The sequence below is a fragment of the Psychrobacter sp. 1Y10 genome (assembly GCF_052259005.1).
Taxonomy (GTDB): domain Bacteria; phylum Pseudomonadota; class Gammaproteobacteria; order Pseudomonadales; family Moraxellaceae; genus Psychrobacter; species Psychrobacter saeujeotis.
This window is the reverse complement of the sequence record NZ_JBQQES010000010.1, coordinates 1-57,671: the sequence shown is the minus strand read 5'-3', so window position 1 is coordinate 57,671 and position 57,671 is coordinate 1. Positions and strand designations below refer to the sequence as shown.

The 57,671-nt window shown below is 42.3% G+C and carries 47 protein-coding genes and 1 tRNA gene (1 of these 48 running past the window's edge); 34 read left to right on the top strand and 14 right to left on the bottom strand.

Features of this window, described 5'->3' with window-relative positions:
* Window positions 1-761: the 3' portion of an acyclic terpene utilization AtuA family protein gene (locus tag ACTXGH_RS12375; RefSeq protein WP_439296947.1), read on the top strand. The gene continues 583 nt to the left of window position 1, outside the view; 761 of the gene's 1,344 nt are visible here — the last part of the coding sequence; its start codon lies off the left edge, out of view; it ends in the stop codon at window positions 759-761.
* Window positions 762-1,061, top strand: coding sequence for an AtuA-related protein (locus ACTXGH_RS12370; protein WP_439296948.1), 300 nt, complete (start codon window positions 762-764; stop codon window positions 1,059-1,061).
* An 86-nt stretch (window positions 1,062-1,147) separates the two neighbouring features.
* Here the strand turns inward: ACTXGH_RS12370 and ACTXGH_RS12365 are convergent, their stop codons facing one another.
* Window positions 1,148-1,363 (bottom strand): hypothetical protein, encoded by a 216-nt coding sequence (locus ACTXGH_RS12365; RefSeq protein ID WP_439296949.1) that lies wholly within the window; start codon window positions 1,361-1,363, stop codon window positions 1,148-1,150.
* Between the two features lie 176 nt (window positions 1,364-1,539).
* Between ACTXGH_RS12365 and ACTXGH_RS12360 the strand changes: the two genes are divergently transcribed.
* Window positions 1,540-1,818 (top strand): peptidylprolyl isomerase, encoded by a 279-nt coding sequence (locus ACTXGH_RS12360; protein WP_439296950.1) that lies wholly within the window; start codon window positions 1,540-1,542, stop codon window positions 1,816-1,818.
* Between the two features lie 335 nt (window positions 1,819-2,153).
* On the opposite strand, the gene ACTXGH_RS12355 is transcribed toward ACTXGH_RS12360, so the two are convergent.
* Window positions 2,154-2,228 (bottom strand) — tRNA-Gly (locus ACTXGH_RS12355).
* Between the two features lie 269 nt (window positions 2,229-2,497).
* Between ACTXGH_RS12355 and ACTXGH_RS12350 the strand changes: the two genes are divergently transcribed.
* Window positions 2,498-4,168, top strand: a complete 1,671-nt coding sequence (locus ACTXGH_RS12350) for an alpha-keto acid decarboxylase family protein (RefSeq protein WP_439296951.1) — start codon at window positions 2,498-2,500, stop codon at window positions 4,166-4,168.
* Between the two features lie 110 nt (window positions 4,169-4,278).
* Here the strand turns inward: ACTXGH_RS12350 and ACTXGH_RS12345 are convergent, their stop codons facing one another.
* The gene (locus tag ACTXGH_RS12345; RefSeq protein WP_439296952.1) at window positions 4,279-5,055 is read right to left on the bottom strand and encodes a DUF5020 family protein; all 777 of its coding nucleotides are present in this window, start codon (window positions 5,053-5,055) and stop codon (window positions 4,279-4,281) included.
* A 390-nt stretch (window positions 5,056-5,445) separates the two neighbouring features.
* The gene (locus tag ACTXGH_RS12340; RefSeq protein WP_439296953.1) at window positions 5,446-6,234 is read right to left on the bottom strand and encodes an IclR family transcriptional regulator domain-containing protein; all 789 of its coding nucleotides are present in this window, start codon (window positions 6,232-6,234) and stop codon (window positions 5,446-5,448) included.
* 34 nt (window positions 6,235-6,268) lie between these two features.
* Between ACTXGH_RS12340 and ACTXGH_RS12335 the strand changes: the two genes are divergently transcribed.
* The 4 genes from ACTXGH_RS12335 (at window position 6,269) to ACTXGH_RS12320 (ending at window position 10,992) form a co-directional block, all read left to right on the top strand.
* Window positions 6,269-7,639, top strand: a complete 1,371-nt coding sequence (locus ACTXGH_RS12335) for a lyase family protein (protein WP_439296954.1) — start codon at window positions 6,269-6,271, stop codon at window positions 7,637-7,639.
* Between the two features lie 123 nt (window positions 7,640-7,762).
* On the top strand, window positions 7,763-8,821 hold the full coding sequence (locus ACTXGH_RS12330; RefSeq protein WP_439296955.1) for a TRAP transporter substrate-binding protein: 1,059 nt from the start codon (window positions 7,763-7,765) through the stop codon (window positions 8,819-8,821).
* 76 nt (window positions 8,822-8,897) lie between these two features.
* Window positions 8,898-9,977, top strand: coding sequence for a TRAP transporter substrate-binding protein (locus tag ACTXGH_RS12325; protein WP_439260886.1), 1,080 nt, complete (start codon window positions 8,898-8,900; stop codon window positions 9,975-9,977).
* A gap of 94 nt (window positions 9,978-10,071) precedes the next feature.
* A complete protein-coding gene (locus ACTXGH_RS12320; RefSeq protein ID WP_439260885.1) occupies window positions 10,072-10,992 on the top strand; it encodes a TauD/TfdA dioxygenase family protein in 921 nt (306 codons plus the stop codon).
* Between the two features lie 353 nt (window positions 10,993-11,345).
* On the opposite strand, the gene bhcD is transcribed toward ACTXGH_RS12320, so the two are convergent.
* The 4 genes from bhcD to bhcA form a co-directional block, all read right to left on the bottom strand.
* On the bottom strand, window positions 11,346-12,344 hold the full coding sequence (gene bhcD, locus ACTXGH_RS12315; protein ID WP_439260884.1) for an iminosuccinate reductase BhcD: 999 nt from the start codon (window positions 12,342-12,344) through the stop codon (window positions 11,346-11,348).
* A 153-nt stretch (window positions 12,345-12,497) separates the two neighbouring features.
* Window positions 12,498-13,649 (bottom strand): 3-hydroxy-D-aspartate aldolase BhcC, encoded by a 1,152-nt coding sequence (gene bhcC, locus ACTXGH_RS12310; RefSeq protein ID WP_439296957.1) that lies wholly within the window; start codon window positions 13,647-13,649, stop codon window positions 12,498-12,500.
* A gap of 138 nt (window positions 13,650-13,787) precedes the next feature.
* Window positions 13,788-14,768: a beta-hydroxyaspartate dehydratase BhcB gene (bhcB, locus tag ACTXGH_RS12305; protein WP_439296958.1), complete on the bottom strand. Its 981-nt coding sequence runs from the start codon at window positions 14,766-14,768 to the stop codon at window positions 13,788-13,790.
* Between the two features lie 49 nt (window positions 14,769-14,817).
* Window positions 14,818-15,981, bottom strand: a complete 1,164-nt coding sequence (gene bhcA / locus ACTXGH_RS12300; protein WP_439296959.1) for an L-aspartate--glyoxylate aminotransferase BhcA — start codon at window positions 15,979-15,981, stop codon at window positions 14,818-14,820.
* Between the two features lie 928 nt (window positions 15,982-16,909).
* Between bhcA and ACTXGH_RS12295 the strand changes: the two genes are divergently transcribed.
* Window positions 16,910-18,592 (top strand): NAD-dependent malic enzyme, encoded by a 1,683-nt coding sequence (locus tag ACTXGH_RS12295; RefSeq protein WP_439296960.1) that lies wholly within the window; start codon window positions 16,910-16,912, stop codon window positions 18,590-18,592.
* A 231-nt stretch (window positions 18,593-18,823) separates the two neighbouring features.
* Here ACTXGH_RS12295 and ACTXGH_RS12290 read toward each other — a convergent pair whose 3' ends face one another.
* The 3 genes from ACTXGH_RS12290 to ACTXGH_RS12280 form a co-directional block, all read right to left on the bottom strand.
* Complete coding sequence (locus ACTXGH_RS12290) at window positions 18,824-19,669, bottom strand: IclR family transcriptional regulator (protein WP_439260879.1); 846 nt, start codon at window positions 19,667-19,669, stop codon at window positions 18,824-18,826.
* Window positions 19,670-19,889: 220 nt separating this feature from the next.
* Window positions 19,890-21,155, bottom strand: a complete 1,266-nt coding sequence (locus ACTXGH_RS12285; protein ID WP_439296961.1) for an MFS transporter — start codon at window positions 21,153-21,155, stop codon at window positions 19,890-19,892.
* A gap of 130 nt (window positions 21,156-21,285) precedes the next feature.
* Window positions 21,286-22,440, bottom strand: coding sequence for an acyl-CoA dehydrogenase family protein (locus ACTXGH_RS12280; protein ID WP_439260877.1), 1,155 nt, complete (start codon window positions 22,438-22,440; stop codon window positions 21,286-21,288).
* A 313-nt stretch (window positions 22,441-22,753) separates the two neighbouring features.
* Between ACTXGH_RS12280 and ACTXGH_RS12275 the strand changes: the two genes are divergently transcribed.
* The 7 genes from ACTXGH_RS12275 (at window position 22,754) to ACTXGH_RS12245 (ending at window position 31,190) form a co-directional block, all read left to right on the top strand.
* Window positions 22,754-23,530 carry an enoyl-CoA hydratase gene (locus tag ACTXGH_RS12275; protein WP_439260876.1) on the top strand — a complete coding sequence of 259 codons (777 nt, stop codon included), beginning with the start codon at window positions 22,754-22,756 and terminating at the stop codon, window positions 23,528-23,530.
* A gap of 97 nt (window positions 23,531-23,627) precedes the next feature.
* Complete coding sequence (locus tag ACTXGH_RS12270; RefSeq protein ID WP_439296991.1) at window positions 23,628-25,238, top strand: 3-hydroxyacyl-CoA dehydrogenase; 1,611 nt, start codon at window positions 23,628-23,630, stop codon at window positions 25,236-25,238.
* 83 nt (window positions 25,239-25,321) lie between these two features.
* The gene (locus ACTXGH_RS12265) at window positions 25,322-26,524 is read left to right on the top strand and encodes a 3-oxoadipyl-CoA thiolase (RefSeq protein WP_439260875.1); all 1,203 of its coding nucleotides are present in this window, start codon (window positions 25,322-25,324) and stop codon (window positions 26,522-26,524) included.
* 48 nt (window positions 26,525-26,572) lie between these two features.
* The gene (locus tag ACTXGH_RS12260) at window positions 26,573-28,312 is read left to right on the top strand and encodes a fatty acid--CoA ligase (protein ID WP_439296962.1); all 1,740 of its coding nucleotides are present in this window, start codon (window positions 26,573-26,575) and stop codon (window positions 28,310-28,312) included.
* A gap of 97 nt (window positions 28,313-28,409) precedes the next feature.
* Window positions 28,410-28,880 carry an acyl-CoA thioesterase gene (locus ACTXGH_RS12255; RefSeq protein ID WP_439296963.1) on the top strand — a complete coding sequence of 157 codons (471 nt, stop codon included), beginning with the start codon at window positions 28,410-28,412 and terminating at the stop codon, window positions 28,878-28,880.
* Window positions 28,881-29,031: 151 nt separating this feature from the next.
* The gene (locus ACTXGH_RS12250; protein WP_439296964.1) at window positions 29,032-30,063 is read left to right on the top strand and encodes a porin; all 1,032 of its coding nucleotides are present in this window, start codon (window positions 29,032-29,034) and stop codon (window positions 30,061-30,063) included.
* Window positions 30,064-30,374: 311 nt separating this feature from the next.
* Complete coding sequence (locus ACTXGH_RS12245) at window positions 30,375-31,190, top strand: thioesterase family protein (RefSeq protein ID WP_439296965.1); 816 nt, start codon at window positions 30,375-30,377, stop codon at window positions 31,188-31,190.
* A gap of 218 nt (window positions 31,191-31,408) precedes the next feature.
* Here ACTXGH_RS12245 and ACTXGH_RS12240 read toward each other — a convergent pair whose 3' ends face one another.
* Entirely contained in the window at window positions 31,409-31,975 is a 567-nt protein-coding gene (locus ACTXGH_RS12240; RefSeq protein WP_439296966.1) for a TetR/AcrR family transcriptional regulator, read from the bottom strand.
* A gap of 649 nt (window positions 31,976-32,624) precedes the next feature.
* Here ACTXGH_RS12240 and ACTXGH_RS12235 point away from each other — a divergent pair.
* From ACTXGH_RS12235 to ACTXGH_RS12170, 14 genes are all read left to right on the top strand, one after another.
* Window positions 32,625-33,455 (top strand): alpha/beta fold hydrolase, encoded by an 831-nt coding sequence (locus tag ACTXGH_RS12235; protein WP_439296967.1) that lies wholly within the window; start codon window positions 32,625-32,627, stop codon window positions 33,453-33,455.
* Window positions 33,456-33,467: 12 nt separating this feature from the next.
* Window positions 33,468-33,776: a bifunctional 3-phenylpropionate/cinnamic acid dioxygenase ferredoxin subunit gene (locus ACTXGH_RS12230; protein ID WP_439296968.1), complete on the top strand. Its 309-nt coding sequence runs from the start codon at window positions 33,468-33,470 to the stop codon at window positions 33,774-33,776.
* Window positions 33,773-35,014 carry an NAD(P)/FAD-dependent oxidoreductase gene (locus ACTXGH_RS12225; protein WP_439296969.1) on the top strand — a complete coding sequence of 414 codons (1,242 nt, stop codon included), beginning with the start codon at window positions 33,773-33,775 and terminating at the stop codon, window positions 35,012-35,014. The genes ACTXGH_RS12230 and ACTXGH_RS12225 overlap by 4 nt, the downstream gene beginning before the upstream one ends.
* Window positions 35,015-35,079: 65 nt before the next feature.
* A complete protein-coding gene (locus tag ACTXGH_RS12220) occupies window positions 35,080-35,967 on the top strand; it encodes a VOC family protein (RefSeq protein ID WP_439296970.1) in 888 nt (295 codons plus the stop codon).
* A 50-nt stretch (window positions 35,968-36,017) separates the two neighbouring features.
* Window positions 36,018-36,803, top strand: a complete 786-nt coding sequence (locus ACTXGH_RS12215; protein ID WP_439296971.1) for a 2-keto-4-pentenoate hydratase — start codon at window positions 36,018-36,020, stop codon at window positions 36,801-36,803.
* Between the two features lie 56 nt (window positions 36,804-36,859).
* On the top strand, window positions 36,860-37,801 hold the full coding sequence (locus ACTXGH_RS12210) for an acetaldehyde dehydrogenase (acetylating) (protein ID WP_439296972.1): 942 nt from the start codon (window positions 36,860-36,862) through the stop codon (window positions 37,799-37,801).
* A 3-nt stretch (window positions 37,802-37,804) separates the two neighbouring features.
* A complete protein-coding gene (gene dmpG, locus ACTXGH_RS12205; RefSeq protein WP_439296973.1) occupies window positions 37,805-38,824 on the top strand; it encodes a 4-hydroxy-2-oxovalerate aldolase in 1,020 nt (339 codons plus the stop codon).
* A 5-nt stretch (window positions 38,825-38,829) separates the two neighbouring features.
* Window positions 38,830-39,798 carry an NAD(P)H-dependent flavin oxidoreductase gene (locus ACTXGH_RS12200; RefSeq protein ID WP_439296974.1) on the top strand — a complete coding sequence of 323 codons (969 nt, stop codon included), beginning with the start codon at window positions 38,830-38,832 and terminating at the stop codon, window positions 39,796-39,798.
* 168 nt (window positions 39,799-39,966) lie between these two features.
* Window positions 39,967-41,817, top strand: coding sequence for an AMP-binding protein (locus ACTXGH_RS12195; protein WP_439296975.1), 1,851 nt, complete (start codon window positions 39,967-39,969; stop codon window positions 41,815-41,817).
* Between the two features lie 33 nt (window positions 41,818-41,850).
* A complete protein-coding gene (locus tag ACTXGH_RS12190; protein ID WP_439296976.1) occupies window positions 41,851-43,158 on the top strand; it encodes an aromatic ring-hydroxylating oxygenase subunit alpha in 1,308 nt (435 codons plus the stop codon).
* Window positions 43,159-43,171: 13 nt separating this feature from the next.
* Complete coding sequence (locus ACTXGH_RS12185) at window positions 43,172-43,720, top strand: 3-phenylpropionate/cinnamic acid dioxygenase subunit beta (protein ID WP_439296977.1); 549 nt, start codon at window positions 43,172-43,174, stop codon at window positions 43,718-43,720.
* Between the two features lie 36 nt (window positions 43,721-43,756).
* The gene (locus ACTXGH_RS12180; protein WP_439296978.1) at window positions 43,757-44,539 is read left to right on the top strand and encodes an SDR family NAD(P)-dependent oxidoreductase; all 783 of its coding nucleotides are present in this window, start codon (window positions 43,757-43,759) and stop codon (window positions 44,537-44,539) included.
* 78 nt (window positions 44,540-44,617) lie between these two features.
* A complete protein-coding gene (mhpT, locus tag ACTXGH_RS12175; RefSeq protein WP_439296979.1) occupies window positions 44,618-45,871 on the top strand; it encodes a 3-(3-hydroxy-phenyl)propionate transporter MhpT in 1,254 nt (417 codons plus the stop codon).
* 148 nt (window positions 45,872-46,019) lie between these two features.
* The gene (locus ACTXGH_RS12170) at window positions 46,020-47,072 is read left to right on the top strand and encodes a hypothetical protein (RefSeq protein ID WP_439296980.1); all 1,053 of its coding nucleotides are present in this window, start codon (window positions 46,020-46,022) and stop codon (window positions 47,070-47,072) included.
* 212 nt (window positions 47,073-47,284) lie between these two features.
* Here the strand turns inward: ACTXGH_RS12170 and ACTXGH_RS12165 are convergent, their stop codons facing one another.
* Window positions 47,285-48,769 (bottom strand): PucR family transcriptional regulator, encoded by a 1,485-nt coding sequence (locus tag ACTXGH_RS12165; protein ID WP_439296981.1) that lies wholly within the window; start codon window positions 48,767-48,769, stop codon window positions 47,285-47,287.
* Window positions 48,770-49,047: 278 nt separating this feature from the next.
* Between ACTXGH_RS12165 and ACTXGH_RS12160 the strand changes: the two genes are divergently transcribed.
* The 4 genes from ACTXGH_RS12160 (at window position 49,048) to ACTXGH_RS12145 (ending at window position 56,517) form a co-directional block, all read left to right on the top strand.
* A complete protein-coding gene (locus ACTXGH_RS12160) occupies window positions 49,048-50,811 on the top strand; it encodes a sodium:solute symporter family protein (protein ID WP_439296982.1) in 1,764 nt (587 codons plus the stop codon).
* Window positions 50,808-52,769 carry an oxidoreductase gene (locus tag ACTXGH_RS12155; RefSeq protein WP_439296983.1) on the top strand — a complete coding sequence of 654 codons (1,962 nt, stop codon included), beginning with the start codon at window positions 50,808-50,810 and terminating at the stop codon, window positions 52,767-52,769. Before ACTXGH_RS12160 ends, ACTXGH_RS12155 begins: the two co-directional genes overlap by 4 nt.
* 288 nt (window positions 52,770-53,057) lie before the next feature.
* Window positions 53,058-54,773 carry a 5-guanidino-2-oxopentanoate decarboxylase gene (locus ACTXGH_RS12150; RefSeq protein WP_439296984.1) on the top strand — a complete coding sequence of 572 codons (1,716 nt, stop codon included), beginning with the start codon at window positions 53,058-53,060 and terminating at the stop codon, window positions 54,771-54,773.
* Between the two features lie 232 nt (window positions 54,774-55,005).
* Entirely contained in the window at window positions 55,006-56,517 is a 1,512-nt protein-coding gene (locus ACTXGH_RS12145; RefSeq protein WP_439296985.1) for an aldehyde dehydrogenase family protein, read from the top strand.
* 468 nt (window positions 56,518-56,985) lie between these two features.
* Here ACTXGH_RS12145 and ACTXGH_RS12140 read toward each other — a convergent pair whose 3' ends face one another.
* Entirely contained in the window at window positions 56,986-57,432 is a 447-nt protein-coding gene (locus ACTXGH_RS12140) for a hypothetical protein (RefSeq protein WP_439296986.1), read from the bottom strand.
* Window positions 57,433-57,671 lie beyond the last annotated feature (239 nt).

The window sequence follows — 57,671 nt, the reverse complement described above, 5'->3', positions numbered from 1 at the left end:
TAGGTAAAGGAACGATAGGAGGTCATTTGATGGAGTGTGGCGCTCAAATCACTGGAGGCTATTTTGCAGACCCTGGATTTAAAGAGGTGCCTGAGCTTTGGAACGTAGGCTTTCCAATCATGGAAGTGGATGAAAAAGGTGATTATTATATTACGAAACTGGATGACTCTGGTGGTGTGGTTTCTCTAGCAACGGTAAAAGAACAGCTACTTTATGAAATTCATGATCCGGCTAACTACCTAACACCAGATGTCATTGCGGATTTTTCTAATGTTCAAGTCGAGGAAGTAGAAGACAACGTTGTTAAAGTTTTTGGCGGCTCCGGTAAAAAAAAGACGGGCTTGCTAAAAACCAGCATAGGATATAAAGAAGGCTACATTGCTGAGGCAGAAATCAGCTATGGCGGTTCAGGTTCCGTTAAAAGAGCAAGGTTAGCAAAAGAAATCATCCAGAAAAGACTGGACGCCCAAAATATTGAACCCGTTGAGATTCGTTATGATTTTATCGGACTTAATTCTTTATATGGAAATGAGATTCCCGATACGCAGGAAATGCTGGAAGTGAGACTTCGTGTTGCTGCAAGAGCTGGAGATCATGTGATCGCGAAAGCTATTGTTCGAGAGGTGGAGTCTCTTTATACCAATGGTCCAGCAGGTGGTGGCGGAATTCGCTCGAATATTAAAGAAATAGTTTCAATAGGCTCAATTTTGATTCCAGAAGCAGACACGGATATTAAAATCTCATATCGTGAGGTAAAGTAAATGAAATTACGTGAAATAGCACATTCCCGTACGGGTGATAAAGGGAATATATCAAATATTTCTCTTATAGCATTTAAAAATGAAGACTATGAATTAATTAAAGAAAGAGTTACTGAGGAAATAGTGAAAGAGTGGTTCAAAGATATCGTACAAGGTGAAGTCACCCGTTATGAGCTGCCGAATCTTAGTGCATTCAATTTTGTTATGACTGGCGCATTAGGAGGAGGGGTTACAAAGTCCTTAGCACAGGATATGCACGGGAAAAGTTTAAGTTCTAAACTATTGGATTTAGACATATAAACAAAATAAAGTCTGGGTCACATAAAAACCAAACAAAAAAATAGCGCCTAACATGGGCACTATTTTTATATCAGTAAACTGAGTTATTAAGAACGATGACTATGACTATGAGTTTGCTTAGCTTGATATTTGCTTTTCGCTTTTAGATGCGCTGCTGCCTTTTTTGACTGATGCTTTGATACCACTGCTTTTTTCTTAACTTGCTGATGTTTGTTATCGACCTTCACCCTGGGTGTTTGATGCTTCACTTGAGCCATATGATGTTTGGTAACTTCAGGCGCAGCACTTGCTTGACTGACCATGGTAAAGCAAATGTTGTAGTGGCAGCGACACTCAAAAGGCAACGACTCTCATCCAAAGAGTAGCGCCTGTGTAGATAATGACTTTTGAAGAAGTAGAGCATACAAGTTAGGTTAGCAATCAAAGTGTGTAATGGTATAATGCCCCGATAATCGATATTTCATGAAGGGTTTACATTATGGCTCGTACAGCTAGCGCATTACACATTTTAGTAAAAGACAAAGAACTGGCTGAAGACATTATTGCCAAGCTTAAAAAAGGCGCCCAGTTTGATGTGCTAGCTAAAAAACATTCAACCTGTCCATCAGCTAAAAAAGGCGGTAATTTAGGTGAGTTTAAAAAAGGCGACATGGTACCGGCATTTGATAAAGTCTGCTTCAACGGTGAACTCTTCACCCCACATTTAGTGAAAACCAAGTTCGGCTGGCATGTGGTTAAAGTGCTTTATAGGACGTAAACGTTAGTGTCGGAGCTTTGATTGTAAGCCAACTAAAGTATGACTTAAACTGTAGTGGCATAATTAAATTGGACTATATTTAAGATAAGATATTTAAAAAGTAGCCGCCATAACCAGAGTGCGGTAATAGCTCATAAAGCTCGCTCTGAAGCTGATAACACATATCACAGCCACACAGCCAAGACTCGCATCTAAGCGCTTCTGTACCTATAAACGGATCGCCATACACAGAAAGATATTTCGATAAATCTTTTATAACCCTCGAAAATCAGACAAAAAAAATCCTCACTTCCTATTTAAGGAGTGAGGATTTTAGTGCTTTTTCAAGCCATATTTGGAGCGGGATAAGAGATTCGAACTCTCGACCCCAACCTTGGCAAGGTTATGCTCTACCACTGAGCTAATCCCGCTGATTCATCGTTTGATTAACTATCATCAGATGATGAAGGCGTATTATACGCGGTTTTTCTGGGCTGTCAACAACCACCATGAAAAAAAGTAAAATTTAATAAAATAGGCATGTCATCGTACCATTGATGTATGATATAACAGTTTTTTATAATAGGTATTCCAAAAGATTTTTGTCACACAGATAATTTTGAGATACGATTTTATAATTATTTTCAACCGTTTATATTATTACTAGTATTTATGAATATAATTCTTAAGGATAAGAGCTATGAGCCAACAGTATACCATCGCTGACTATTTGTTCGATCGCATCGCTGAAGCAGGTGCGACTGAGATATTTGGCGTACCAGGTGATTTTAACCTAACATTTTTAGACAATGTTATTGATTCTGACAAATTGCGTTGGGTAGGTAATACCAATGAGTTAAATGCAGGTTACGCTGCTGATGGTTACGCACGTGAGCGTGGGTTTGCAGCTATGGTGACGACCTTTGGTGTGGGCGAGCTATCAGCGATCAACGCTACCGCAGGCTCTTTTGCAGAGTATGCGCCAGTATTGCATGTTGTCGGTGCGCCCAGTACGGCTTTGCAAGATTCTAAGCAACGTATTCACCATACGCTTGGTGACGGGGTGTTTAACCACTTTATCAAGATGGTAGAACCAGTAACAGTAGCACGCGCACACCTTACCGCCGAAAACGCAGCTTCAGAGATTGATAGAGTCATTCGTGTGACCCTCAAAAAACACCGTCCAGGCTACTTGCTACTATCACCAGATGTGGCACGTCAGCCTATTTACCCACCATCTACTAAGCTTGTCGATAGTGCAGAGAAAATAACCAGTGAAGCTGCCTTGGCTGATTTCAAAAAAGCATTGAAGGCGTTTTTGCCGAACAAGACGACTACTTTGATGGCGGACTTGATGGTGCATCGTTTAGGACTACAAGACCAGCTCAAAGCTTTGATTGCGGATACCGAGATTCCTTATACGACGCTATCTTGGGGTAAGACTCTATTGGATGAGCAAAGCGATCGCTGGGCTGGCACATATGCAGGCGTAGCATCACGTCCAGTAGTGAAAGATGCAGTAGAAAACTGCGAATGCCTCATTAAAATTGGGGTACAGTATACCGATACGACGACTGCAGGATTTAGCCAAAATATTGACAAAAAAACAGTCGTAGATTTGCATTATGAACGCGCGACCATTAGTGGACAGAACTTTGCTCCTATTGCGTTAGAAGATGCGCTACAAGCATTACATGAAGTCATGACATCAGGAATCAATATCGTACCAAAACCCTTTTGTAGAGAAATTAGGCCGCATGAGCAACATGGCACTGATGAAGAAGCCATTCGTCAAGACGACCTATGGCATGTTATTGCAGACCATTTGGATCATAACAATCTAGTGTTTGCCGACCAAGGAACTGCTTACTTTGGTATCAGTGATGTACGTCTACCAGAAGGCGTGACTTGTTATGGTCAGCCAATGTGGGGCTCGATTGGTTATACCTTACCGGCAAGCTTAGGGGCAGCTATCGCATCGCCTGATAAACGTAGTGTATTACTCATTGGCGATGGCTCAGCATTATTGACCATACAAGAAATAGCAACGATGATTCAAGAGCGTATCAACCCTGTCATCATGCTTATCAATAACGACGGCTATACCGTTGAGCGTGCCATTCATGGTGAAAACCAGCATTATAATGATATTCCTAAGTGTAACTGGCACCTGATGCCGCAAGCTTTTGGTGCAGATGAACAAAACAGTCTTGTATTGAAAGCAGAGACAATGAGCCAATTGAAAGCTGCTCTAAAGACAGCCGCAGCAACGACAGATAAAATGGTGTTTTTAGAGGTGATGACGGACAAGCACGATATTCCGCCTTTGTTGGCAGATATTAGTGCAGCGCTGAAGCCAAAGGCAGATTAAGTAGTTGCATATATAGTTATTTATAGCACAAGCATCAAAAAGCCCCGCTCAAAAGTTTAAGCAGGGCTTTTTAATTTTATATTAAGCGTTGTAATGGTTACTTGTAAGGTTTAGAAATGGAACTTAACTAGTGCACTGGGGACGCTTTGATCTACGCCATCAAAACCGAATTTGTTTTTCCAGTAGCTGTATTCCATACCCACTTCAATACGGTTGTCGATACCCAATGCATCTTGTAGGTTGTACTTAATTTGTGGATTAATATGTAGCTGATCAGCTTTGTCATCGTTATTAAAAGAGTAATCGATATAGCCATCAACGACGAAGTTGTTCTTCTCCCAACCATAGGTTAAGGTAATTTGCTGATCATCGGCATCACTGAACGTATCATCGTTGAAAGCATGATAGATTGATGCTGAAGCATACTTCATACCATCGATTGGTATGTTTAAATCAGCGCCAATACCCACCAAAAAGTTATCTTGCTCAAACCCACTTTCACTGGTTCCAAACTCATATTGACCAGCCAAGTTCACCTGTTTGATGAAGCTATTACTGTAGTCGGATATTTTAAACTTAGGCGCAACTTCGCCATAAATATCTTTTGAACGACTGCCGCTGACATCTTCATTGCCTTGCAAGCGATCAACGAAAAAGAACAGACCGCCCCAATCAAAGGCTGAGGCATGCTCAAGGGTGACGGTGGTTATTTCCTGTTTTACACCTGCAGGCCCGGTTTTATAATTGTCACCATAAAGCACAGAGATGCTGGTGTCAGAAAAAAAGCGTTTGGCGTTGGCACTCGTAGACATTGCGCCTATAGCGATAATAGCGGAGGCGGCAATAGTAAGTGGCTTGATAGCAGAGGTAGTTGAATTAAAACGCACAGTATTACTCCTTTAATTACAGTCGTTAATTTCCCTCAAAAGCACAGTTATAGGATTATACAAACGTCAGTTTTAACATCCTGTCAAAACGCACTATTACTGCGAAGGAAAGACAATTTGATAGAGTTGACCATTTGGTCAAGATTTATATTACTACAAAGAGATTACAATTAGTAGCACTAATGAATTAAAAAGTAGAATATAAAAAAGCTCACAGTCACCTGTGAGTTTTTGATGCTTTACGGAGTATAAACGTCATGACCGCTCATACTTTAATTGAGCAGACGTAGACATACGATTTACTATGTAAGTCATTGATTGTCAATAATATTTAATGTCTTTTATCAGTTTTGGCCAACTATAGCAACCTACTATATTTAAACTTATGAGTTAAATATAGTAGGTTTGGATTTTTGCCGCGCAATCACGTAGTATTAGTAAAAACTGTTCGATCAAAACGTCATGAGAGATGCGTAAGGCATTGGTGCTAATATTAATAGCGCCAATAAGCTCGTTATTTGCTTTATAGACTGGCAGTGCCAGCGATAATAAACCTGTATCTAGCTCTTGATTGACCACGACGTATTGCTGATCTTTAGCGTCTTTCAACACTTGATTAAGCTGATTACGATCGGTAATGCTGTAGGGCGTATGAGCACATAGCTCAACGTTATTAATATAATTTCTAAGCGGCTCATCAGGAAGGTTGGCAAGTATCGCGCGACCCATAGAGGTATAAGCTGCAGGTAGTCTTGTGCCAATCGCTAGGGTAATAGACATTAGGCGATGTTCAGCCGCAGAGCGGGCGATATATACCACTTCATTGCCATCCAATACGGCAAACGAACACGACTCCCCAGTTTGTTCAGTGACGCGTTCTAAATAGAACTGGATAATATCGTGATGGTGGACACTACTCAAGTAACTGACACCAAGACTTAGCGTTTTAGGAGTTAGACGAAATTGACGCTTGCTTTTATGGACATAACCCAGAGCGTGCAAGGTTAATAGATAACGCCTAGCCTTTGCTCGATCTATCTTGGCACGCTCAGCTACTTCGCTTAACGTCATGCTAGAATGGTTTTCATCAAAAGTGAGTAATACACTCATTCCTGCCGCAAGCGATGCAACAAAATCTGGACTATCAACAGGTATTTTCTCATCTTGTTCTTTATTCATGCTATTCAATGATTACCAAAATTAGAGATTCTAAATGAAAATTACTCAATTAATCAATCAGCCATTTATGCATACTAATACTGTAGAGCGCTTTTCAGATCGGCTGTTTGTGCAGGCTATGATAGATTTTGAGCTGGCCATTATAGAGGCCCGAGAAGGTCATAGCCTCATTCCAGCAGGCATTTTACAGCAAACCAAAGAAGCGCTAACGATAGATTTGTTCGATATTGATGAGATTGGAGCGCAAACCTACCTTGGTGGCAATGCAGCTATTCCTTTTGTCGCTCAGGCCAAAACCTTGTTACCTCAAGACATAAAACTGTACTTTCATCAGACCGTCACCAGCCAAGATGTTATTGACACAGCGATGATGATGATGCTTAAGCCTGCTTTAAAACGTATCAATAATGATTTAACCGATATACTACAAGCTTGCGCTATATTAATTGAGAGTCACCGCGCGACACCGATGGCAGGTAGAACCCTATTACAACAAGCATTACCGATTACTTTTGGAGTAAAAGCCTCGCAGTGGGCAGCATCGCTTATCGCTGTTTTGCCAAATTTAATGCAATTAGAGCAAGCAGGTTTTTATTTACAATGGGGCGGCCCTGTTGGGGTTAGTAATGAAGAGAATGAACGTTATAAGCTGCCTCAGCAAGTAGCGACATTGCTCGGCCTATCGTTACCGCTGCTGCCATGGCATACAAATAGACAACCTATTCATGCGCTCGCTTCTGGATTGGATGCTTGTGCTTGTGCTATGGAAAATATCGTTGAAGATATAGCATTGATGTGCCAGTCTGAGCTAGGCGAGTTGGCGGAGCCTGCTATTGAAGGGATGGGCGGCTCATCATCGATGCCGCATAAGCGCAATCCTGTATTGTGTGCACTAATTAAGACCGCTACGTTAAGGATGCATGGACACCTAAGCGTGATTAGTAATACAACCGCTCAGCCTTTTGAGCGCGCATTGGGCCAGTGGCATGCAAGCTGGATGCCTTTAATGGAAGGGACCGCTTTGCTCGCGGGTGCTGCAAATTATCTGAAGACTTTATTACAAGGGTTACAAGTGTATCCTAAGCGCATGGCGGCCAATCTTGATTTAAATAGTGATGCGTATCTTATTGAGCCTTTGAGGTATCATTTTTTAGAGCATCAAGAGCAAATCTATCCTTTAATAAATCAAGCGAGCGAGCAAGCACATAAAGAACATAAAGGCTTTGTAAAAACGTTTTTTGAGACAATAACACACTCATCTATACAGATTAGCGATCATGACTCAAATGAGCTTGCGACACTTCTATCTCCTTTGACTTACTGCGGTGCTGCAGACAAACAGTGTCAGCTAATAATACAAGCAATCGAATCGATAGTTGCAAAACCAACCAGCATAAATAAATAACCTGATTGACAGAAGCTTAGAAAAGGGTTACGTTAATTCACTATACGAACAAGGATTCTTATATAGAACAATTGATAAAGATTTTAATCCATTTATCTTTACTCATCAAAAAAGGAATTTGTGATGAAAAAAATGCTTTCTATTAGTATGGCATTGACGGCTTTAATAGGCTTTGCAGGCTGTTCACAATCAAATGATACTGCTAATGATACTAGTGCGACAAGCTCAGAAGAGACGACTACATTACGTTTTGCTCACTTTTGGCCAGCGACTTCAGCGACGCACAAAGACGTTTTTGCACCTTGGGCAAAAAAGGTTGAAGAAGAGTCAAACGGTCGCCTAAAAGTTGAAATCTTTCCTTCTGCCACTCTTAGTAAAGCCGATGCCGCTTACGATGCTGCTGCTAAAGGTACCATCGATATTGGCTCTCAACTTCAAGGTTATACCAATGGGCGCTTCCCATTAACTCAAATCACAGAGCTTCCTGGTCTCTCAAATTCAGCCACTCAAATGAACTGTATGCTCCAGACATTGTATGATGATGGGGTGATTTCGAGCGAATATGAAGACACGCATTTGTTATTTATGATGGGTACTGGCCCTGGAGGTATTCATACAATTGATAAAGAAATTCGCAAACCAGAGGATCTAAAAGGCTTACGTATTCGTCGTCCTTCTGCCATCGCTGGCGACATTATTGAAGCAGCAGGAGGCACGCCTGTCGGTCTACCAGCTCCTGATCTTTATACTTCGCTGCAACGCGGCGTACTGGACGGTTTAAGTTTGCCGTGGGATGCAACTGGCTCATTCAAACTTATCGAACTTGTAAACACTCATACCAATATGCCTTTTTATAGTTCCGCTATTATGGTGACGATGAATAAAGACAAGTACGAAAGCCTACCTGATGATCTCAAAAAAGTTATCGATGACAACTCCGGTATGGAGATGGCTGTCATCGCTGGTGAAGTGTTTGATGGTGAAGATGCTAAATTTATGGCTGAGGCCGCAGCCAAAGGCGATACCATGATAGACATCCCTGATCCATTAAATGACCCTGCATGGAGCGCACCATTGGAAGCTGGTACACAAAAATATCTAAAAGACACTAAGGCCCTTGGCTTGGATGCCCAAACAGTCTATCAAAAAGCCAAAGACGCTAGTGCAGCGTGTAAAGCCTAGTTTATATAATCATAATAGACTAACCTTATACAAGAAGTTTGCATGATTTTAATTTATCTACAAGGATGTGATGAAGATGTTTTTTAAAATTAAAAGGGGCGCCATACCTTTATCTTTGCTAATGGCATTAGGCATGTCAGGCTGCTCTAATCAATCTGAGGAAGGTGTCAATACCGATTCAGGCGCAGCAGATGTTACGACGCAGGAAATTACGACGCTAAGGTTCTCACACTTTTGGCCATCTACAGCAGCTTTGCATACTGATGTGTTTGAGCCGTGGGCCAAAAAGATTGAAACAGATTCAGAGGGGAGGCTAGAGGTTGAGATTTATCCTTCAGCCACTCTAAGTAAACCTGATATCACTTATGATTCGACTGCTAAGGGTACTGTGGATATAGGGGCGCAAGTTCAGGGCTATATCAGTGGCCGTTTTCCGTTAACTGAGATTACCCAGCTACCCGGCCTTTCAAGCTCAGGTGCTCAATTAAGCTGCATGCTACAAACCTTGTATAACAATGATGTGATAGCAGATGAGTATGAGGATACCCATCTGCTATTTATGATGGCGTCAGGACCTGGCGTTTTTCATACGATTGATAAACCTATTCGTGAACCAGAAGATCTCAAAGGCATGCGTATTCGCCGCCCGTTAGAGATAGCGGCCAATATTATCGAAGCGGCAGGGGGCACACCTGTTGGTATGCCGGCATCTGATCAATATACTTCCTTGCAACGCGGTGTGATAGATGGAGTGAGCACGCCTTGGGATGCGGCAGGCGCCTTTAAGTTAGCAGAATTGACCAACACGCATACGACTATACCTTTGTATAGCTCTGCTTTATTGGTAACCATGAATAAAGACAAGTATCAAAGCCTACCTGATGATCTCAAAAAAGTTATCGATGACAATTCAGGTATGGATATGGCAAAGGTTGCGGGCAGCTTATTTGATAGTGAAGATATCAGGGTTAAAGCTGAGTCCAAAGCTCGCGGCGATACGATGATAGAGATTCCTGATCCATTAAACGATCCTGCTTGGAGCGGTATACTCAAGACAGAAATTGAGAAATACCTCAATAACGTGGAAGCGCTTGGATTAGACGCACAAGGCGTTTATGAAAAGGCACAAGAAGCGAGTGTTGCTTGTAAGGTTTAATTTTTATTAGCGAAAAATTAGTAATCGTATTGAAATATTGTTTTTTCAGTTAATGTAGTAAAACTCATTTTCAACAATTTTTAAGGGATTAAAAATGGTTAATAGTGTTCACCCCACAGGACTTTTCGATAATAGTGCGAAAGATTATCAGCATATTACTGCTCATCCTTTAGCTTCTGCTATGGGCGCAGAAATTAGAGGTGTAGATTTAAGCGATGTCAGCGACGATGTCATGGCTGAGATCGAAGATGCCCTTTATCGACATAAAATGATTTTTTTTAGAGATCAGGAAATATCTTTTACTGATCACGAAAACTTAATCCTTCAGCTTGGTGAGTTTGGGACAGATGCTTATACGACTGGTGTTCCTGGTCATCCAAATGTTCAACCGCTTATTAAAGAAGCAAGCGTAACTACCAAAAGCGTATTTGGTAGTGGCTGGCATGTCGATTCAGCTTTTTTAGAGTGCCCGCCTTCTATTGCCATTAATTATGGGGTAGATATACCGCCATACGGTGGCGATACGATGTTCGCCAATGCTGTGTTGGCTTATAACTCTTTGAGTCCAGCGATGCAGGAAATGATAGCGCCGCTAAAAGTATGGATGAGTGGTAAAAACGTCCTTGCCAATATGCAATCAGAAAAGCAATCTCAAGAGTCAGGTAAAGTAGGGGCTATTGGCAATATTGAACTGGATTTAAATACCCAGCAAATGCTAGAAGGTTTTTATCATCCAATGGTCAGAACCCATCCGGTTTCAGGTGAAAAGTCACTGTATGTCGATAAGATTTATGCCTGCGGTATAGAAGGCATGACAGAAGATGAGTCGCGACCTTTACTTGATTTTTTATCCAGCTTTGCCACTCAAGAATCTTTTACTTGTCGTTTAAGATGGGAAAATAATACCGTTATTATGTGGGATAATAGGATTTGCTTGCATCAAGCTTTTAATGACTACGATGGTTATCGGCGCGAGATGTATCGGGCGATAGTCATGGGCGAGAGGCCAGTATAATAAGTTTTTATACGGTCAAATAAAAACTTCAAATTTAGTAAAGATCAACTTCGACAGCGATAAGGTGGAAAACCCATCTTATCCTATCAATCAAGCGGTATGCCTCACATAGCTTTTTATGAAGGCAGATCAGACGCGTATTGTGTTAGGCACGGCGCATTAAAACGTATTTTAAGAAGTAAAACATATATAGCTAATACAAATTATAAAATGAGACAAGCCTATATGAATGATGACTTTTATTTTAATACGATTAATAAAGGGGTCAGTTTCGATGGTAAACCGACGACATCGTTAAAACCGCCAAATAAATTTATTTGGCGGTTTTAAAATACATTCGTTAATATAAATAATTATAGCGAAATTTGCTGAGCTTCGCCTTTTTCAAGCGCCAAGCGTGCTGCTGCAGAAGCAACCGCTAAATCTTGCAGGCCAACACCAGTCCCATCAAACAAGGTAATCTCGTCATCTGAGCTACGACCCGGATGATCGCCGTTAATCGCAGCACCAAGAGTGGTAATATCGCTCTCTTTGATAGCGCCAGATTTGATGGCATGTTGCGCTTCACCAAGGCTGATTGATTGGGCGATTTCATCAGTAAAGACAGTAGCAGAGGCTATCAGCTCAGCATCAACTTCTTGCTTACCGACTGTATCAGTACCCATGCAAGCGATGTGAGTGCCAGGCTTGATCCACTCTTTCATCAGTAGCGGCTCAAATGCTGAAGTAATAGTAATAATTACGTCCGCTTGCTTACACAGCTCTTCACGCTCAACCGACTCAAATGCTACGCCTGCTTCTTCAGCGACAGCTTGTAGGTTTTTAAGGCGATCTTTGTTGTTGTTCCAAGCGACTACTTTATCAAAATCACGTTGCTCAAGTGCGGCGCGTAACTGAAAAGTAGACTGATGACCGGCACCAATCATACCGATAACTTTGCTGTCTCTGCGAGCCAAATGAGCAATCGATACGGCAGAGGCGGCGGCAGTACGTACAGCGGTCAGATAGTTACCACCGACGAGCGCGCGCAATTTACCATTATCAGGATTAAACAAAAAAATCGTCGATTGATGGTTGGTCAAGCCTTTGGCTTCGTTACCTGGCCAGTAACCACCTGATTTTAGGCCCAATGATTTACCAGCGCGATCAAACCCTGATTTAAAACCATATAAAGCATCAGCATAGCCAATCGCTTCACGAATCACAGGGAAGTTATAAGCATCGCCGCGTGACATGGATGCAAATACATTTTCCACGGCTGTGAAAGCTGAGGCGCGATCAATGACTGATTTACAAGCGTCTTCTGAGACGATCAATAAACCGTCGTTATTGCTGCTATTTTCTGCACTCATTATAAATTCCTTTTTATGCTTTTTAATTGATATTTCTTGAATCTTAGTTTTGAAGTGTTCGTTTTCAACTAGCATTTATTAAATAAAAAGAGGCTATTGTAGGCTACGGCTACAACAGCCCCTTTAAAAAACGATAGTGATTTAATTCAGGAATTAGTATGCGCGGCCACGTGCAGAGACAGGCCATACGCTTTCAACTTTGCTGTTACGTACGCCGACATACCAGTCATGAATGTTACAAGTCGGATCACAATGTCCTGGCACCAGCTTTAGCTTTTCATTGATTTTAAGTACACCTTCAGGATCGCTTACCACGCCATGCTCATCCGAGCATTTTACGTATTCAACGTCATCACGGCCGTAGATGAAGGGTAGGCCACTATCGACTGACTGTGCTTTTAGACCGGCATCAACGATAGCTTTGTCAGGCTTAGCGTGGCTCATAACAGACGTTAATAAGAATAACGCATTTTCCCACTCGCCTGCATCGATACGATTGCCGTCTTCGTCCAAGATACGACCGTAGTCAGCATCCATAAAGGCGTAAGAGCCGCACTGTAATTCGTTATAAAGACTTGAATTACTTTCAAAATAGTAACTACCAGTACCGCCACCAGAGATAAATTCTGGTTTTAAACCAATCTCTTCTAAGGCATCAACGGCGTGTTGAACTTGATCGATAGCAGCTTGGGTCTTAGCTTTACGATCGCTATAGCTGTCCATATGCTGCATGGCGCCTTGATACGCCTGAATACCTGTAAACTTCAAGTTTTCAGCGGCATCGATGGCTTTAGCAATCTCTACGACCGCTTCTGTAGTAGTGACACCGCAACGGCCTGCGCCGCAATCGATTTCGATATAGCAGTTAAGCTCAGTGCCGTTTCTGACGGCGGCTTCTGATAATTCAGCGACATTATCGACGTCATCAAGACAAACGGTGATTTTCGCACCTAATTTTGGTAATTTGGCTAAGCGATCAATTTTTGCTGGATCACGTACTTGGTTTGATACTAAGACGTCTTTGATGCCGCCACGTACAAACACTTCCGCCTCAGAGACCTTTTGGCTACAAATACCAACTGCGCCGCCAAGCTCTTGCTGTAGTTTTTGCACGTCAACTGACTTATGCATTTTGCCATGGCTACGGTGGCGCATATTATGATCTTTAGCATAATCACCCATTTTTTTGACATTACGCTCAAGCGCATCAAGATCTAATATCAAGCAAGGGGTCTGGATATCTGCTTCGTCCATACCAACTTCAGCCGGGACGTTAAAACCAACTTCCAATTCTTCAGTAATCATATTCAAGCTCCATTTGTTTTCATTGATTGTATTTACTTAATTATACTTAAGGACATTTAAATGCGTTCAAACTTGCGCATGACTAGCGCTTAGTTAACGCTTGATTCGTCATCAATTATTGATAATGAATTGCCAAAATTAATTCCAAGGCAACTTGTTAAGATCAACGTTACCACCTGTAATGATGATGCCAACCTTTTTTCCTGCAAAAACGTCTTTGTTTTTCAAGATGACTGCAAGTGGTACCGCGCAGCTTGGCTCGATGATAATTTTCATATGTGTCCAAGTAAGCTTCATCGCCTCAACGATTTCTTCTTCAGTTGCTGTTAAAATATCAGTGACGTAATTGCTGACAAAATACCATGTTAACTCTTTAAGCGGTACTTTTAGGCCGTCGGCGATAGTATCCGGTGCATCATCAGCGATAATATGACCCGCTTTCAATGAGCGTGCAGCATCATCAGCATTTACAGGTTCAGCAGCGTAGATTTTGACATCAGGGGCTAGGTTCGATAACGTCAAGCAGGTCCCTGAGATCATACCGCCGCCGCCAATTGGAGCGACAACCATGTCAGGCTTTACGCCACGCTCTTCCATTTGCTCTAAAAACTCACGTGAGCAGGTCGCTTGTCCAGCGATAACGCGTGGGTCGTTGTATGGGTGGACAAAATCGCCACCGGTTTCTGCTTGAACCTTAGCAAATACTTCTTCGCGAGAAGTGGTCGATGGCTCACATTCAGTAATGATACCGCCATAGCCGCGTACTGCCGCTTTTTTAGCTTCTGGTGCGCTGTGTGGCATGACCACGTGACAAGGGACACCGCGCTGGCCGGCGGCATAAGATAAAGATAGCGCGTGGTTGCCTGAGCTGTGTGTGCAAACACCATTTTGGGCTGCTTCATCAGACAGACCAAACACTGCATTGGATGCGCCGCGTACTTTAAAAGCGCCGGCTTTTTGAAAGTTCTCACATTTAAAGAACATCTCGCAGCCTGCCAGCTCGTTCAAAAACCGCGAGGTTAAAACCGGTGTGCGATGGATATAAGGCTTAATACGCTCATGCGCCTCTAACATGTCATCAAGCGTTGGAATCGTTAAGCCATCGTCATTTGTGATCATAAAAAATATTCCTTCATTTTTTAATTGTTTGTTATTTGATAACTTTTATCTAGTTATTGCGGTAATACTCTTGTGCCGCAGTGACGCCTTGACCTAGCGTGATAGGATAATTTAAGTCAACCATTGCCATCTCAATAGCTGCTAGTCCCGCTAGAACCATGACTTCAGTAAGTGAACCCAAGTGTCCTATTCTAAAGGCGCGACCAGCCATCTCACCTAAGCCAACACCGAAAGATATGCCATATTTATTAAAGGCGTGATCGGTCAGCTCATTACTATTGAAGCCTTCAGGAACATATATCGCACTTACAGTCTCAGAGTATAAGTCAGGCGATACTGCACATAACTTAAAGCCCCAAGCATTAACCGCTTGGCGTACGCCTTCAGCCAAGCGATGATGGCGCGCGTAGACATTCTCAAGGCCTTCTTCAAACAGCATATCAAGACTGGCTCTCATGCCATAAATGAGATTTAGGGGCGGGGTATAAGGAAAGCCGCCATTAGCATTGGCTTTTAGCATGTCACGAAAGTCAAAATAGGTACGTGGCAGTTTAGCTTGCTCCATTGCTGCGAGTGCTTTTTGACTAACGGCTAGTATCGCCATACCCGTTGCTAGCATGAAGCCTTTTTGCGAACCAGCTACCGCAATATCGACGCCCCATTCATCCATTTTAAAGGGAACACAAGCGATTGAGCTGACGCCATCGACGAATAAAAGAGCGGGGTGATCCGCGTTATCCATAGCATGACGAACCGCGCCAATATCGCTTAATACACCCGTTGCTGTTTCGTTATGCGTGACCATCAGTGCTTTGATTTTGTGATCTGTATCTGCTGCCAAGATAGCTTGGAACTCATCAGCAGGAGCGCCCGTTCCCCAAGGACATTCAACCACTTGTACATCCAATCCATGACGCTGGCACATATCGATCCAGCGATGAGAGAACATACCATAGCGAGCGATTAGTACTTTATCACCAGGAGATAGAGTATTGCTGATAGCCGCTTCCCAGCCGCCTGTACCGCTTGAAGTGAATAAAAGGACTTCACCGTCTTCAGTGCCAAATACTTTTTTGGCATCAGCAAGAACTGGTAAAAAGGTGTCTGAGAAATCAGGGGCACGGTGGTCTTGCGTTGGAACGTTCATCGCATGACGCAATCTTTCTGGTATGTTGGTAGGACCAGGAATAAAAATTGGGTTTTGTAGTGACATGATTCACATCCTTGTAAGTGCATATAAAGGGGTGCAATAATTGTATAAGCAGGATTTCATGCGAATTCAATGCAAGAGTCTTCCTGACTCATACAGTTTGATTTATGCGTATTTCGAATTTAAAAAATTAACCATGTCAAAGAAAGGAGTTGCAGGTGATCGGTCACTTTACTACTTACTGCGTTCTTTTTATGGTGTTCTTGCGGTAACGATTTTTACGAAGAAGATACTAAGAGGTTTTGGTCAAAGAGTGTAGGTACTCATTAACTGATTAAAATATAGCACTAATGACAAGTCGTAACAAGTAGTTTTAAATACCCTTTGTAATAAAGTTGTCTCAACTATGACTGTGGTTGTGTTAACTAAATAGCTGATATTACTGTTATCTGTCTTACTGTGTTTGAACAAAAATAATTTATAATAGCTCTATCATATGGCTATACTTAACCAATTCTGAACTTAACCAAAGCTAATCTATACTATCATTATTTCAATTGTCGAGCAGTTGTCCTAAATTTAATGTTATCATCTGCTAATTTTTTGACAGCCTTTGCTTTAAATTCTATATTATAACTCTACATTTTCTTGGTCATGATAAACTTCTTGTTAGATGGTTAGTTTACTAAGCATATCTGTATATTTTCTTTAGCATGACTTATATGAATTAACTATTAATTTGGTATCAATTACTTGTTTAGATAAACAGACATCACAAAACAATCAATTTACCCTTGATGTTAAGCGCTTATAAAAGACATTTGACTGGTTAAGGGTAGCAACTCTTGATGGTGTTGAGTTTAGTGGTATTAAGTTGAATAATTTTAAGAAAGTTAGACCAAGAACTAGATTTAAATGATGTTTATTATTTTATGGAACGATAAAAACAGTTAACTTTTTACTATCATACCCTTATTAAGAAGATCTTATTATGACAAACCAACGTCCTTTATACATTCCCTTTGCAGGTCCTGCACTATTAGAAACCCCTTTGCTAAATAAAGGTAGCGCCTTTTCACCAGAGGAACGTGATAGCTTTAATTTGACAGGTTTATTGCCTCATGCCATTGAGACGATTGAAGAGCAATCACTACGCGCATATCATCAGCTCAGCTCCTTTACTAATGATATGGACAAGCATATTTACTTACGCAACATACAAGATACCAATGAGACCTTGTTTCATCATTTGATTGAGCAGCATATTGAGGAAGTTATGCCGCTTATATATACCCCAACGGTTGGCCAAGCTTGCGAAAAATTCTCTCAGATTTATCGCCGTAAACGTGGTTTATTTGTCTCTTATCCTGAGCGTCATAAAATCGATGATATGTTGCAAAATGCAACCAAACAAAAAGTAAAAGTGATCGTCGTTACCGATGGTGAGCGTATATTGGGCTTAGGTGATCAGGGTATTGGTGGAATGGGAATCCCAATCGGTAAACTATCACTATATACCGCTTGCGGTGGTATTAGCCCAGCTTACTGCCTACCGATTTTATTAGACGTTGGTACCAACAATCAAAAGCTGCTTGATGACCCTATGTATATGGGCTGGAGAAATCCTAGAATTTCTGGCGATGAATATAATGAATTTGTAGACTTATTCATTCAAGCGGTGAAACGTCGTTGGCCTGAAGTGTTACTACAATTTGAAGATTTTGCACAGGAAAATGCGACACCATTATTGAATAAATATCGCGATCAATTATGTTGTTTTAACGATGATATTCAAGGCACTGCTGCGGTTTCAGTCGGTACATTGATTGCAGCATGCTTAAATAAAGGCGAGAAACTTAGCCAACAAAACATAGCATTTTTGGGGGCAGGGTCAGCAGGTTGCGGTATTGCAGAGCACATTGTTCGTCAAATGCAGCGCGAAGGGTTAACTGAAGAGCAAGCCCGTAGCCAAGTGTTTATGGTGGATCGTTATGGCCTTTTAACTGATAGCATGACAGAGCTACAAGAATTCCAAGCACCGTTAGTACAAAAAGAAGCCAATATTCAGCACTGGGATAAGAGTGAGCAACTGGGCTTAGCACAAGTGATTGAGCAAGCAAAAATAACCGTATTGTTTGGTGTCAGCGGGCAAAAAGGTTTGTTTACCAAAGAGGTGATCGAAAAGCTATGTGCTAATACTGAGCACCCAATTGTATTACCACTTTCAAATCCAACGTCTCGTGTCGAAGCCACACCGCAAGAAGTGACTAGCTGGAGTCACGGTCGCGCCATTATTGCCACAGGTAGCCCTTTTCCTCATACAACGTTTGAGGGGCAATCTTTCGAGGTTTCTCAGTGTAACAACAGCTATATATTCCCAGGTATTGGTCTCGGTGTCTTAGCAGCACGAGCGACAGGTATCAGTGACAATATGTTAATGGCTGCAAGTCAGGCCTTAGCGGATATTTCAATGGAATATGACAAGGCACCAGGGGCAATACTGCCGCCAATAAAACTTATCAGAGAGATCAGCGAAAAAATAGCCTATGCAGTAGCCTTACAAGCGGTTGAAGACAAACTTGCTTTACCAGTAACATTAGAAACTTTGGAGCGTCGTTTAAAAGCCAATTTTTGGCTACCTAAATACCGCAACTATCGTCGTACTTCTTTTTAGAAATAAAAAAGTAGCTGCTAAAAAGCACTTAAAAAAAGCGCACAAAAAAGCCGAATGTTATTAAAAATAGCATTCGGCTTTGTTTTTTATTATATTTTACTAAAGTTTAAGCAATAAAAAACTCCTTTAAATTTTAAGAATTAAAAGGGTTTAAAAATAATTAACCTTAGTCGATTAACGAGAGTAGTATAGTTGATCTTCAGCAGTATTTGAGCTAACTGTTGACAAGCTTTAGCTTATATAAATATTACCTTCAATATTATTCTTCATATGCAGTAGACGAGGAGCAATATCTTCTTCTAACTTAGTACGGCTAAGCACAAAACTTGGCGCGCCACAATTAAAAGTTAGTAATCCCTCAGTAGGGTGCATCATGGCAGTAGCAACAGCATTGACGTCTTTTTGCCATTCACTAATCGAAAAACAATACCCATAATCTTCATAATCTTTAAAAGCTTTGTCCAGTCCTCGCCTAATTTTTAACCAGTCGTCTTTATACTTACTACGAATGGCATCAAGGATAAATTCTTGCTCAGCAGGTGGCATACTGGCTAAGCAAGCTCGTCCCATAGAACTTAAATGAATGGGCAGGTATGAGCCAACATTGCGTCGCATGGTAGTCGTGCCAGACCCTTGCACGACATTTAGATACACCATCGTCAGTCGATCGCGGGTTGCCATGGCAACCGCACTATTGGCATAATCCGCCAACTCTTCCATGTACGGTGTGACTAAATTGTTGATAGAGATGTTCGCCATCATTGTATAACCAAACCCCAACACACCCGCAGAGAGCTGATATTTACTACTGTTGGTCGATTGCTTTAAATATCCTAATTTGACCAAGGTATAAGTAAGACGCGTAATCGTCCCTTTAGGCAGACCTGTCATTTGACTTAGATCTTGATTGCCGAGATAAGGGCGCTGCGGGGTAAAACAACGTAGCAACTCTAGTCCTCGGGCCAAAGCCGTAACAAACTGCCTGTCGTTTTTATCTTTCATCTCTGCAATCGGCTCTAACAGCTCAATGTGTGTTGCTTCATTAGAGTTTTCATCAGCAAGGGTATTAGTAGTCATACAAAGTTTATTAGTCTCAATTAAATTAATGTGAACATTATAAAGAATACACTACTTAAGGTGTTTTATAAAAAAACAATAAAATGGTGGTACGCTAGTACTTACTGGTTTGCACCTTTAATAAGACTATCTTAAAGATTCAGTATTAAAGGTGCAGTAAACTTCTTAACATAGCTATTATAAGCTATTTCGCTATGCGGTATATATGGACTTAATATTATTACGCTTTTTGTGGATCATACTGTTGCTCTTTGATGAACAAGGTCGGAATAAGACCGCATAAGAAGTACGCGCCTGCCATGAGTAATAAACCTGCACCGATAGAATTTTGCATAGCCATATAACCGATGGCAACAGGTGCAATAACTGATCCAAGCCGTCCGATATTGAATGCACCGCCAATAGCAGTCCCGCGAATAGCAGTAGGAAAGCTTTCCGTTAAATAGGTAGCATTAATAGCATAAGGAATACCATATAAGAAACCAAAGGCTATCATCAACCAGCCAATATTGTCTGGGGTATGCATATAGACTAATACTGGAATGAATAGGGCGGTGCCCATGGTGCCAAAAGCGAATACTATTTTGCGACCGATTCTATCAGCTACTATACCTGCTACGAGTTTTGCAAACATCATGGTCAAGTAAGTACCCGCCATATATAGAGCCATCTCTTTAAATTTGATACCCAGTTCAGTCTCTAGATAAGAAGGTAGCCAGTTGCTTACACCAAAATAACCAAAGAGTAGTAAGCCTGAACTCATCGACCATAGAATGAACATAATGCGATGTCTTGGATTTTCAAAAATTGCTTTGTAAGGATTTTCTGGTTTTTGGAGCGAGTTTTTCGCGCCACTGAGTTTAAGTGCACGCGCTTCTTTCCAAGAGTTTGGCTCAGGTATAAGAAAGTACATCGCTACTGCAAGAATAATAGGCAAAAACGTTAAGAGATATAGTGTGCGCCAACCATAGCTGGGAATAATCCAAGCAGAAACGCTAGTAATCACTAAAGACCCTAACGTAAAACCTGTCATCAACATTGCAAGCACGGTTGTTCGATGTTTGGTAGGCACCATCTCCGACATCAAAGTATTAGTCGCAATATATAAACTACCAAGACCCAAACAAGCGGTGAACCGCAATGCTATAAACTGCTCATAGCTCTGCACAAATCCGCTAAAACCTGATAATACGGAGAAGAGAGCAGTCGCAACTACAATGACGCGCACACGCCCAAAACGATCACAAGCCCAGCCGCCAAAAAATCCACCGATTGCCATGCCAAATAGTGACCAACTGCCCAAAGCACCAGCTTGTACATTGGTCAATGCAAACTCTAGCTTTAGGCTCGAGAGCGTAAAGGCGAGGATACCAATATCAGCGCCATCACATAATAAAACTAAAAAACAAAAAACGAATGCCAATTTCCAAGGTTGTTTTTGTACAGAATCTAAGACTGGCTTTGAAGTTATAGCAGCACTTTTCACAATATATATCCTTATTGTTGTGATAATAGAAGACTACAGTCAAGGGTAGGATTTGGTGGTATCAGCATCCTAGCAAACACCTCAATACTCTAATAACGTACATACTTATTAATCATCGAATAAGTATTACTTACTCGCTAACTTCTTTGATCATATTGCGGGCGATAATAATTTGCTGGATTTGAGTAGTGCCTTCATACAAACGATATAAGCGCACATCACGATAAAAACGTTCAATACCATAATCCGCAATATAGCCCGCACCGCCATGAATTTGCACGGCTCTGTCAGCAACACGGCCGCACATTTCGGTGGCAAACATCTTGGCGCATGACGATTCGGTCACGACATCCTTACCTTCATCGCGTAGACGTGAAGCGTCTAGTACCATAGATTTAGCCGCATAAATCTCTGCTTTTGAATCAGCGAGCATGGCTTGAATAAGCTGAAAATTAGCAATTGGTTGACCAAACTGCTTACGCTCAACAGCATAGTGTAAGGCATCATCTAACATTCGACTTGCGGCGCCTGTACTTGCTGCTGCAATATGTAGGCGTCCTTTATCAAGTACTTTCATAGCCGTTTTAAAACCTACACCTTCAACGCCACCAATCAATGCATCAGCAGGCACTACGCAATTATCAAAGATAACATCACAGGTATGCGCGCCTTTTTGGCCCATTTTTTTATCAATTTTACCCAACGTAATACCAGGGGTGTCGCTCTCAACGATGAAGGCTGAAATGCCACCTGACCTTTTATTTTGTGGATCAGTACGTGCCATTACAGTAAAGATGCCAGCTTCAGGGGCATTGGTAATATAACGTTTAGTACCGTTGATAACATAGGTATCACCATCTTTAATGGCAGTGGTCTTTAATGAAGCAGCATCTGAACCAGAATCCGGCTCGGTCAAACAAAATGAGCCGATAATTTCACCGCTAGCAAGTCTTGGTAGGTATTTTTGTTTTTGCTCTTCGGTACCATCAATGACTAGACCAGATGAGCCAATACCATTATTTGTTCCTATTAGTGAGCGAAATGCAGGAGACGTGCGTCCTAATTCAAATGCCAGTGTGACCTCTTCTTCCATGGTAACGCCAAGCCCGCCGTAAGCTTCGGGAATAGTAAGTCCGAACAGCCCTAACTCTCTCATTTGATTAATGATATCGTCTGGAAGACAATCGTTTTCTGCGACCCAATGTTCCATTGGTATTAATTGGTTGCTAACAAATTGACGGATAGTTTCGGTAATTTGGTTAAGAGTTTCCTTATCTCTGATCATGTGGTTCTTCCTTGTTTGATTAATACTTAGAGTGATAACGACTTCGTAATTACCTTGAACAAACAGCATAATTGATAGTTTATTAAAATACAATACTTTTGGTTTAAATAACCGCTATGCGGTATTAATTAAAAAATTGAAGTCTAAGTAGTCCGTATATTTCTAAAATTGACTGAGATTTACTCTTCACAAAAGAAAATAAACAGTATATATTGGTCTTGAATATCGCTATGCGGTATTATATTTTATAATTAGTAATGTATTTTAAAGATTGCGATATTTTACTTAACGATAATATCTAAAGGACAGCATCATGGAAGAGCAGATCATTATTTGTGAAACGTTAGAAAATGGCGTAAGTCTGATAACACTTAATCGTCCCAAAGTTCGCAACGCTTTAAATGCTGAACTACGTGAGCAAATGGCAAAGATTTTCATTCAATTAAACGATGATCCACAAACCAAGGCTATCGTACTGACTGGTGGCGATAAAGTGTTTGCGGCTGGTGCTGATATCAATGACTTTTTAACCGCAAAAACGGTTGATGTCTATCTACGTCGTAGCGAGCAGTATTGGGATGCTATTACTAATTGTCGCAAGCCGATTATTGCAGCGGTCAATGGCTATGCGCTTGGCGGCGGCTGTGAGCTTGCTATGCACGCTGACATCATTGTCGCTGGTAAGTCTGCCAAGTTTGGCCAACCAGAAATCAAAATCGGCTTAATGCCAGGAGCTGGCGGCACGCAGCGATTGTTTCGCGTGCTTGGCAAACATAAAGCCATGAAGCTGATATTAACGGGCGATATGATAAGCGCTGATGCAGCAGATCAAATGGGGCTGGTCTCTGAAGTGGTCGAAGATGAGGCGACTATTAAGCGTGCTATTGAGATTGCCGAGCAACTAGCGGGTTATTCACCGATTGCTTTAGAACAAATTAAAGAAGTTGCCAATCTTGGGGTGGATATGCCACTACAAGGCGCATTGGCCTTAGAGCGTAAAGCCTTTCAGATTTTATTCGATACTGAAGATCAAAAAGAAGGGGCGAAAGCTTTTTTGGAAAAGCGTGACGCCAATTATAAAGGTCAGTAGCTGGCTGAAAAATAGCAAATATACTTTGAAAACGAGATTGTTCAACAAGACCATATAGAGCGACAAGAGCTCATAAAGTAACGAGACCATATAAAGGATTATTATGACTGTTAAATCATTGGCCATTATCGGCACTGGCGTTATGGGCATGGGCATTGCGCAAATCGCTGCCCAAGCTGGCATTCAAGTGCTTTTATTTGATGCCAAAGCGGGCGCCGCTGCACAAGGGCGTCAATCCCTACAAACCACACTCGAAAAATTAGCGGCCAAAGGCAAATTTACCGATGAGCAGCTGCAGTCTACTTTATCGAATCTAACAGTGATTGAAGAGATAGCTAAAATCGCCGAGGTAGATGTCGTTATTGAAGCCATTATTGAGAATTTAGAAATAAAACAACAGCTTTTTAAACAGTTAGAAAGCATCGTCCCTGCCGAGACGATTTTGGCAACCAATACTTCATCGCTAGCGGTGACCGCGATTGCTTCTAATTGTCAGCACCCAGAGCGCGTAGCAGGATTTCATTTCTTTAATCCAGTGCCGCTCATGAAAATCGTTGAAGTGATTCCGGGACTCTCTACCAAATCTTCAGTGGTAGAGACGCTTACGGATTTAGCCAAACGCATGGGACATTTAGGGGTGGTGGCAAAGGATACCCCAGGTTTTATTGTCAATCATGGTGGCAGAGCTTATGGCACAGAAGCTTTAAAAATATTAGGCGAGGGAATCGCTAGCTTTGAGGATATCGATCGTATTTTACGTGAAGGCGCTGGCTTTCGGATGGGACCCTTTGAGCTGCTTGATCTCACTGGCATCGATGTGTCGCATCCAGTTATGGAAACGATTTATAACCAATATTACTTTGAGCCTCGCTATCGCCCGCATCCCTTGACCCGTCAAATGCTAATAGGGAAAAAGCTGGGTCGTAAAGTTGGTGAGGGCTTTTATCACTATAAAGACGGTCAAAAATTGACAGCGAATACGTCGCAACAATCATCGTTTGAAGCATCAGTGTCCAAAGTAAGGTCTGATGTATCAAACGTAACAGTTTGGATTGGCGCAGACTTAGCAGAAGATAAAAAGCAGTTGGTTGATTATCTAAACGCTAACAGCATCAATATCGACGACAGTGATAAGCCAAATTCTGACAGCTTAATATTGCTGGCCATCTACGGCGAAGATACGACCAATGCGGCTATTCGCTATCAAGTGAACCCTCAACAAGCGGTCGCCATTGATATGCTGACTGACTTATTCAAGCATCGTACGTTGATGCCAAGTATCGTTACGCAAGATAACTTTGTAGCGCAAGCTTATGCCCTATTTGCTAGCAGTAATAAGTTTGCCAAAAGCTTAAATGATCACTCGGATGAGGGCTCAAATGTTGCTGTCGATGCCACGCTAATTTCCGAAAGTACTGGCTTTGTGGCGCAGCGAGTCGTGGCTATGGTCATTAATTTAGGTTGTGATATTGCGATGCAAGGTATTGCCACGCCAGAAGATATCGACAATGCCGTCAAGCTTGGATTGGGCTATCCGTATGGTCCTATCTCTTGGGGCGATGAGCTTGGTGCCGAGCGTATTTTACTCATCTTAGAGCGTATCTATGGGTTAACGGGTGATCCGCGTTATCGTCCTAGTCCATGGTTACAACGCCGCGCCAAGCTAGGCATCTCATTATTTACTCAACAGAGCAATTGTCAATGCTAGATTGCTGATGCTAAGAGCTAGACCAATTTAATAAACGCTATATTTTAATAATGCAAATTCTTAAAACACAACAAGGAACAGTTATGTTAGACGCCTATATTTATGACGGATTAAGAAGCCCTTTTGGTCGCCATGGTGGAGCATTAGCAACCGTGCGTCCTGATGACTTAATCGCCACAGTGATGAAGACTCTGGTCGAAAAGCATCAATTACCTAACGATATCTTTGATGAAGTGCTGATTGGTAATACCAATCAGGCCGGCGAGGACTCACGCAACATCGCTCGTAATGCTGCATTGCTAGCGGGACTAGATGTCAAAACACCCGGACAAACCATCAACCGTCTGTGTGCTTCGGGATTATCGACCGTCGTTGATGCTGCCCGTAGTATCACTTGTAACGAGGGTGACATATTTTTAGCAGGTGGGGTTGAGTCAATGACCCGTGCACCATTTGTCTTTGCTAAGACCGAGCAGCCTTTTAGTCGTGAATTTAAAGTATTTGATACCACCATTGGCAGTCGATTTCCCAATCCTCTTTTGACTAAAGAATTTGGTAGCGATAGCATGCCGCAGACGGGCGATAATGTCGCTCGCAAATACGGTATCACTCGTGAAGAGGCGGATAAATTCGCAGCAGCCTCGCAAGCTAAATATCAAACCGCCAAACAAGCGGGGTTCTTTGATGAGGAAATAACGCCAATTATGGTATCGCAAGGTAAGAAGTTACCCGAAAAAGCGATAACAGAAGATGAGCATCCTCGCGCCAGCTCTACTGTGGAAGCACTGCAAAAACTGAAACCGTTAAATGAGAATGGCGTAGTTACGGCAGGGAATGCATCGGGCATTAACGATGGGGCGGCTGCGCTGATTATTGGCTCAAAGCAAGCAGAAGAAAAGTTAGGCTTTAAGCCTATTGCCAAAATTCTCTCATCCGGTGCCATGGGTGTTGAGCCCAGTATTATGGGCGTAGGCCCTGTTGAGGCCATTAAACTGGCATTGAAACGCGCTGATTTGACCCTTGATGATATGTCCATCATCGAGATTAATGAAGCATTTGCCTCGCAGGTACTCGGTTGCCTAAAAGGTTTAGAGATTGACTTTGATGACAAGCGTATCAATCCCAATGGTGGCGCGATTACCGTCGGACATCCACTTGGCGCATCGGGCGCTAGACTTGCCTTAACTACAGCGCGCGAGCTACAGCGCACAGGCGGACAATACGCGATAGTCAGTTTATGTATTGGTATTGGGCAAGGGCTTGCCATGGTGATTGAACGAGTCTAACTCCATTAGTACTCTTGCCATACTATTTTATTATCAAGGATGACAATAATGACAACGATACTCAACCAACATGAGAACTACCAACAAGCCGAAGAAGCGTATGGTTTTCCTTTGATTATCAAACAGCTGCTAAACCGTGCAAAGATCGCCTCTACTCAGCAAACCATCAGTTATGCCGATAAGGTGACTTATACGTATGCTGAATTTTTTAAGCGGGTTAATCGCTTGGCAAACGTACTTAAAAATATGGGTTTGCAAGCAGGTGATGTGGTTGCGGTCATGGATTGGGACAGTCATCGTTACCTTGAAGCGTATTTTGCCGTGCCCATGTCTGGCATGATTTTGCAAACGGTCAATGTACGCTTGGCTGAAGATAAAGTGCTGTACACCATTAACCATGCCAAACCAAAAGCCTTGTTATTAAATGCTGAATTTGAGCCCATGGCTAAAAATTACCGTCATGAAGCCCCTTCTATTGAGAAAATTATCTGGCTTGATGACACTGACTTTGATGGTACTGGTTTTAATGAAGCTAATTTTGATGATGCTGATTATAGCGAAGACACTATAAAAGCTCAGCAAGCCAGCATGCCAGATTATGTCGAAGGTGAATATGAAGCCATGCTAGCTGCGGCCAGTGATGAGTTTGATTTTCCAGATTTCGACGAAAATACTATCGCCACCACGTTTTATACCAGTGGCACGACAGGAGACCCAAAAGGCGTCTTTTTTACCCACAGGCAAATCGTATTACAGACGCTATCGAGTACTCTAGCATCCGCACTCAGTGCCGAAGGTCAAGGCGCTCGCTACAATGATGTCTACATGCCAATGACGCCATTATTTCATGTGCATGCATGGTGTTGGCCGTATGGGGCAACCATGATAGGGCTCAAACAAGTGTATCCAGGGCGATATCTTCCTGAAGTATTGGTTGACTTGATTGAACACCACAAAGTTACCCTCTCACACGGTGTCCCAACCATTTTACAAATGTTAATTAAAGAGATGGCAACACGAGGACGCAAGTTCAACGGTCTTAAGTTGTCAGTAGGGGGTTCCAAATTAAACGAAGGCCTAGCTGAAGCTGCTCTTGAAAGCGGTATCGAGTTTATCTCAGGGTTTGGGATGTCAGAGTCCTGTCCTGTCCTTGCCAGAATGGCATTCGGTGATCAGACAAATACTATGACAACGACAGAACAGATCAATTATCGTTGTCTTTCTGGCTCTCCGATTATGCTGGTATCAATGGAGATTTGGGACGAAAATGGCAAAGCCCTACCCATGGATGGTGAGTCGACAGGCGAGCTGGTTGTGCGGGCGCCTTGGCTGACCCAAAGCTATTTTAAGAATGCAGATGCTGGCAATGAGTTGTGGCGCGGTGGTTGGATGCATACACAAGACATTGCTTGTATTTCACCTGATGGCACGCTAAAGATTACCGATAGACTCAAAGACGTCGTTAAGTCTGGCGGCGAATGGATATCCTCGCTGGAAGTCGAAAATATTTTATCATTTCATCCGAGCGTTGCTGAAGTGGCCATAATCGGAGTAGCGGATGAAAAATGGGGCGAGCGCCCTTTAGCGTTAGTAGTCTTAAAACCTGAGCATGCCGATACCAAAGCGGAGGCTATTTTAGCGATAGGTCATCAAGCGGTTGAGAAGGGCTATTTACCAAAGTATGGCGTGCCAAGTGAAATAAAATTCTTAATAGAAATGCCGAAAACCAGTGTGGGCAAGCTCGATAAGAAAAAGATGCGCATGATGTACACAGAAAAATTGATTTAACCCATAGCGATAATTGCAAAAAATATATGAGCTTACTGATAATTTTAACGTTGGTTAATAACACCTACGCTCATTAGCATAACTAGAAGAGAGAACTATGAAGGCTGTAGCGATATTACCGGAAATACAAGAGACGCTGAATAAAGATAAATACCATCCCATGCATGGTTTTGCGGTTATTCATTCCCAGCAAGTAGAGTGGGGCGATATGGACTCCTTTGGTCATGTTAATAATGTGGTCTATTACACTTATGCCCAAAATGCACGCATTCACTATAACACTCAATTAAATCTATTTAATGAAAACACCTTTTCAGTCATGGCAGCGTCATCCTGTCAATATTTCAAACCAGTGACTTATCCCGATACCCTATGGATTGGGGTTCGAATCAAGAAAATTGGCAATGCCAGCGTGATTCATGAATATACCTATTATAGTACGGCTATGAATACTATCGTTGCTAGCGGTGAGTCAGTGCTGGTATATCTTGATAAAACTACTGGACAAAAGAAAAACATTGATGAGACCAAAAAAGCCGCGATTACTGCTTTTGAAAGTTTTAACTAAACTGTGAAGTTCAACTAAATTAGGAGGTAATTTTTTTATAAGGAGATAGTGCTGGTATTTATAGGGTTAAAAAATACGGTAACAATAGAGATTTAAAGGGATTTAAATTAACTTAAATGAATTTTAAAACAACACAAGGAATGTGTAGATCATGCTTTATATCAAAAAGTTGTCTTTTGGTTTGGCTGTCTTGGGAGCATGTGTACAAGCACAAGCAATAGAGCTTGTCACCAATGGCGATACTACTTTAAGTATCGGTGGTTATGTTAAAGCAGAAGGTATATTTTATTCTCCAGATGAAGGGGAGTCTGAGTTTAAAGGAAGTGGACGGCAATCTCGGATTAATCTTAAAACCACCAAGGACATAGAGGATAAAAAATTAACAGGTTTTATTGAAGGGGACTTTTATGGCAATGCTGCAAATGGCGGTTCAGACTTGCGACTTCGCCATGCTTATGCTCAAATCGATGATTTGACAGTCGGTAAGACGTGGAATGGTCAGTTCTTAGCGGTCTACCCACTTTTAACTGAGCAGCTTGACTTTCGAGGCACGGGTTTGGGCACCATCTCTGGTGGTGGCGCTTATATTCGTCCAGATTTGACGGTACATTACGTTCATAAAGGGTTTCGTTTTACGGCTCAAGAACCTGTTGATGACGAAGCTGATTTGCCTGATATGGTTGTTAGCTACAAGGATGATATATCTGATCTTAGCTATAACTTGGCGGTTACGGCTCGTGAGGCCAAAAATGGAGAAGATTCAGATATAGGCGTCGGTGTTTCTTTGGCTGGCAAACTGAAAATAGGCAATGATTCGCTACATGCGAGCGTATACAATGGTAAAGGGATGGGCGCCTATTCCACCGTATGTGTTGGAAGAGTCCTTGGTTCGACTGACGATGTAGATTGTGATGCCGAAGACGGTAAGCTTGTATCACAAACTGGCTTCACGGTAGGGTATAGGCATAAATTTACAGAAAAGCTGATGAGCAACATGCGTTATGGTGAGATTAATGTAGATGATGCGGTAGATACCTCTGTGAACGTAAAAAGCATCAACCTTGTCTATGAGTATTTTCCAGATCTAGATGTTGGTATTGAGTGGAGAGATCGAAGCGATAGGACCACTTTAGAAGTAAGAAAAGGTCAGCAAGTTGAAATAATGGCCAAATACGAATTTTAAGCTAATATGTTCTTATTGAACATTCAATAAAAAACCCCTTCAAGTCTAATAGGTTTGAAGGGGTTTTTGTTTTTCTAATATCTAGTGTATCCATTTAATTTAGTATCAACTATATAGAGTAATTAGGGATAACTATCTTTAGGTTATTCGAGTTTTGTATAAGCCCTCCTTAAACAAATTATCTACTTAAAACATCAGTTAAAAGTGAAAGTATATTTTCAGTGGGGGAGCAACGCCAATATATCTGTTACTATCCTAGGTTTGAATCTACTCAGATTATCTTACTAGGAAACCAAAGTGAAGGGATAACCATGGCAGCTTATTACAATTTTATCAAACGTGAACAGCAATCAGATAACATCAGTATTGCTTACTACAAACCTACTCAGCATGCTCAGGGCGCATGGAATCAGCATGAGCAGCATATGGCACCGGCGACTGGAGTGCTCACTCACGAGCTAAACCAGTTTGCACCGCAAGCGAATATGCGCATAGCCCGCATTAGCCTTGATATCTTAGGACTTATACCGCTGGATGATTTTACTATTACCACTCGCTGTATTCGTCCTGGAAAAACCATTGAATTGATAGAGTCGGTCATGAGTAGTGGTGGTCGAGACTGTGTTACCGCGCGCGCTTGGCGATTGTTGACGCAAGATACCAGCGCCATTGCAGGTTTGGAGGATCAACACGCTCCTCACCATCCTAATGATCTACCAGTTTGGGAAGATATTAAAGGCTGGCCCGGCGGGTTTGTCAAAAGCGTGCATCTCGTCGCCAATTCAGATCGGCGTAATGGTAAAGGTATGGTATGGATTACTAATAATACTGAAATGGTAGAAGGTGAGCCAACGACTGATTTGGTGCATCTATTAGGTATGGTCGATATCGCCAATGGCGTCGTACCAAGACTTGGATTGGAATTAAGCGATTTACAATGGATGTTTCCTAATACAGATTTGCAAATTCACATGCATCGCATGCCCAAGGGAAGTTGGTTAGGTATGGAAGCGGTACAACAGTACGGTAATGACGGTATTGGTATAACTAGCACGGTCTTACATGATGTACATGGACCCTTTGGTCGTAGTGAACAAATCCTTACTCTTCGTCAAGTTCCGCGTTAAATTTGGATTATACACAAACGTTAGAAAATATAGACAACGGTAGTAGCATGATAGTTATAAGGAGTTCTTATATTACTTAACTAGGAAGTAACTTATCTAGATTGTTATCATAATACGATGGTGACATCTATTTGAGTCACCATCGAAAATAGATGACATCATAGCTAATTATTTTAATTGTTACCCTAACTAATTAGTCTCGTTTTATGAAAGCAACATCACAATAACGTCTCAAATATCTGCTCAATATGGGCTACCTCCTTGTATACATTTACAACGGATACTCCCTGCATCGTGTAATAAAAACATGAAGCTTTTATCTCGGCCTGCGCTTTGTCATATCCCAAGTTTTCATAAATCATCGCAATAAAGGTCAGACGATGAGTATCGACTTCATTCAGAATTTCTCTTACCGCTTTATCATTTTGTGACCAGTTGCGAATTGCTAACTCTAAAGCGGCACCGTTGGTTTTGCTATTACGCTTATAGGGAATTAAAAATAGCTTTCTTAGGCGCTCTTTAGGTGTTAATTCTGTATCATTCAAACGCTCTATAATCGCAACCGTTGAACGAATGCGCCAGTTTGATAGTATTTTTTCGAACAGCTCTTTTCTGCTACTAAAATGCCAGTAAAAACTGCCCTTGGTAACCTTTAGCTTTTTGGCAAGCGGCTCTACTCTGACGGCAGAGATACCAGATTTAGCCAACTCAGATTCAGCGATATCTAACCAATCTTTCGCCGTCAGTTTGTTGGGTTGACTTGGATTTTTTTCTATTAAATCCATGCTTTTAAGACCTCTACTTTTTAAAAAAAGAGTCAATCATCGTTGATTAACTCTAAAACCGTTTGTTGATTATATTTGGTGCGCTTCCAGTATTCTAAATGCTAAATACAAGATACCTAAAATCTGATGATACGAGAGCACTTATAGGCATTGATAATTATACGCGTATCAAGTCGTTCATATCAGATTCGCAGCATTTTATCACTTTACTCCATTTAAATCATTGGTTAAATATTAGCCTAATAGAGTCCTTTTCTCCTTCTTATCTACTATTTAAAAATCAACCTCTCATGACATCAAATAAGCATAAATAGCGTTTTTTTTATTTATCTTTCTATCTCCATACGGTTAAGTATTTTATTAAGACATACGCATAAGCATGTTTTACATAAAAAATACCTATCATTTTAGTCTGTTTGAAAAAATAATTATTAAGCATAACCATATATATTATGTGAATTTAAACACTATTATATACAAGGTTTCTGCATATAAAGATATAATAATTAACTGGTTTTCCATAAGTGCAAAAGCGTTTTTTTAATGTTTAACATACGGTACCGTATTGACATGATAAATTCTTTGTATTATTGTAAATGTCAGTGATAAATAATCATCTCGTGAAAACTGTTATCAAGGAAGATTAAATATGCAAGTAATTGATTCTGGCAAAGGCAAAACGATTGAAGCTTTTGGATTGCAAACCAACTATTTGGAAATGGGCGAGGGTGAGCCATTATTGCTACTGCATGGTTCAGGACCAGGCGTCTCTGCCTATACCAACTGGCGTAAGATTATTCCTGAACTGGCCAAACACTTCCGTGTCATCGCGCCTGATCTGGCGGGTTTTGGACACACCGAAAGAGATCCCAATTTCAGCTACGATATTAAGCATTGGGGCAAACATTTATTGGCTTTCTTAGATGCGCTAGGTATCGAAAAAACAAATGTAATCGGAAATTCATTTGGCGGCTCGTTAACTTTAGCAACGGCGGCACGTTTTCCTGAAAGATTCTCCAAGCTCTGTTTAATGGGCACTCCGTGTGACAAGTTCTTTATGACGCCAGGCCTGCGCTCGGGATGGGACTACACACCATCACGCGAAAACATGCGTCAAGCCATGTCTCATTTTCCCTATAACCCAGACACCATCACCGATGAGTTGGTGGAAGAACGTTATCAAACCAGCCTCATTCCTGGCGCGCAAGAAGGTCTGCGTAAGCTATTGATACAGCCAAATGAGGAAGGTGAAACTCAACTCTCGGGCATGCCTGAACATGTGGTCGCCAAAATCAATCATTCCGCTATCGTTATTCACGGCCGTGAAGACAAAGTTGTGCCGACAGAAATGGGCTTTAAGTTGGGTCGTTCGATGCCCAATGCCGACTTGCATGTCTTAGCCAATTGCGGACATTGGGTCATGGCGGAAAGACCAAAAGAGTTCCTGCAATTGGTCATCAATCACTTCACGGCAGAATAAAGCGAGGTTGTTATGTTTCATGTTGGCAAATTAGAAGACTTAGAGATTGGTGAAGCGATCAAGCTTGATAATTTTGTTCCTCCGATTGCGATTATTCGCGGTGAAAGTGGTGAGGTATATGCGATCGATGACACCTGTACTCATGCCCAAGCTTCGTTTTGTGATGGTTTTGTAGAGGGTGATACCGTTGAGTGTCCGCTGCATATGTCAGTCTTTTGTCTAAAGACGGGCGTACCTGATAATCCACCAGCCATAAAAGCGGTCAACGTCTATGATGTCGAAATCAAAGACGGTGAGATATACGTTGAGGTCGACAGATGAGCCAGATTGAGTCAGTCATCGTCGTCGGTGCGAGTGCCGCTGGGATAAGCTGCGTCAGAACGTTACGCCAACTGGGGTTTCCGGGTAGTATTACGCTGGTCGATAAAGACCAACATGGCGCATATGAGAGACCACCGCTATCTAAACAGATTTTGATGCAAGCAGACAGCACACATCATGATATCGCTTTAATCAGCGATGACGAGCTCTCGGCACTCAATATAGAAGCTCACTATGGTGACAGCGCCCGTGAAGTAGATCCTATAACACGCTGCATTATTCTAGAATCTGGTAAAGAATTAACTGCCGATGCCGTCATTTTGGCAACAGGTGGCGAAGCAAGACGCCTACCTATAGAAGGGGCAAATCTACCGCAAGTATTGGTACTACGTCATTATGAAGATGCTTTAAACCTACGCCAAAGATTGACCGCTGATACACGTGTGGCGGTGATAGGTGGGGGTTTTATTGGTGCTGAAACCACAGCTTCGCTATCTAAATCTAACGCCGTAATACAGTGGCTAGATGCCGCCGCGCTACCTATGGCTCATCTGCTACCGACAGAATTATGCGAAAAAATCGTTGCCAACCACTGCGCCCAAGGTGTGGAGCTGACGTCTCATTGCCGCCTCGATAAATTTATAGAGCAGCCAGATGGCAGTGCGTCCATATTATTTGATGATGGTACATCCATTGAGGTTGACGTCATTGTAATGGGCGTTGGTATGGCGCCAAGCACCCCTTATCTTTCGGATGCTATTTGCGCTGAGTTATTAAACCCAGTAACGGGCGGTATTCAAGTTAATGACAATCAAGCCACTAAATTCGCAGACGTTTATGCGGCAGGAGACGTTGCGGCAGTGACGCAAGCTGACGGTTCAACGGTACGTCATGAGCATTGGCAGTCAGCTCAACATCAAGGGGAGCGTGCCGCCGCTGCTATTTTAAATCAAGAGTTACCAGTAGCACCTGTCGATTGGTTTTGGTCAGATCAAGGCGATTTGCATATAGAGATGGCTGGCAAGATTTTACCAACCAAAGAGCATTTGGTCGTGAGACTAGAAGGTGAGTGGCCGGTGTATTTTAGCGTCGTTGATAATCGCGTCGTTGGTGCTGTCAGCGTCAATAATCCAAATGCCGTTCGTGCCGCCATGCGTATGATAAAGAATGATGTGAATGTTGAGCCATCACAACTGGCCAATCCAGAGCTACCACTGCGAAAACTGATGCGCGGCTAAATGCGCGGCTATTTGTATGTTGGGCTGTGTAGTGCAGGAACAAAACTCATAAAAGGGATTTTAATATGTCGGAGATAAAAGCATTAGGCTATCTGGGCTTTTCCATTGCTGATAAAGAAGCGTGGCGAGATTATGCTGAAAACATACTGGGCGTCAGTGTCGATGACCATGATAACGGCGATATGTCACTGCGTGTCGATTCGTATGCTTGGCGTATTAAACTTAAAAACTCAGATCATAACAATCTAGATTATGTCGGTTGGGAAGTTAGTGACAAGCAGGATTTGGAAAATCTGAAAAACCGCTTGCACGAGCACAGTATCGCTTTTGAACTGGGTTCCGATGAGTTGGCAAAATCGCGTCAAGTAAAAGAGCTTATTGTCTTTTATGATCCTGACGGCACCCGCTGTGAAGCCTTTTATGGTCCTTTGCAGTTGACCAATCAGCCTTTTGTCAGTCCTAAAGGTTTTCGCTTTATTACTGGCGAGCAGGGACTCGGTCATATCGTTCTGATTACCAAAGACCATGCAGCGCAAGAAGCATTCTACACTCAGCTTTTAGGTTTCAAAGTATCGGACTACATCAATACCGAAATCGTACCCGGTAAGCCTTTAAGTATCACCTTTTTACGTTGCAACGGACGTCATCATTCTTTGGCATTAGCGCCTGTGCCTATTCCAGCGAAAGTTGCTCATATCATGCTGCAAGTCGATAACGTCGATGACGTTGGTCGGGCGATGGATGCCGCCGAAAAAGCAGGTACACACTTCTCGTTCACGCTAGGTCGACATTCTAATGATGAGATGTTGTCTTTTTATACCATGAGTCCGTCGGGCTTTGATGTTGAATTTGGCTGGGGTGCGATAGAGGTTGATGATGATAGCTGGCATGTCAAAGTTCATCATACCAATTCGGCTTGGGGACATAAGTTTCAGCGTCCGCCACGTAAATAACCTATCTATATACGACGCAAAAATACACGACGCACACGAGAGCTTACATTATGAATGATAAGAGCAACGCTTCAGAGTTAGCACCCTCACTATTTGATGCTTATAAAAAAGGAGCAGTCGCACCACTACGTAACCAAGTTGATGCTACAGATATCTCTTTGGCTTATCAGATTCAGCAAGAGAATCACCGCCGCTGGAGCGAGCAAGGTAGAGTCACCATTGGTCGCAAGATTGGTCTGACCTCAACCGCTGTGCAAGCACAATTGGGTGTGGATCAACCAGACTACGGCATGGTCTACGCCGATACTTGCTATTGCTCAGGCGCGCAAATATCCGTCGGGCAATTCCTGCAACCTAAGATAGAAGCTGAAATTGCCTTTGTATTGAAATCCGACTTAGATACTGACCATTTAACGATTATTGATGTTATCAATGCCGTTGATTATGCCGTTGCCGCTTTAGAGATTGTCGATAGCCGTGTGGCGAACTGGGACATTAGCCTGTTTGACACTATTGCTGACAATGCTTCTTATGGCGGAATTATCATGGGAACCACGCCCGTACCGCTTAGCCAACTGGATTTAGAGAGCTGCAAAATGCAGTTAGCAAATGGTGATGCAGTCGTTTCTGAAGGCGAAGGTCGAGCGTGTTTAGGCAACCCTTTGTTAGCGACACTTTGGCTTGCCAATATGATGATTGAAAACGGTCAGCCGCTCAAAGCAGGTGATGTAGTGCTATCTGGTGCCTTAGGGCCAATGGTAGCCGTCAAGTCAGGCGATCAATTTACCGCCAGCATAGATGGCCTCAATAGTGTGTCAGTGAGTTTCATCGATTAATCAACCGAATAACAAGCCGAATAAGCAGTCTATCTATCGAAAAGGATGTCAATAATATGTCAACTAAAGTGAAAGTCGCCATCATCGGTTCAGGAAATATCGGAACTGATTTGATGATTAAAATTCTAAAAACCTCTCAAAACCTAGAAATCGTCGCCATGGTTGGTGTCGATCCTGAGTCTGATGGCTTGGCTCGTGCCAAACGCATGGGTGTCGCGACCACTCATGAAGGTATCGACGGTTTAGTGGCTATGCCTGAGTGGAAAGACATTGCCATTGTCTTTGACGCCACCTCCGCCTCTGCACACGCTACCCATTCAAAAGTCTGTCATGAAGCGGGCAAAGTCATTGTTGATTTGACCCCAGCGGCGATTGGTCCATTTATTGTCCCCGCCGTCAATGGTGAGTCTAATATCGAGCAGCCAAATGTCAATATGGTGACCTGTGGTGGTCAAGCGACCATTCCTATGGTCTATGCCGTATCACGTGTGGCACCTGTGCACTATGCAGAAATCATCGCTTCTATCTCGTCAAAATCTGCAGGACCGGGTACTCGAGCAAACATTGATGAGTTTATGGAAACCACTTCGCACGCAATTGAGCAAGTAGGCGGTGCCAAAAAAGGTAAAGCAATTATTGTCCTAAACCCTGCTGAGCCACCGATGATTATGCGTGACACTGTAATGACGTTTTCTGAAGATGCGAGTGAGGATGACATCAGAGCCAGTGTTGATGAAATGGTCAAAGAGGTACAAAGCTATGTACCAGGTTATCGCTTAAAGCAGACCGTACAGTTTGAGCGTTATACCGAGCAAAACCCATTGCACATCCCAGATATCGGTACGCTGACCGGGCTCAAAACCTCAGTATTTCTTGAAGTAGAAGGCGCGGCGCATTACCTGCCTTCGTATGCGGGCAATCTAGACATTATGACCTCAGCGGCCCTAAAAACTGCTGAAAAGATTGCGGTCGCCAGACAAGCACAAGTGGGAGCATAAATCATGACTAATAAAAAACTATACATCCAAGACGTTACCCTTCGCGACGGTATGCATGCCATACGTCATCAATACGGTATTGACCATGTCCGTAATATCGCTAAAGCCCTAGAAAACGCTGGTGTTGATGCTATTGAAGTCGCGCATGGCGATGGCCTAAGTGGCAGTAGTTTTAACTATGGTTTTGGTGCGCATACCGATTGGGAGTGGCTTGAAGCGGTGGCTGATGTGTTAGACAAAGCGGTATTGACCACGCTATTGCTACCTGGCATCGGCTCTGTCCAAGATTTAAAGCGCGCTTATGATTTGGGCGTACGCTCAGTACGTGTTGCAACTCACTGTACCGAGGCTGACGTCTCAAAGCAGCATATCGAAACTGCTAAAGAGATGGGCATGGACACCATAGGCTTTTTGATGATGTCGCATATGGTATCGCCCGCCAATCTAGCCGAACAGGCGAAACTTATGGAGTCGTATGGCGCAGGTTGCGTCTATGTCGTAGACAGTGGCGGCGCGATGAATATGAATGATGTGGCAGATCGGGTCAAGGCGCTAAAAGATACGTTAAATGATAGCACTGAGCTCGGTATTCATGCTCATCATAATTTAAGTTTAGGCGTGGCAAATAGTATTGTTGCAGTCGAAAACGGCGTAACGCGGGTCGATGCTTCTTTGACTGGCATGGGCGCTGGCGCTGGAAATGCACCGCTAGAGGTATTTATTGCCGCCATTAATCGCCTAGGGTGGGAGCATAACTGTGACCTTTACCAATTGATGGATGCCGCTGAAGACTTAGTGCGACCGCTACAAGACCGACCGGTTCGAGTTGACCGTGAGACGCTGACCCTTGGCTATGCTGGTGTTTACTCTAGCTTTTTACGTCATGCTGAAAAAGCCTCTGAACAATACGGTATTGACGTGCGAGAAATATTGGTTGAAGTGGGCAAGCGTAAGCTTATCGGTGGTCAAGAAGACATGATCGTTGATGTGGCCTTGGACTTAATTAATAAAGTGAAGGGGTAGAAGATATGGCCAATAGAGATATCGTATCTACATTATATGATCAGATGCGGCTGCCAGTTATCGTGGCGCCTATGTTCCTGATATCGGGTCCTGATTTGACTATAGCCGCCGCAAAAGCCGGAATAATAGGCTGTTTTCCAGCCCCTAATGCACGCACGATTGATGTGTTAGAAGTCTGGTTGGATAAGATTGAAGCTGAACTTAAAGATACAGAGTATGAAGGGATGTGGGCGATGAACATGATTGTCCACAAAAGCTACGACCGTTTTGAGGCTGAGTTGGCTTTAGTTGAGCGCTACAAGCCTAAATTCGTGGTAACTGCTCTTGGTAGTCCTAAGCGTGTGCTAGATAGAGTTCATGCTTTTGGCGGCAAAGTGTTCGCCGATGTCATCAATGCAGAGCAAGCCAAAAAAGCAGTCGAAGCAGGGGTTGATGGTCTGATTTTGGTCTGTTCTGGGGCAGGTGGGCATACGGGTAAATATACCGCTTTTGCTTTTGTGGAAGAGGTTCGCCGTTTTTATGATGGGCCAATCATCGTTGGCGGGGCGATACAAAGCGCCAAATCAATCGCTGCTTTGCTTGCTCTAGGTGCTGATTTTGCTTATATGGGTACTCGATTTATAAGCTGTCCTGAGAGCTTAGTGAACGATGAGTATCGCAATATGCTGGTTGATTCAACTATGTCAGATATTGTGACGTCGGATGTCGTCTCTGGTGTTATGGCGAACTGGTTAAAAGCCAGTCTAGAAAAGTCAGGCTTTGATTTGAAGTCAGCCAAAGGTAGTACGGAAATTGATTTTTCTGATATTCACGGTGAGGGAAAAGCGTGGAAAGACACTTGGGGCGCAGGTCATGGGGTGAGTGCGACCGAATGTATTGAGAGCGTCGCTGACGTGGTTGACTCATTATCCAGTGAGCTTCATACCTTAAAGTCTGATCTTAATAATAAGCTCACAGAATGGCCTAAGTTATAGCCGCGGAGCTTAACCATCTATAAAGCGTCAACAAGGATTCCAATAGAAGCATCTCATTGCAAAAAATGACCTTTATGTTTGTTTTTATTATTCATAAAGTTGCTTTCATTCAAACAGCATTGAGTATAAGAAATTCAAATTGGTCTAAACCATGGAAGGATAGTCGAAATGATTGAATTTAGTTTCAAATCTGATTCAGAAATAAAGCTTGGTCATCATGATGTTATTGCTGAAAAAAACACCCAGAATCACATTATTTTGCGCAATAAGGAACCTCTCAATCTAGACGATTATACGATGCTAGATTGCGTTGATTATTGGTCGCAGCGCTCTCCAAATACTGTATGTATGCGTGAAAGGGCAGCTGATGGTTGGACGGAGATATCATACAAGGAGTTTGCCTCTAGAGTAAAGAGTATTGCGACTCACTTAGGAACCTTAGATCTCTCAGCCGATAAACCACTGATGATAATAGCGCCAAACTCCATTAATCATGCATTAGTCGCATTTGCTGCAATGACCATCGGTATACCAGTGACCCCCATCTCTATCGCTTATGCTCTATATGGTGAAACTTTTGGGCGTCTTAACAATGTGATTGATATTGTAAAACCTGGAGCGATTCATTTTAGTAATACCAATATATTCAAAAGTGCAGCAAGGTCTGTTCTCGCAAATTACGATATACCTTGTATCGCTTTTAATTCGGACATGGACGAAGTACCGACAATTCGCAGCTTACCAACAATCACAGATGAAGAAGTTGCAGAAAGAAGAAGCAAGATCAACCAAGATACTATTGCTAAGGTCATGATGACTTCAGGCTCTACGGGCAATCCAAAAGGGGTTATTAACACCCATCGAATGATGTATAGCAATCAATTTGCCCTTTATAAGATGTGGCCATTTTTGCAGGATATAAAGCCAAGTTTAGTAAGCTGGTTGCCTTGGAGTCATACCTTTGGTGGCAACGTATGCATCAATATCGTTTTATTTAACGGGGGCACACTAACCATTGATGATGGCAAGCCAGTCCCAGGTCATATTGGCCGAACTATCGAAAATATCTGCCTGATCGAACCTAATATTCATTTTAATGTGCCTGCAGGTATTGAAGCCTTATTGGCAGAATTTGAAGACAATCATCGTCAGGCACGCAAATTTTTCTCCACTGTAAAAGTTATTTTTATTGCAGCCGCAGCGTTACCTGAAAAAACGAGAAAGAGACTGGCCGAGCTTTCAATTGAGCTGACAGGAACTCGTCCAAAGCTTCTAGCGGGCTGGGGCTCTACAGAGACAGCGCCTTTTGCTACCTGTCTAAATTTTGATTCTGATTTGGCAGTTAACATCGGTGTGCCTCTACCCGGTACTGATATTAAGTTAACGCCTATACAAGATAAATTAGCGCTCGCTGTCCGCGGGCCTAATGTCACACCAGGATATTGGCGAAATGAAAAAGCCACTGCTGAAGCGTTTGACGAAGATGGCTTTTATTCTATAGGTGATGCTGGTCGATTGATTAATCCAGATAACCCATCTGAGGGTTTAGTATTTGATGGAAGGACTTCTGAAAACTTTAAGTTGACATCAGGTACTTGGGTGAATGTGGGTGAGGTAAGAATAGGGGTGATTAGTGCTTTAAAGCCTTATTTTTTAGACGCAGTTATAACTGGGCATAATCAGCCAGAGCTTGGCTTATTGATTGTGCCAAATGTTGAACGCTTGGCTAGTAAATATGGTTTGGAAGAAGAGCAGAAAAATGCAGCTGAGTTGCAGAAAATCGACAAGTTAGTGGAGCAAGTAATAGATCTGTTAAACGATTATAACGAGATATGTTTTAGCAATAGCAAAAGAATAAGTCGATTCGCATTTTTGCCTGAGCAACCATCAATCGAGAGAAACGAGATTACTGATAAAGGCTATTTAAATCAACGAGCTTTATTAGAAAATTGGTCAGAGCTTGTTGATCAGATGCATCAACAAGAAAGAAAGACAAGTATTCACTTCCACGCTTTTTAAACCAGCACACCATCTTATCAACATGGAGAAATAATGATGTCAATAGATATGCGATCGCTAGTAGATTATGAAAAAGGTTTAATCGATAGACGTATTTTTTGGGATGAAGACATTTATCAGCAAGAGTTAAAACAAATCTTTGCCCGTTGCTGGCACTTTGTGGCGCATGAGTCGCAGGTCAAAACTTTTGGAGAGTTTATCACCACTTATATCGGTGAAGATGCCGTTATTGTCGCGAGGGCAAAAGACGGTAGCATCAACGTCATGCTTAATGCCTGTCCACATCGCGGTAATAAAGTTTGCTTCGCTGGTGAAGGCAAAATCCGCTCGTTCGTTTGTAACTATCACGGCTGGGCGTTTGGTCTAGATGGCAAGCTTAATGGCATGCCTGCGAATGAGTTATATGACAACACTGAAGGCTTTAACAAAGAAGATTGGGGTTTGCATAGAGCGCGAGTGGAGACTTATAAAGGTTTAGTATTTGCGACCTTTGATGAAGAAGCACCGTCTTTAGGAGAGTATTTAGGAGATTTTCGCTGGTATCTGGATGCCATCTTAGATGTAGATGACAAAGGTACAGAGTTTATTCCTGGTACGACGCGCTCATTATTAAAATGTAATTGGAAATATCCTGCGGATAACTTTGTCGGTGATATTTATCATGCGCTATGGACGCACCTTGGTGCGGCAGAAGCAACGCTAAAAGAAGCGGGCGGTATTGTTGTCAGTAACGAAGACTCCTATCAAGCCAGTGTCAATGGTCATGGATGGGAGTTCTCATTAGCGAACAACTTTGGTAATGCAGCGACTATGGGTGATAAAGATATCATCAAATACTTGCGCGCGCGCGAAGAAGAGATAAGTAAGCGTCTTGGAAAAGTACGGGCAAAATTGTTAGGTTCTGTTGCGTCTGGCTTGGTTTTTCCTAACTTTGCCTTCTTGCCGGGTTACTTAACCTTTAGAACATTTCTACCCAAAGGGCCGACAGAAACAGAGCTACATAGCTGGACATTAGTCCCGAGTGAAGCGTCAGATGAGATAAAAAATAAGTGGCGCTTAGGTGCTATGCGTACGTTTTCTCCCAGTGGGATTTTGGAGATGGACGATGGGGAAAACTGGGAACATGCCACGCTTGGCAACGCAGGATACGTCACTCGTAATCAAAAGCTTTTCTATGGAATGGATCCAACGAAAGGGCAAGCAGTTCCTGTTGACCTACCCGGCACAGTGACTAAAGGTCAGCTTAATGATGCCAACCAACGTCTATTCTTTAAGCGTTATGCAGAGTTTATGGAAGCAGACACTTGGGCTGATATTCCACTAGCGGAACAAAGATTCTAAAAAGGAGCTAAACATGACCAGAGATCAGTTATTAGCACTTGACGCTAAAGGTAAACATGTGGATATGCAAACCTTTTTTGATATTCAAAGGTTTGTGAATCACGAAATATATCTGCTGAATCACGAGATTCTTGATGAATGGGCAGACAGTTTGGAAGACGACCTCATTTATTGGGCGCCTATTCGCGAGAATATATTGCGTAGAAGCCGTACGCCAGAAATTACCACGGCTAGGGTGTCTTTATTTGAAGAAGATAAAGACTCCATCATGATGCGCCTAAAGCGTAACGATAGTGGTATGTGCTGGACAGAAGATCCACCCACTCGCCAAGTGACTGCTGTATCGAATCTACAGGTTTTTCACACAGACAACACGGACGAGTTTGAAGTACATACGGTATTCACTCTATACCGTAGTCGCTTTGAGCGTGATGACTCTACCTTAATGGGACGCCGTAAAGATATCTGGCGCAAAGTCGGCGATGAGTATCGCTTGGCTGGACGACTAATTCTGCTGCAACAATCTACATTACTGACTAAAAACCTAAACGTATTTATGTAGTGTTTTATAAAATTTCATAGGTAATTTTGAGGCAATATGATGCAAATGCTATTGAATAGACGGGTGATTGTCACAGGAGCTGGTAGTGGTATTGGCAAGGCTATTGTCGAGAGGTTTCTCGATGAAGGCGCTAAAGTGCTTGCTGTCGTACGTAAACCTGAGCAAATAGAAACTTTTTTAACCAATAAAAACTTCTGTTATGTAGTCGGTGACGTCAATGATTATGCGACCAACCAATCTGCTATAGAGATGGCAGTTGAGAAGTGGGGCGGCTTGGATGTCATGGTAGCCAATGCTGGCGTGTGGGATTTCTTTAAAAAACTGCAAAAAATGTCACCGCAAGAATTGGAGGACGGATTTGAGCAAATCATGTCAACCAACGTCAGAGCCGTACTGATGGCGGCTCATGCCAGCTATGCCGCTCTACAAGACTCTCATGGATGTTTTATAACGACAGGTTCAAACGCTTGCTTTCGTCCGGGCGGCGGCGGGCCTTTATACATTGCTTCCAAATACGCGCTGCGCGGCGTCGTTGCGCAGTTAGCTTTAGATTTTGCACCTAATGTACGGGTGTGCGGAGTCGCACCTGGAGCCACAGATACGCCTATCAGTGGTACCGATGCACTCAATCAGCATGATAAATCTATGAATGCCGATCGCACGCGTTTGGCATCTATGGGTTCTCATATTCCATTAGGTCGCGTGTCCTCTCCTGAAGAACACACCGACCTTTATGTCACTTTAGCAAGCGAAAAGGGTGCACGGTATGTCACGGGCACTATTTTAGTGAGCGATGGAGGATTATCTGCCGGCCAATAGTACTTATAAGAGAGTCTCTTAGATTGAAGAGTAACCAACCCTAACATTCATATTTATTTTAAACTCAAGGAAGAGTCTATGATTACCTCTGTGCATAATGCTGCACCCAAAAAACCTGCAGTAATGTATACGACATTACTCATGTGTTTTTGTATTGCCATTCTAGAAGGATTCGATATTCAATCAATCGGTGTGGTGGCTTCCTCTGTTCAATCGGAATTTGGTCTCACCAAAGGAGAGCTAGGTTGGATATTTAGTGCCGCCACTCTAGGGATGTTTCCAGGCGCAATCGTCGCTGGACGTCTCTCAGATAAAATAGGTCGTAAAAACATATTGATTTTCAGCGTAGCATTGTTTGGCATTATGTCGCTCGCGACCGCATTTACTACTGACTTTAGCTCACTTGTCATCGTGCGTTTTTTAACAGGTATCGGGATGGGTGGCGCGCTACCTTTGATGATTGCGATGTCATCAGAATCTGTCCCCGAGCGTTGGAGCGCTACTGCCGTTAGCGTGATGTATGCAGGCGTACCGTTTGGTGCTGGTATCACTGCGGTCATTGCAGGAGGATTTACGGGTGCTGGGGAGTGGAAAAATATTTTTTACTTAGGTGGACTGACACCTATTGCTATTGTGCCCCTTTTATTCTTTTTCTTAAAAGAAACTTATACCAAGAAACAAGCGATTAAAGATGATCTCAAAGAAAACACTGATTTCAAATTTATCCTATTCGGTGAAGGCCGTACGGCAACCACTATTCAAATCTGGCTAAGTTTCTTGGGCACCTTAATTGTTTTGTACTTTATCTTAAACTGGCTACCCGTTCTCATGCAGAACAATGGCCTTAGTATGCAGAGTGCAAGCAACATCCAAGTAGCCTACCAAGTAGGCGGAGTATGTGGAGTGCTTATCTTAGGTTGGTTATTATCTAACATCAAACTTAGGTCAGTCGTCATCATGATCTATATCGGTATTTTAATTGGATTGTCTGCATTAACATTCTCTAAATCTTTAACAGCGCTAATACTAGCATCAGGTGTTTCAGGCTTTTTCATCACTGGTGGTCAATCAGCTTTATATGCGTTAGCGGCGAGAGCTTATAGTAAGAGTATGCGCGGTACGGGCGTTGGCGTAGCCGTTGCTATGGGACGTATTGGTTCATTCGTAGGGCCTCTATTAGCGGGTGTTATTTTCTCTTATAACTCGAACTCTTCATTTGTGATCGGCAGCAGTATTCCAGTCATTGTCATTGCTGGTGTCGCTGCAATATTACTAGCGAATAACATCGCTAAACGTGAGAGTACAAATGCAGCGGCACTCACTAGGGGTTAAATAGTTCATTTAAATTACAGGTTTATCATCAATATTAAGGCGATTGTAGGAACGACTTTAGGTTATGAAGTAGCCTCTTTCGCCTGAGCTTGATTAACTGCATTTATTAAACGGAATTGATAATAAGACAATAGGGAATAGAAAAATCATGAACAATCTAAAAAAAGTAACGTTGGCATTGGCTGCTTTCGTCGCGTGTACCAACGCCCAAGCCATCGATCTAGTCACCAAGGGTGATACCACTTTAAGCGTTGGCGGTTATGTCAAAGCAGAAGGTACCTTTATTTCACCTGATGATAAAGACTCTGACTTTGAAGGTAGTGCGCGAGAGTCTAGAATTAATATAAAAGCTACTACGCTCGTGGATGATAAAAAAGTAACAGGTTTCATCGAAGGTGATTTTTATGGAAACTATAGCGGCTATGATAGTGGCTCTCCTGAGCTTCGGCTACGCCATGCTTATTTACAGGTAGATAAGGTTACTGCAGGTAAGACTTGGAATGGACAGTTTTTTGCTGTCGCGCCTCGTTTAACCGAGCAGCTTGACTTTTACGGTACAGGTTTTGGTACGATAGCGGGTAGTGGGCTTTATGTTCGTCCAGATTTGACTTTGCACTACGCCAATAAAGGACTTCGTGTGACAGCGCAAGACCCTATATCTGATGACGCTGATTTACCTGACATGGTCGTTAGCTATAGCGATGATATATCTAATTTCGGTTATACCCTTGCTGCGACTGCACGTGACGCTAACACCGGAATAAATGATGATTTAGATACAAAGCTAGGGCTAGGGGTTTCATTAGCGACTAAGCTAACGCTAGGTAAGGGCTCATTACATGGCAGTATATATACTGGTGAAGGCATGGGGGTCTACTCTGGCGTGTGTACAACAGGCGCCTTAAATCCTGGCAATACTTTAAGCTGTGATGCTGAAAACGGTGAGCTTGTTTCGCAAACTGGCTTTAGCGTGGGTTATCGTCATGTCTTTTCACCGAAACTGCGTGGTAATATGCGTTATGGAGAGGTTAGTGTAGACAATGAAGCAGATACTTCAATTGACATAAAAAGTGCCAACCTTATTTACACCTATTTACCAAACCTTGATATTGGTGTTGAATGGCGAGATCGTAGTGAAACAACATTGCCATGGAGACAAAAAGGTCAGGAAGTTGAGGTAATGGCTAAGTATAAATTCTAAAGTAGATATATTTCACCTAATCTCAATTGCAATTTCAACGATATTATAAAGAATACTAAGTAATAAAAGAAGGTTTCTAATGCTATCTATAAATAGCGTTAGAAACCTTTTTTTATTTTAAAAATATAGTGACTAATAGAAATTATATAGGGAATTATTGTTCATCACATATTAATGAAAGAGTTTAGGTTTTTTATCTAAAATGATTAGTATTATAGTTTTCCTATCAAGCATCCTGACTTAACTGCAAACCAAAGAATGGCTGTATCATCCATATTATTCAGAGATCTACCCGTTATTTCCTCAACCTTCTTAATTCTATATATGAGCGACTGTTTATGGATATGAAGTTCTTTGGAGGCATTCAACCATGATTTATTATGCTCTAAGTATACTTTTAAACTAGTTATTAACTTTGATTTTTGAGTAAGATCATAGTTTTCTAACTCACCCAAAATATTTTCATACGCTTGCTTGGCTATTTCCAAGTTTTTAGGTAGCCAAAATGGAATTGTTGAACATGACTTGTAAGAAACAATATGCTTAGAATCCACACAGAACTCTAATGCCAGATTCGACTCGCGTACCGCTTCATGTATACGCATAACATTATCAATTAAGGAGCTATACCCTATAGAGTGTCCGAGTATAGATTGTATTTTTGGCAGCAAAGACAAGTCATCGACCAATCCTAATACTCTGCATGGTTGTTTTTTGAGTAATACTCGAATGTTATTGCGGCATAAAAGTTCATTCCAGTTATTCAAGTCAGGCCGCTCAATTTTTATAGAAAAAATCACTGACTTTTCTAAATTAAAATTAAATGGTTTAAGTTTCTCTGTCACGTATTTATCTGGAAATCTTTGTTGTAATAACTCATCAAATACTTCAAGCCCGAGTCTAAGAAAATTTTCATATTCGAATCTACTTCGCTCTAACTGTATGCCGATAACAGCCGCTACATGACTTAATAGAGTGTAGTCTATCCATTCGTTTTTTCTAATGATAATACTTGCTTCATTTTGAGTTAGAAGCTTCAGTATCATCCATTCTTCATCATTAATAATGATCTTTTTTACGACAGTGGCTGTATTTCTTTCTTTTAAGTAATAATCAAATAGAACCTTAACTTTTTTCTCAGGAAGTTCGGATAAATCTGAATCCCAAGGCTTAAAGGTTTTTGAGTCTATTAAATAAATCGTTGATCCAATGTTTTTTTGTAAATTTTGGAGTAGTTGTTTTATTCCTAATCCTTTAATACTTAAACGAGCGGTTTCGTATACCTGCATAATAGTGTGATTTTTATTATGACTTTCATTTTTTTTATAATCAATAATTAATCTAGTAATGGCTGAAAATGGAATTTCATATTTCATAAGTAATACATTAAATCCTAAAGCTTCAGCTTCTTCTAAAAGCGCTGAAATGTCTTTGGGAGCTCGCATATTTTCTCCAATTACTATCCCAACTATTTTAGCCTTATATAATCTCTGTATATACTTGATTTGCTTGGTTTTATTATACGGTATACCAATGCCTGTGGTCATAAGAAGGTCGCCATCACCTAACCATTCTGTAGGATCTGTTAATTCACAAACATGAGCCCAGTGCACTGGTTTTTCTAAATTGTAGTTTTTCGAGATAACTTTAATTTGTAAGGCTGAATTAGCAACAAGATCATTAACTGTAAGGCCCATAACCTTCTCCTAAAAGCACATTCTTTTAAACTATAACGCTTTTTTAAACTATAACATAGTATAAAAACTCTTATCAGAATCTTATCTTCTTATAATTGTTTGTAGTTATTTAAGACACTATGCTAAGTAAGTTGTATAGAAGAAAAACCGTATTTTAACAGAACTAGTAGTAGGCTAGATTTGTACTGTTTATAGTTGGTTTGAATAACATTGGAAGTTAACTTAACGGCATCTGATACCTATGCTGTTAATGTGCCACATTATATTAAGGATGATCCATGAATATATACTTCTGGGGACTATTAGTTAGCATTGCTGTCTACCTGCTAGTAGGCAACTATGCCGGGCGTAGGGTACAAGGTATAGAAGACTACTACGTGGCAGGGCGAAACGCGCCCACATTACTGATTGTTGGTACCTTAGTAGCCAGTTTTCTTAGTACCACCGCTTTTCTTGGTGAAACGGGCTTTGCCTACGACGGCTATGCCTTTTTGATGCTGGCACTGACCGCAATCAATACCAGCGGCTACGTGCTAGGGGCACTATTCTTCGGGCGTTTTATACGGCGTAGCAAATCATTGACCGTTCCAGAGTTTTTTGCTAAACGTTTTGATTCGCGTGCAGTTCAGAGGCTAGCTGGGTATACCACCGCGATAGGTCTGACCGCCTATTTACTTGCTGTCACCCAAGGCGCTTCGATTTTGATCTCAGATGTGGCAGGAATCCCCTATGGCGTTGCTCTGCTCATGGTTTGGGTAGGCTACATGGGATTCACGCTGTATTCGGGATCTAGCGGTGTGGTACTAACTGACACTATTATGTTTATACTGTTTACCGCGGTTACCGTCATCGCTCTACCTTATATACTGGTTGAAGGGGGCGGTTGGCATGCTTCGTTGACCGCGCTTGCCAACTATGATCCCAAGCCTGGTATTATTGCTTGGCATGGATTAACGGGGGAAAATGCTATATGGTCTTCGGGAGGTGAAGCTCTTGTTTGGGCTATCATACTGGGAGCCTCTTGGTCAATCGTGCTGGCAGTCAGCCCATGGCAAACCAGCCGTTATCTGATGGCAAGAAGTGAACATGTGGTAGTACGCTCAGCTTGTATCGCTGGACTGGTACTCGCCTCAATGTACATAATTATGATGTTCAGCGGAGCCGCTATCAACCTTGCCAACCCAAATATCGAACCCTCTGAGCGCGCTATCATTTGGGCAGGCATAAACATGATGCCGGCGTTTGTTGGTACCTTGCTAATTTCGGGTATTATGGCTGCCGCTCTATCTTCTTGTTCAACCTTTTTGTCCTTAATAAGCTTTAGTGTTACCAACGATATCATTGATTCAAGCAAGTGGGGCGAGAAAAAGACATTACGCCTGAGCCGCTATATTATGTTCGCTGCAGCATTGATTAGCTTGATTTTAGCGTTTCTCCAGCCACCAGCAGTGATGTGGATAACGTATTTCGCTGGCACTTTGTTTGCGTCTTCTTGGGGACCTGTCGCCTTTATGAGTATCTGGAGTCGCCGCATCAGTGCGCCCGCAGCTTTTGTTGGAATGTTCGTCGGTTTTGTCGTTAATATCGGCGCTAAGCTGATGGACACTGCTGGGATGATTTCATTGTCTGTATATATGGATCCCTTTATCTTAGGTATTGTCAGTAGTATTGTTTGTATTCTAGTGATTTCTCGTTTCACCAAGCCAACGGTCGCCGCTCTCGCCTACCTCGAAGCTATTCACAAGACACCAGAGGAAGAGTTCGATCCGGTAAAAGTTAAGAAAACATTGATTTGGCCGGTCATTGTAATGGTCTCGGGGCTAGCCATTTCAGTGCTAATGCTCGTGTTCTATGCGGTTCCTTATGCCGCAGCAGTAGGACGTGAGTTCAGTATATTCAGCGGCGAAAGCTTGCTGGCAATGGGCTACGGACTGGCGGTATTTAGCGTAGGATTGCTAGCTTTTTGGCAAGTAAAACGATCTTATGGTCACAAAGCTGCAAGCATCGCAGCTGATAAACAGTTAATGGAGTCACGTTCATGAATACTCAGAAGCTCTTCCCAACTCTATTTTCACCGTTTAAAATTGGTCAGCACACTATACCTAATCGCATCGTGTTTACGGGTCATGATACCTGTTTACCAGAAGATGGCGTTGTCAACGATGCGCTTGTCGCGTATATCGAGAAGCGTGCTCGGCATGGTACTGGTCTAATTGTACTGCAAGTCTCGGGGGTACACGAAACCGCACGCTATACCTCTCAATTGCTGATGGCTAACCAAGATGAATGCATTCCAGGATATAGACGCTTGGTCGAGGCCTGTCAGCGTCACGGCAGTGTGCTTTTTGCACAACTGTTTCATCCAGGTCGCGAAATTATGGAATCTGCCGATGGATTAAAACCGGTCGCTTACTCTGCTTCTAGCACTCCTCAAGAACGCTTTCATGTCATGCCTCGTGCCCTCAACCAAAGCATGATTAATGAGATTGTCACCAGTTTTGGCGACGCGGCTATACGCATGCAGCAGGCAGGCATTCAAGGCGTAGAAATTCTTGCCAGTCATGGCTATCTACCAGCACAGTTTCTGAACCCAAAGGTGAACAGTCGAAACGATAAGTACGGTGGTAGCTTCGCCAACCGCATACGTTTTCTCGAAGAGATTATTGATGAGATTCGTAGCCGAGCCGGAGATGAGTTGGCAGTAGGCCTGCGTATCTCTTGTGACGAGCGCGATGAAGACGGTATGAGCGCAGGGGATACAATCGAAGCACTAAAACATTTAGAAAATAAGCTGGACTATGCCAGTGTTGTTGCCGGCACCTCAGCGTCGCTAGGGGGAGCGGTGCATATTGTGCCACCCATGATATATGACAGTGCCTACCTTAAAGACGAAGCTCTGGCGCTACGCGCGGGCCTGTCCTTACCCCTGATCCTCACTGGGCGTATTAACCAACCGCATGAGGCGGAAGAGGTAATATGTTCAGGAGCTGCGGATTTATGTGGTATGACCCGAGCGTTGATTTGCGATCCAGCAATGCCGAGTAAGGCCATAACCAATGATGCTGATGGCATTCGTGCTTGTATTGGCTGCAACCAAGCTTGCATTGGCCGCTTTCATCGTGGCCTACCAATCTCCTGCATACAATATCCAGAATCAGGCCGTGAGCTGGAGTACGATGACATCGGTACCGCGCTACATCCTCGTCGTGTTGGGGTAATCGGTGGCGGTCCAGCAGGCATGAAGGCTGCCGTAGTAGCAGCAGCTAGAGGACATAAAGTGACACTCTTTGAAGCCAATTCACGTTTGGGGGGTCAAGCAAATCTGGCGCAACTATTGCCACATCGTGCTGAGTTCGGTGGAATTGTCACCAACTTGCAAGAAGAGCTTAAGCGTAGTCAGGTAGAGGTGTTGACGCAGCAAAGCGTCACGCCGGAAAAACTGCTTGAAGAAGGCTACGAGGAAGTACTAATGGCTACTGGTGCCAGACCCTATAGTCCAACTTTGGAATGTATGGGCAGTTTGCCAGTCAGTCAAGCTATGGATTTACTAGGTGCAACCACTTTGCCCGGGGGGCATGTGGTGGTCTATGACAGCAAGGGTGACTGGATCGGCGTTGGCATCGCAGAAATGCTGGCAAAGTCAGGCGCGAAGGTTACGCTTGCGGTCAATGGCCTACATGTCGGTGAATCGTTGCAGAGTTATGTCCGCGATAATACAGCGGCAAGAATTCACAATCTTGGCATTAAGATAATAACTTACGCCCGAGCATTTGGGATAGACGATGACACGGTCTATTTTCATCACACAGCAGGCGGTGAGCCAATGATTCTGGATAACGTAGATCATCTAGTATTATCTTGTGGTGGAATACCCAACGTCGACCCTGAAGATGAGGATCGATGGCTTGATTTACCGATTACTCTGATCGGTGATTGCCTTGCCCCACGTACTGCCGAGGAAGCTGTGTACGATGGTCTCAAATTCGCCATGAGTATTTGAATGGAGCCCTTACTAACGAAAATCTTTGGCGCGATCAAACGTGTGATAGGTTCTACAGGGTAACTTTGTGATTGTTAGCTTTATGATTATTAACTAATGGTTATCTATCTTTAGATAAAGCACAAGCAATTAAATCATAAATTGATGTTTTCAACCTGATTCTAAAATTATGATCTAGTCGAATTATTGCTTTATGGTTCAAGCAATGAATCTTTAGTTCCAATGCCCAATCTATTGTTTGAGATCAGCCGATAATGCTAACTGTAAACTTTCAAGGATGAACGACTTATGACAAAACATACAACGACGACAACGACAGAAAACACTCTGCCTACCATTCCATCAATAACTTGTGGCGAGCTACTCGTACAATGGCTAGAATATTATGGCGTTGACACGGTATTTGGTATTCCGGGTGTCCATACCGTAGAGCTATATCGTGGCCTGCCTAATACTAGTATTAAGCATATCACTCCGCGTCATGAGCAAGGCGCTGGATTTATGGCCGATGGCTATTATCGAGCTTCTGGTAAGGTAGGCGTTTGCTTTATCATTACTGGTCCCGGTATGACTAATATCATGACCGCCATGGCGCAAGCATTAGCGGATTCTATACCTATGCTGGTCATATCGAGCGTAAATAAAATAGCGCAAACAGGTAGCGGGGAGGGGCATTTGCATGAGCTGCATGATCAGCAAGGTATGGTCAGCAAAGTTGCTCTCACTAGCAAAACGATTTGGCAGCCTGAAGCGCTTCCTAAAGTCATCGCCGGGGCCTTTGCATTATTCAATGGTACACGTCCAGGCCCGGTACATATCCAATTGCCCATTGATGTGATTACCGCTGATGCTAGTCACGTCGCCAAACCACCTACAAAAGGTCAAGTCAGTTCAAGCAATGCTACAGTGCCGCAAATTATGTTGCCATGTCCTCATCCTGAGCAGTTAGATTTAATCGCCCAGCAGCTAAAAACAGCGAAAAACCCAGTATTACTTTATGGCGGCGGCTGCGTCGATGTTGATAGCGACGCGCAAAAGCTAGCAGAGCTTATCGATGTGCCGACCTTTTTGACCATAAATGCCAAAGGGTTATTACCGCCCGCGCATCCACTCAGTTTGGGCAGCAACTCGTCATTGCCAGCAGGTCGGACGCTTATTGGAGAGGCTGATGTGGTATTAGCAATTGGTACTGAGCTTGGCGAGACTGACTACGACACCGTACTGGATGGCGGGTTTCGTATCAACGGCACGCTTATCCGCATTGACTGCGATGCCGAGCAATTACAGCGTCCTTTTATAGCAGATATTGCGGTATTGTCTGATGCACAAATGGCGATTAGTGGACTGTGCATGCGCTTACAAAACCAAAACTTAGACCGTCAAGCTGACGACAAAGTAGAGCAAATTAAACAAGATATGGTCAAGGAGATACCAGCCAATTTTGCTGGACAAAATGCCTTACTTAAGCTGTTTAGAGATGAGGTAGCAGACGTCATTATTGTCGGCGACTCAACGCAGCCAGTTTATAGCGGTAATCATAGCTTTGAAGCGTTGGCTACCCGTCGCTGGTTTAATTCGGCAACTGGATATGGCACCTTAGGTTATGGTCTACCAGCAGCTATCGGCGCTATGATTGCATCTAATAAACCCGTTGTCAGTCTGATCGGTGATGGTGGTATTCAGTTCACTATCGCCGAACTTATTTGCGCCGCTGAACTCGAGTTGCCGCTGATTGTATTAATCTGGAATAACCAAGGTTATGGAGAGATACGTAGCTATATGGAAAAAGGCGGGCTGCCACTTATTGGGGTCAATATTAAAACGCCAAGCTTTGAGCCATTAGCGGCAGGGTTTGGCGCAGGCTATCGTAGAATCACTGCTAAGCAGCAACTATTAGACGCGCTGCAAGAAGACATTAAAGGCAAGCAACCAGTTATTTATGAGGTTGATGAAGCCGATGAATTTTTGACTGAAATGGGCCATTCCTTTACGTATTTCAGTTAAATGCGTTTAAGTAGTTTGGGTACTCGTAGTTATAATATTAAGAATTTAAGATACATGTACTTACCAGTAGCCAATTTCAACAAACGATTTAATTAAAAATTTTATAACTCCTACAAATATTTCTTTATTTTTTATATGTTATTAAGGCATGTCTTCAATCTGAACAAACGAGCCTTAAGATAATTTTTGTAGGTATATTTTTTCATCAAAACATTAAAGGTGGTAACCTAATATGAATAACGAATCTAAATACATCACGCAAGAATTGGCAAAAGAGACAGTCAACAACGAAGTGGTACTAGACTCTGCTTATATAAATGGCAGTTGGGAAGCTATTGAGTCATCATCTATTAGTCATAACGGTATAAATGAACATTCATTATATGACCCAAGTACCGGAGAGGTTATAGCCACGGCTCGATTATGCACTGAGGCTCATGTAGATGCTGCTGCTAATGCAGCTTCTAAAGCTCTGTCTTCATGGTCACAAACCACAGTAAGCGAACGTGCTGGTTATTTGCATGCCATTGCCGATGCGATGCAGGAGCAGCTCGAGCAGCTAGTAGGGTTATCTGTTTTAAACAGTGGTAAGCCTATTGCAGAAGCTAAGATGGATGTCGATGATGCTATTGCTTGCTACCGCTATTATGCTGATCTTATAGTCGAACAAACTACTTGGACCGAAGTGGCAACGGACGATTCTAGTGTAAAACTACTTAAAACATACGCTCCTATTGGTGTCTGCGTGCTTATTGTTCCTTGGAACTTTCCTATGGTGACGACCTCTTGGAAATTAGCACCAGCTTTAGCAGCAGGATGTACCGTAATATTAAAACCATCCGAGGTGACGTTGTTGCCAGAGTTGATGCTAGGTAATATATTATCAGCTATTGGTTTACCAAAAGGTGTCGTCAATATTCTACCAGGCGCTGCAGAAGTAGGGGCAGCGATGACCAATCACCCCCTGATTGATAAAGTATCTTTTACTGGTAGTAATGGGGTGGGAGAAAAGGTCATGGCCCAAGCCGCAAAAGGCGTAAAAGATATTAGTCTCGAGCTTGGTGGTAAGTCTGCTATTGTTATCCGTGCAGATGCGGACTTGGACATGGCCTGTGACATTATAAGTGGTGGTATCTTTACCAATGCAGGTCAGATGTGTTCTGCGACCTCAAGGCTGCTTGTTCATCAGGATATCGCCGACGCTTTGTATCAAAAACTAAAAGAATATATTCAAGATATTTATGTCAGCGATGGCTTTGATCCTAATACCCAAATGGGTCCATTGGTAAGTCAACAACAGCTTAATCAGGTAAATAAGTATTTCAATATTGCTACCGAAGAAAAGCTTGACTGTGTTATTGGTGGCGAAATATTAGATAGATCAGGCTATTTTGCTAGTCCAACGCTATATACAAATGTGCCAACGCAGAGTTCCTTGTGGACGGAAGAGATATTTGGTCCTGTACTCGTTAGCAATACTTTTAAAGATGATGAAGAGGCTATTCAATTAGCAAATGATAGTAATTTTGGATTAGCAGCGACTGTCGTAAGCGCAGATGAGCAAGCGGCATTAGAGATGGTATCGCAAATTAAAGCCGGTCACCTTTGGATTAATGAGCAACAAATTTTATTCGTACAAGCAGGATGGGGCGGATTTAAGCAAAGTGGCATTGGCCGTGAGCTTGGTGAGGATGGTCTATCCGCTTACCAAAAGAGTAAGCACGTTATATTACCCCGCTCATAAATAGGGTAGCCTTATTCGTTTACTCGAAACATTATAGTTCTTTAAATAAAACCCCAATGCTGAGACTCAGCATTGGGGTTTCGTTCATTTGTGTCTGCATAAAATTTAAACAATAAAAAACCCCTTCAAGTCTAATAGATTTGAAGGGGTTTTTGTTCTTTCTAATATATGGTGGGCCCAGTATCAACCACATAAATATTCCAAGTTATTGATTTAAATATTTTTATTTAAAAATATTTTTTATTATACCAACGGTTATACCAACAAATGAGTTAGGATATATGCTCAGTGATCAATCAATATGGCAAAGAACTTGACCTAAAATATTATTGTTATCTATTGTTAATATAGCGCCTTCTTATGACTAGAGACATCTTAATAAGGAGTAGTTAGATTATTAGAGGCATAGGTAACAGAAAATAGTTAAGACAAGCTTTTGAAGTTTCTTTTAAATAACATCAATATCTTCTAGCGAATATCAACTACGATAATTTTTCTTGGCTCTATTGAATGATGGTTTTTAATCATTTTTTGAATATTCTGCTTTAGCTTTTTATCGCTATTAAGATGCTGTTGACTGTTTTCTAATATTAGTTGCACATAATTGGGTAGTATCTCTGTTTTATTGTTTTCAATTTGCTCAGTAAGCTTACTCTTTAATGCACTCTTTTTTGAGAACAACTCTTTTAATCTATTTGTAATAGTCTCAATAGACATATAGTCATTCATAGAGTCTTGTTTTAAGTCACAAAATAACTGATAAAAATGAATGCATCTCTCTAAGATTTTTGACTTAGATAATTTTATTCCTTTCGGTAAGTTTGCAAAGTTTTCAATATCGAAAGCACTAGCAATATAGACGCCGCACTCTGGCGTTTTTGAGTAAGGGTATACCGCTGATTGGCTATATAACATATAAAGAGGAACACGCTTATTCTGCTTCGTATAATTTAGCAAAGTATTAATTTGTTGTTTAGTGTCATTTGGGTAACTAAAGGCATGACCCCTGCCGTCAAATCCGTATAACTAAACTTGGGAGATTTTAATTACGCAGCCTGACGATAATAATCAAACCACATGACCCCTGCCGTCAAATCCGTACACATAAACTTGGGAGATTTTAATTACGCAGCCTGACGATAATAATCAAACCA

Excerpts from the sequence above, each read along its gene's own strand:
- ACTXGH_RS12370 (WP_439296948.1), top strand. The coding sequence starts at position 762 with ATGAAATTACGTGAAATAGCACATTCCCGTACGGGTGATAAAGGGAAT.
- ACTXGH_RS12365 (WP_439296949.1), bottom strand. The coding sequence starts at position 1,363 with ATGGTCAGTCAAGCAAGTGCTGCGCCTGAAGTTACCAAACATCATATG.
- ACTXGH_RS12360 (WP_439296950.1), top strand. The coding sequence starts at position 1,540 with ATGGCTCGTACAGCTAGCGCATTACACATTTTAGTAAAAGACAAAGAA.
- ACTXGH_RS12350 (WP_439296951.1), top strand. The coding sequence starts at position 2,498 with ATGAGCCAACAGTATACCATCGCTGACTATTTGTTCGATCGCATCGCT.
- ACTXGH_RS12340 (WP_439296953.1), bottom strand. The coding sequence starts at position 6,234 with ATGAATAAAGAACAAGATGAGAAAATACCTGTTGATAGTCCAGATTTT.
- ACTXGH_RS12335 (WP_439296954.1), top strand. The coding sequence starts at position 6,269 with ATGAAAATTACTCAATTAATCAATCAGCCATTTATGCATACTAATACT.
- ACTXGH_RS12330 (WP_439296955.1), top strand. The coding sequence starts at position 7,763 with ATGAAAAAAATGCTTTCTATTAGTATGGCATTGACGGCTTTAATAGGC.
- ACTXGH_RS12325 (WP_439260886.1), top strand. The coding sequence starts at position 8,898 with ATGTTTTTTAAAATTAAAAGGGGCGCCATACCTTTATCTTTGCTAATG.
- ACTXGH_RS12320 (WP_439260885.1), top strand. The coding sequence starts at position 10,072 with ATGGTTAATAGTGTTCACCCCACAGGACTTTTCGATAATAGTGCGAAA.
- bhcD (WP_439260884.1), bottom strand. The coding sequence starts at position 12,344 with ATGAGTGCAGAAAATAGCAGCAATAACGACGGTTTATTGATCGTCTCA.
- bhcC (WP_439296957.1), bottom strand. The coding sequence starts at position 13,649 with ATGATTACTGAAGAATTGGAAGTTGGTTTTAACGTCCCGGCTGAAGTT.
- bhcB (WP_439296958.1), bottom strand. The coding sequence starts at position 14,768 with ATGATCACAAATGACGATGGCTTAACGATTCCAACGCTTGATGACATG.
- bhcA (WP_439296959.1), bottom strand. The coding sequence starts at position 15,981 with ATGTCACTACAAAACCCAATTTTTATTCCTGGTCCTACCAACATACCA.
- ACTXGH_RS12295 (WP_439296960.1), top strand. The coding sequence starts at position 16,910 with ATGACAAACCAACGTCCTTTATACATTCCCTTTGCAGGTCCTGCACTA.
- ACTXGH_RS12290 (WP_439260879.1), bottom strand. The coding sequence starts at position 19,669 with ATGACTACTAATACCCTTGCTGATGAAAACTCTAATGAAGCAACACAC.
- ACTXGH_RS12280 (WP_439260877.1), bottom strand. The coding sequence starts at position 22,440 with ATGATCAGAGATAAGGAAACTCTTAACCAAATTACCGAAACTATCCGT.
- ACTXGH_RS12275 (WP_439260876.1), top strand. The coding sequence starts at position 22,754 with ATGGAAGAGCAGATCATTATTTGTGAAACGTTAGAAAATGGCGTAAGT.
- ACTXGH_RS12265 (WP_439260875.1), top strand. The coding sequence starts at position 25,322 with ATGTTAGACGCCTATATTTATGACGGATTAAGAAGCCCTTTTGGTCGC.
- ACTXGH_RS12260 (WP_439296962.1), top strand. The coding sequence starts at position 26,573 with ATGACAACGATACTCAACCAACATGAGAACTACCAACAAGCCGAAGAA.
- ACTXGH_RS12255 (WP_439296963.1), top strand. The coding sequence starts at position 28,410 with ATGAAGGCTGTAGCGATATTACCGGAAATACAAGAGACGCTGAATAAA.
- ACTXGH_RS12250 (WP_439296964.1), top strand. The coding sequence starts at position 29,032 with ATGCTTTATATCAAAAAGTTGTCTTTTGGTTTGGCTGTCTTGGGAGCA.
- ACTXGH_RS12245 (WP_439296965.1), top strand. The coding sequence starts at position 30,375 with ATGGCAGCTTATTACAATTTTATCAAACGTGAACAGCAATCAGATAAC.
- ACTXGH_RS12240 (WP_439296966.1), bottom strand. The coding sequence starts at position 31,975 with ATGGATTTAATAGAAAAAAATCCAAGTCAACCCAACAAACTGACGGCG.
- ACTXGH_RS12235 (WP_439296967.1), top strand. The coding sequence starts at position 32,625 with ATGCAAGTAATTGATTCTGGCAAAGGCAAAACGATTGAAGCTTTTGGA.
- ACTXGH_RS12230 (WP_439296968.1), top strand. The coding sequence starts at position 33,468 with ATGTTTCATGTTGGCAAATTAGAAGACTTAGAGATTGGTGAAGCGATC.
- ACTXGH_RS12225 (WP_439296969.1), top strand. The coding sequence starts at position 33,773 with ATGAGCCAGATTGAGTCAGTCATCGTCGTCGGTGCGAGTGCCGCTGGG.
- ACTXGH_RS12220 (WP_439296970.1), top strand. The coding sequence starts at position 35,080 with ATGTCGGAGATAAAAGCATTAGGCTATCTGGGCTTTTCCATTGCTGAT.
- ACTXGH_RS12215 (WP_439296971.1), top strand. The coding sequence starts at position 36,018 with ATGAATGATAAGAGCAACGCTTCAGAGTTAGCACCCTCACTATTTGAT.
- ACTXGH_RS12210 (WP_439296972.1), top strand. The coding sequence starts at position 36,860 with ATGTCAACTAAAGTGAAAGTCGCCATCATCGGTTCAGGAAATATCGGA.
- dmpG (WP_439296973.1), top strand. The coding sequence starts at position 37,805 with ATGACTAATAAAAAACTATACATCCAAGACGTTACCCTTCGCGACGGT.
- ACTXGH_RS12200 (WP_439296974.1), top strand. The coding sequence starts at position 38,830 with ATGGCCAATAGAGATATCGTATCTACATTATATGATCAGATGCGGCTG.
- ACTXGH_RS12195 (WP_439296975.1), top strand. The coding sequence starts at position 39,967 with ATGATTGAATTTAGTTTCAAATCTGATTCAGAAATAAAGCTTGGTCAT.
- ACTXGH_RS12190 (WP_439296976.1), top strand. The coding sequence starts at position 41,851 with ATGATGTCAATAGATATGCGATCGCTAGTAGATTATGAAAAAGGTTTA.
- ACTXGH_RS12185 (WP_439296977.1), top strand. The coding sequence starts at position 43,172 with ATGACCAGAGATCAGTTATTAGCACTTGACGCTAAAGGTAAACATGTG.
- ACTXGH_RS12180 (WP_439296978.1), top strand. The coding sequence starts at position 43,757 with ATGATGCAAATGCTATTGAATAGACGGGTGATTGTCACAGGAGCTGGT.
- mhpT (WP_439296979.1), top strand. The coding sequence starts at position 44,618 with ATGATTACCTCTGTGCATAATGCTGCACCCAAAAAACCTGCAGTAATG.
- ACTXGH_RS12170 (WP_439296980.1), top strand. The coding sequence starts at position 46,020 with ATGAACAATCTAAAAAAAGTAACGTTGGCATTGGCTGCTTTCGTCGCG.
- ACTXGH_RS12165 (WP_439296981.1), bottom strand. The coding sequence starts at position 48,769 with ATGGGCCTTACAGTTAATGATCTTGTTGCTAATTCAGCCTTACAAATT.
- ACTXGH_RS12160 (WP_439296982.1), top strand. The coding sequence starts at position 49,048 with ATGAATATATACTTCTGGGGACTATTAGTTAGCATTGCTGTCTACCTG.
- ACTXGH_RS12155 (WP_439296983.1), top strand. The coding sequence starts at position 50,808 with ATGAATACTCAGAAGCTCTTCCCAACTCTATTTTCACCGTTTAAAATT.
- ACTXGH_RS12150 (WP_439296984.1), top strand. The coding sequence starts at position 53,058 with ATGACAAAACATACAACGACGACAACGACAGAAAACACTCTGCCTACC.
- ACTXGH_RS12145 (WP_439296985.1), top strand. The coding sequence starts at position 55,006 with ATGAATAACGAATCTAAATACATCACGCAAGAATTGGCAAAAGAGACA.
- ACTXGH_RS12140 (WP_439296986.1), bottom strand. The coding sequence starts at position 57,432 with ATGTTATATAGCCAATCAGCGGTATACCCTTACTCAAAAACGCCAGAG.